We start from the raw sequence: 57671 nt of genomic DNA on the forward strand, positions 1-57671 counted from the left end.
CTTGCCGACCTCGTTGAGATTGTCGTCGCGCTCGTCGGCGAAGATGTCCTTGCGCAGTTCCAGCATGACGATGTCTCCTCAGGCGCTCGCGCGCAACGACGCGGCCGCGGCCAGCACCGCATTGATGATCGGCTCGTAACCCGTGCAGCGGCAGATGTTGCCCGAAATCGCTTCCACCACCTGCTCGCGGCTCGGCTGCGGCGTCCGGTCGAGCAGCGCCTTCGCGGCCATCAGCATGCCCGGCGTGCAATAGCCGCATTGGGCGGCAAAACCCTCGGCGAAGGCGCGCTGCAGCGGATGCAAATTGGGTCCGCTCTTGATGCCGTCGAGCGTCTCGACCGCGCGGCCCTCGACGGCTTCGGCGAGCGTGAGGCAGGCGAGATGCGCGTCGCCATCGATCAGCACGGTGCAGGCGCCGCAGCCGCCCTGCCCGCAGCCGAATTTCGGCGTGACGTCGCCGATCATCTCGCGCAGCACCACCAGGAGATTGGTGCCGCCGTCGACGAACAGCGCGACATCGCGGCCATTGTGACGAAACTGAAGAGGAGTCTTGGCCATGCTCTAGCTCTCCTGTCCCGACAACAGCCGCCGCAGATGCACGCCGACCACCTCGCGGCGATACCACGCGCTCGCCAGCGAAGTGTCGGCGGGGGCCGTTCCCTCGGCTGCCGCAGCAGCAGCGGCACTGATCGCGCTGGCGTCGAGCGGCCGGCCTTCGAGCGCGCGCTCCGCTGCCTTGGCGCGAACAGCGGTCGGCGCCATCGATCCCAGCGCGATCCGCGCACCGGTCACGCGGCCGCCGCTCTGTGGAAGATACGCCGCGAGCGTGATCACCGATCCACCCTTCGGCTTGATGCGCGCGATCTTGCGATAGCGAAACGCATCGGATGACGCCGGCCTGACGCAGGACACCGCGACCACCAGCGCACCGGCCTGGCGGTCGCGCGACTGCAGGAACTCCTCGATCGGCATGTCCCTGACGCCGAAACCGCCCTGCAGCGCAACCATACCGTCGAGTGCCAGCAGCGCCACGGTGAAGTCGCCGAACGGCGCCGGCGCGAACAGGTTGCCGCCGACGGTGCCCATGTTGCGCACCGCGGGGCCGCCGATCGAGCGCGCTGCCGGATGCAGGAAGGCCAACTCACGCTCGGCCAGCACGCGGGCGAAGGTGACGCCGGCGCCGATGCGGATGCGCGCGCCCGCGGCGTCAATGCTCTGCAGCGCACGGTCGGTGACACGGACAACGGTCGCAATCGAGACGTCGCCCTCGTTGAGATCGCGCATGACCAGCGTGCCGCCGCCGAGATAGCGCGCGGCGCGGTCCGAGGACAGCGCGGACGCTGCTTCGCTCAGCGCCTGAAACGTCTTCACCGTAATCGGCATCGATTCACCTCGTCCTCATGCCGCCTGCTTCAGATGCGATCGAATCGCCTCGAAGCCGGCCTGGTAGATGTCTTCCGCGACCATGCGCGTCAGCGCCTCGGCCAGCTCGGGCCTTGTCGTGAACCGACTCTCCCAGTGCCAGAAGGTGCGGTCGCCGTCGGTGACCGGCAGCAGCCGGACATGGGCGACATAATTGAACAGTTGAACCGGCGTATCGAGCAGGCAATAGCTGAAGCTCTGTTCGAGATCGGACAGCGCCAGCAACTGCTCGCGCAGCTCGGAGCCGTCCTGAAGCCGGAAGCGCCTGACGCAGCCGATCTTGTCGGACGCCTGCGCGCGTTCGATCGCCGACGTCGCGACCGCGGGATGCCAGCGGTCATGGCCGTTGAAGTCACGCAGCACCTCCCACACGGCCTCCGTCGGCGCGTCGATGATGGTGCTCTTGACGATATGCGGCACGGCGTCAGCCTCCGAACGCGCGCTTGAGCGCATCGAAGCCGCCCTGGAACACGCCGCCGCCGATCGACGCGACAAGATCAGCCTCGCGCTCCGGCGCGCAGTCGAACTCGGCCGTCCACTCCAGGAACGTCCTGTCGCCGTCCGTGACCGGTGTCAGCCTGAGGGTCGCGACGTAGTTCGACACGCCCATCGGCGATTCCAGGATCGAATAGGTGCAGAACATGTCGTAGTCGGAGAGGCCGAGCAGCTTCTCGCGAATACGGTCGCCGTTGCGTAAGCGGAAGTCCCTGACACAGCCGATCTTGTCGGCAGGCTCGCCGCCCTCGATGCGGCTTTCGGCGATCGCTGGATGCCAGTTCGGCAGGCCGTTGAAGTCGCGCACGCGCGCCCACACCCGATCGTTGCGGGCACTCACTACGGTGGAGACGTAGACCCTCGCCATGACGCCTCACCCTTTCTTGCGCGGGCCGCGATCGGCCGGCGGCTCGGGCGGGCTGGCGTCACCTCCGCCTCCACCAGCGTCCTTGCGGGCCGCGGTGTCCTTGCGGATCCCCTGCATGTCCCGGGCTTCGCGGATCAGGCCGGGCATCTTGGCGAGGCTGCCGCCCTCGACGCCGATGTCGGACAGGAGGGAATCGATGAGCGGCGCCTGGACGCGGTAGCGCAGCGCGGAGTCGATCACCTCGTCGGTCGCGCTGCGGCCGCCATTGCCGCCTCCGCCATTGCCGTTCAGGCCGTCGACCTGGAGAATCCGGATGCCCTCGATCTTCTCCATCGGCTTGACGCTCTCGCGCACGATGCCCTCGATGCGGTCGAGCAGCTTGCGCCGGAACAGCGAGTAGCGCGCCTGGTCGGTCAGGACGTTCTCCGCCTCGTTGAGCAGCTTCTGCGCCTCGGCTTCGACCGCGGCACGGACCCGCTCGGCGCCCGCGGCGATCTTGGTTTCCTCCGCCTGCTTCTCGGCGAGCAGCACCTCGATGGTCTTGCGGCGGCGCGCGATCTCGCTTTCGCGTGCCGTGACCACCTTTTCCGTCGCCTCGGTGGCGCGCGTGCGCGCCTCCTCGGCGGCCACCTTGGCCGCGGATTCCTCCAACGACTTCTGATACAGCGCGATGGCCTTCTCCATCAGCGCGGTCTCGACATCCTTCTCACGGTTGACCTCGAGCTTGCGCAGCTCCCGTTCGCGCCCGATGCGGGCCTCGTCCAGGCCGCGATCGGAGGCGATGCGCGCACGCTCGACTTCCTCGCGGGCGGCGATCTCGGCTTCCTGAAGCGCCTGGACGCGGCCGACCTCGAGCTGCTCGATGGAGCGGCGGCGTTCCAGCCTCGCCGCTTCCAGCGCCTGCTCGCGCGACACATCCGCCGTCTCGACCTGACGGCGCGCCAGGATCTCGGCTTCCTTGACCTGCCGGTCGGCATCGATGCGCTCGGAACGCTTGGCGGCGAGCTCGATCACCCTGACTTCGTCGGCGAGTTCGACGGCCTTCTTCTGGTCGATGTTGAGCACCTCGCGCGTCCGCGACGAGGCGATGCGCTCGGCCTCCAGCGCCAGATCGACCTCGATGCGCCGCCGCTCGACGGCCTCTCGCCGTTTGAGGTCGGCGGCCTCGACGGCCTCCGTGCGCGCGATCTCCAGGCTGCGCGTCTCCTTCTCGGAGCGAATCCGCTTCTCGGCGACGGCCTGCTCCTGCGCGATGCGGGCCGCTTCGATCGCCTCGCGCGAGGCGATGTCGGCCTCCTCGATCGTCCTGATGCGCGCGATCTCCAGCGCGCGGACGCGCTCCTCCTGCGCGATGCGGCTCGCCTCCGTGGCCTCGCGCGCGGCGATGCCGGCGATCTCGATGCCCTGATTGCGCTCGATCTCCAGCTTGCGCGTCGCATGCTCGGCCGCGATGCGCTCAGCCGACAGCGTCTGCTCGCGCGCGATGCGGGCGGCTTCGACCGCCTTCTGCGCCGCGATCTCGGCCTCCTGGATGCTGCGCACCTGGGCGATCTCGGAGGCGCGCGTGCGCTCGTCGGAGCTGATGCGCTCCAGATTGACGATCATGGTCTGCGCAATCCGGGCCTTCTCGGTCGCTTCGCGCGCCGCAATCTCGGCCTGCTCGATCGCGCGGGTGCGCTCGATCTCGCGGCGCCGCGTCTCCTCGTCATTGGCGATGCGCGCATCGGAGATCGCGCGATCCTGCTGAATCCTGGCCTTCTCGACCGCCTCGCGCGCCGTAATCTCGGCTTCCTCGATGGTCCTGGTCCGCTCGATGTCGCGCTGGCGCACCTCGCGTTCGGACTCGATGCGTGCGGCGTCGATCGCACGCTGGTTGGCGATCCGCGCCTTCTCGATGTCCTCGCGCGCCAGAAGCTCGCGCTCCTCGACCGCCCGGGTGCGCTCGATCTCGCGCTGCCGCGTGTCGCGCTCGGCCGCGATCCGCGCCTCGGCAATCGTCAGCTCGTTGGCGATGCGCGCCTTCTCGATCGCCTCTCGCGCGGAAATCTGCGCCTGCTCGGCCTCGGTCTCGCGCAGCGCCCGCTCGCGCGCCACCTCCGTCCGTTGCAGCGCGCGGCGCATCTCGATGTCGCGTTCCTGATCCAGCCTCGCGGTTTCGCTCTCGCGCTCGATGTCCAGTGCCTCGCGCTCCGCTTCGAGATTGCGGGTCCGGATCTTGATCATCGAGTCCTGCTCGATGTCGTTGCGCAGCTTGCGCCGGCTCTCGATGTCCTCCATCAGCCGGGTCAGACCTTCGGCGTCGAAACGGTTCGACGGGTTGAAGAATTCGAGATCGGTCTGGTCCAGATCGGTGATCGCGACCGATTCGAGCTCGAGCCCGTTCTGCGCCAGCGCCTCGGCCGCCGCCGCCTTGACGCGGCCGACATAGTCGCCGCGCTGCTCGTGCATCTGCTCCATGGTCATCTCCGCCGCAACCGCGCGCACCGCGGAGATGAACTTGCCGGACAGCAACGCGTGTAGTTTTTCCGGCTCCAGGGTGCGACGGCCCAGCGTTGCGGCCGCGATCGACACGGCCTCACGGGTCGGTTGGACGCGCACGTAGAAGTCGGCCTCGACGTCGACCCGCATACGGTCGCGCGTGATCACCGCGTCCTGCCGCGCGCGCGTGATACCCATCGGCAGCACGTTCATGTTGACCGGCGTATAATCGTGGATGAACGGCAGCACGAACGCGCCGCCGTTGATCACGACGCGCTCGCCCATGAATCCGGTGCGGACGAACGACACCTCCTTCGAGGAGCGATGATACAGCCAGTTGACGATATAGACGGCGACCACGATGACGATGATCGCGACGATCAGCCAAAGGATCAGCTCACCAACCAGAACCCCGGACATCTCATTCCTCCCTCAGTCTCATGTCCGACGAACGTAGCGCCATGCGCCGTTGCTGCCGGATCTCGTGTTGTCGCCTCAGACGCGGCGCGGCCGCGCGCTGATCGCCTTGAAATGTCGCACCTGCTCCGTCAGCGCGCGTTCCACCGGCAGCCGCTCCATCGAGGAGGCGCCATAGAAGCCGTGACAGTTCTTCGTGTGCTTCATGATGAAATCGGCATCGGCGGGCTCGGCAATCGGGCCGCCATGCGCCAGCACCAGGATCTCGGGATTGACGCTGAGTGCAGCCGAGGCCCAGCTGTCGATCAGGCCAGGACAATCCTCCAGCTTCGGCGCGGTCTGCGCGCCGATCGAGCCGCCGGTGGTCAGGCCGAGATGACAGACGATGATGTCGGCGCCCGCGATCGCCATGCCTGTCGCCTGCGCCTCGTTGAAGACGTAGGGCGTCGTCAGCAGGTCCTTGTCGTGCGCACGCCCGATCATGTCGATCTCCAGCGCATAGGAGATCCCCGTCTCCTCGAGATTGGCGCGGAAGGTGCCGTCGATCAGGCCGACGGTCGGGAAATTCTGTACGCCGGCGAAGCCGAGCGTCTTCAGCTGATCGAGAAACACGTCCATGTCGCGGAACGGGTCGGTGCCGTTGACGCCCGCGAGCACCGGCGTGCTCTTCACCACCGGCAGCACCTCGGCTGCCATCTCGACCACGATCGCATTGGCATCGCCATAGGGCATCAAGCCGGCCAGCGAGCCGCGGCCGGCCATGCGGTAGCGGCCGGAGTTGTAGATCACGATCAGATCGATACCGCCGGCCTCTTCGCATTTCGCCGACAGCCCGGTGCCGGCGCCGCCACCGATGATCGGCACGCCCCGGCGCACCATGTCGCGAAACTTCTTCAGCAGCGGCGCGCGCTCATATCTGGCCATCCCCTCACCTCGCCTGTCTGCGCCGCGCCGGCAGGCGCCCGAGCATGGGCCTGATGGCGCCGACGATGGCTGCTGCGAACTCATTGTCGTTGATGTGATGCGGAAGGCGGATCAGACGCCGGTTCGATGTCTGCCGCACCGTCTGTTCGAGGCTGCGGAACAGCGCCTCATCCGCGTCGCGATCGAAGAACGGCTGGCCCTGCGCATCGAGCGCCGAGACACCCTTCTCCGGCAGGAAGAACCTGACCGGCCCGTCCATGCGATTGAGCCGTTCGCCGATCCAGCGCCCCATCTGCGCATTCTCCGCCGCCGTCGTCCGCATCAAGGTGACCTGAGGGTTGTGGACCTGAAACTTGCGGCCGCGATAGCGCTCGGGAAGCGTGTCCGGCGCGCCGAAATTCACCATGTCGAGTGCGCCGACCGAGCCGACATAGGGCACGCGCGTGCGGATGATGGCGCCGAAGCGGTCGTCGGTGGCCGGAAACACGCCGCCCATCAGGAGATCGCAGACCTCCGTGGTGGTGAGGTCGATGACGCCGGCCAGCAGGCCGGAATCGACCAGCTTCTCCATCGAGCGGCCACCGACGCCGGTGGCGTGGAAGACGAGGCACTCAGTGTCGTCGCGCAGCTCGGTCGTGATCTTCTGCACCGCCGGCGTGGTCACGCCGAACATCGTGATACCGATGGCAGGCCGCTGCGGTCCCGCCGGACGCTTCTCACTCTGCGCTTGTTGCTGCCGCGCCGTCACCATGCCGGCAAGCGCATGCGCGCCGTTGCTCAGCACCATCAGCGAAATCGAGTTCAGCCCCTGGACGTCCGTGACCGAGTACATCATCGTGATGTCCGCCGGTCCGACATAGGCCCCGACCTCCCCCGACGCCACCGACGAGATGATCAGCTTGGGCACGCCGACGGACAGCTCGCGCATGCCCGGCGCAACGAGCGACGTCCCTCCCGAGCCGCCGGCCGAGATGACGCCAGCCACGTTGTCCTGACGCCGCAGCCAACGCGCAAACGCCTCCGCCATCGCCGTGACGGACGCGCCGCGATCAGCACTGAACACGGCCGAGCCGCCGCGGGGATGATTGAGCGCGATCTCCTGGGCCGAGACGTCGCAGCTGGTGTGCCGGCCGCTGGTGGAGACATCGACCAGCCGTGTGCGCAGCCCGTGGCCTGCAACGATGTCGCGGATGAAGCGCAGTTCCTCGCCCTTGGTGTCGAGCGTGCCGACGACGATCACTGCCGGCGGCCCTGATGCGATCGCCGGTGCGCGCTCGCGGCTCTGGCGTGCGGTCTCGTCGAGCCTGGTGATGCTGGTCGAAAGCGTGCGCGCCTTGGCCTCGATCTGCGCGATCGGGACCGGCTGCGACCAGCGGGTCGGCAGCGCTGGATTGGAAACATAGACCTTGACCGGTGCGGTCTTCGGCGTCGCCGGCGCAACCGGCCGCGCGGCAGGTTCTTGACCGGCCTGCTCCGTCCCGAGATCCGTGTCGTCGCCGGCATGCTGGCCGACGCCGAGCAGGCGCTGCTGCAATTCGCGGTCGGCGGCGAGCCGCGCGGAGTCGATGATGCGGTTGATCCGGCCATTGACCATGATCGCGACGCGGGGAGAGATCGCCGTGGCGACACCGATGTTCTGCTCGATCACCAGCACCGCCATGTCGCCGTCCTGGCCGAGCCGGATCAGCATCTCCTCGACCTGCGCGACGATGACCGGCGCCAGCCCCTCGGTCGGCTCGTCCATGATGAGGAGCTGCGGGTTGGTCAGCAGCGCGCGCGAGATCGCCAGCATCTGCTGCTCGCCGCCGGACAATTGGCCGCCACCATTGTTGCGGCGCTCGGCGAGCCGCGGAAACGTCTCGTAGACGCGTTCGACGGTCCAGGCGCCGCGGCGCAGGCCGGCGGCGAGCCGAAGATGCTCATCGACACTGAGCGAGCGCCACAAACGCCGCCCCTGCGGCACGTAGCCGACGCCGAGCCGCGCGATCCGCGCCGGATTGAGCCCGGTGATATCCTCGCCACGCAGCCGCACCTTTCCGCCCGTCGGCCGCAGCAGGCCCATGATGGCCTTGCACAGCGTCGTCTTGCCCATGCCGTTGCGGCCGACCAGCGAGAACACGCCAGAGTCGAGCCGAAGGTCGACACCCTGCAGCGCATGCGAATGGCCGTAATAGACGTCGAGACCGCGAACCTCGAGCGCGGGCGCAGCCCGACGGACATCATTCATGGCCGCCTCCGAGATACAGTTCCTGCACCTCCGGATCGGACTCGATCTCCTGCGGCGCGCCCTCCTTGAAGATGCGGCCGTTGTGCATCATCGTCACGCTCTCGACGACGCGCAGCGCCACGTCCATGTCGTGCTCGATGATGATGTAGCCGATATGCGGCGGCAGCGCCGTGAGGATCTCCACCAGCTCGCGCCGCTCGGTCGGCGACAGACCGGCGGCCGGCTCGTCGAACAGGATAAAGCGCGGCGCACCGGCCAGCGCCAGCGCGATCTCCAGCTGGCGCTGCTGGCCGTGGGCGAGCTCCGACACCAGTTGATCGCGCACGGATGTCAGATGCACGGCTTCGATCAGGCGTTCGGTCGCCTGCATCAGCGCATCGTTGACACCAGGACGCAGCATCGAGAAGCGCGCCCGCGAGACACCGCGGCAGGCCAGATAGACATTGTCGCGCACGGTCAGGCCGAGGAACAGCGCCGAGATCTGGTAGGTCCGGCGCAGCCCGCGGCGGATGCGCTCGTGCGGCGGAAACGCGGTGATGTCCTCGCCGAAGAAGCGGATCGTGCCCGACGTCGGCAGGAAGTCGCCGGTGACGCAGTTGAACAGCGTCGTCTTGCCGGCGCCGTTCGAGCCCAGCACCGCGCGCCGCTCGCCCGGCCGCACCGTGATGGTGATGTCGGTCAGCGCCGCCAGCGCGCCGAACATGCGCGTGACACCGCGCAATTCGAGAGCTGCGGTCGAGCCGAGCGCCGAGAGCCGGTCCGCGACCCTATCCATGGCCGTGCCCTCCCGGACGCGACGACGTCTCCGCACCTCGGCCGCGCTTGCGCCAGCGCTCATACAGGCCGATGACGCCGTCGGACGACCAGAACACGATGGCGAGGAAGCCGAGCCCGATCAGCAGCCGGAAGCGATTGCCGTCGAGCCCGACCTTGACCAGGAAGTCGAGCGCGAAGGTACGCAGGATGACGAAGATGAACGCTCCGATATACGGCCCGACCGGACGAGTGATGCCGCCGACCACGGCGACGATCAGAATGTCGATGCAACGCTCGACGGCGACCGAACCCGGCGAGATCTGCCGGTAGTTCCAGACCTGCAGCACGCCGCCCATCCCCGCGATCAACGCGGCGAAGGCATAGGCTGCGATGCGATGGGCATTGACGTTGAAGCCGAGCGCCGCCATGCGCCGCGGATTGTCGCGCACGCCCTGCAACGCGAGGCCGAACGGCGCACGCGACAGATACAGCACGGCGAAATAGCACAGCGCCGCCACTGCCAGTGTCAGGTAATAGAACGCGATGTCCATGCGCCAATCGACGCCGAGAAAGTGCGGCGTTGCGATCGTGTTGATGCCGGTATGGCCGTTGAAGATCGCCCAGTTCTGGTTGGTGAAATAATAGAATGCCGCGCCGATCGCGAGCGTGATCATGATGGTGTAGATGCCCTCGGTGCGCACCGCGAGCGCGCCGCCGAGCGTGCCGAACAGCACGGCGAGCACCAGCGCCATCGGCGTCGCCAGCCACCACGGCCAGCCCAGGCTGATATTGGCGTTGCCGCTGACGCCGAACACCGCGACCATGTAGCCGGCAAAGCCGGCGATGGTCAGCTGCATCAGGCTGACCGTGCCGCCATAGCCGGCGAGGAACATCAGGCTCAGCGCAATGGTGCCGAGGATCAGGGTGGTGCCGAAGATCTCGATCAAGAAGAAGCCGTTGGCGATCACGGGCATGATCAGCAGCAGCGCTGCCGCCGCCCAGGCCCAGGGCTGCTCGGTCACCGACCACGCCGCCGGCTGCGCTCTGGCGCTTCCCGCCAGCATGCTCTCCCGCGTCTGCGCCTCCTGGATCAGCGCCATCTCATCGCCTCGCCAGCAGGCCCTGGGGCCGCAGCGCCAGCACCAGCACCATGATCAGGAAGGTCACCACGATCGCATAGGTCGGGATGTAGACCGAGCCGAGCTGCTCGGCGAGGCCGATGATGAGCGCACCGAGGGCCGCGCCCGGAATCGATCCCATCCCGCCGACGATGACGACCACCAGCGACGCCAGCAGGAACCGCGTGTCCTCGCCGGGCGAGAGCGACTGGAAGGTTCCGCCGACCACGCCGGCAACGCCGGCAAGTCCCGCGCCGAGCGCGAACACCAGCACGAACACGAGCTGGATCTGGACGCCCGTCGCCGCGAGGATCTCGCGATCGTCGACGCCGGCGCGGACGATCATGCCGACCCGGGTGCGGTTCAGCGCGAGCCACATCAGGACCCCAATCACCACCGAACCGCAGAAGATCACCAGCCGCACCAGCGGATATTGCAGGAACATCGCTTCGCCCGACGATTTCACCGCGGTCATCAGCGGCAGCTGGATCGGCCCGATCAGCCAGGCCGGCGTCTGGATCTGATAGAAGTCGCCGCCGAACGCCCACAGCATCAGATCGGCAAACACGATCGAGAGCCCGATCGTCACCATGGTCTGCCGCAAATCCTGGCCCTCCATGCGGCGAAACACCAGCAGCTGAAGCACGATGCCGAGAGCGGCGACGACGATGAAGGCGGCGATGAAGGCAAGGATCCAGGAGCCGGTCGCAGACGAAATGCCGTAGCCGACATAGCCGCCCAACAGATAGAGCGAGCCGTGCGCGAGGTTGACGTTGCGCATCAGGCCGAAGATCAGGGTGAAGCCGCTCGCAACCAGGAAATACAGTCCGCCAAGGGTAATGCCGTTGAAGACGGCGCTCAGGAACACCTTCTTGCGGCCGATCGCCTCTTCCAGCCCCGGCGGCCACACCGCGAAGATCAGCCACGCCAGTAGCGCAACAGCCAGGAGAATGACGAGAGACCAGATCGGGTGGCGCTCGACGAAGCGGCTCATCGTCGCGCCCTCACGGCGAGAAGGACCGCTCCGTCATGGCAACGGTGTCGCGCATGCAGCCGACCATCGCCGGGTCTACCGGCCATCGCTCGTCCTCCCTCGTCGGATCCTGTGCCGGATCACGTTCCTGCAACATTAGCGGCCGAGGGGAGCGCGTGTTTGATCGACAGTCTCTTTTCGCGCGATGCGCAGCAGCACGTCAGGCTCGCAGCACTTTTGCAGCGCGGCGATAATCGGTCGGAGCCATGCCGACATTGCCGGCGAAGAAGCGCGTGAAGCCGCTCTGCGACGAGAAGCCGAGATCGAAGCCGATATCCGCGATCGGCGATTCCGTCGCCACCACCGCATCCAGCGCGCGTTCCATCAGCAGCGTATTCAGATAGAGGTTCGGGGTCACACCCGTCTGGCTGCGGAACAAGCGATAGAAATGCGGCCGCGACAGTCCGGATTCGCGAGCGATATCGTCGAGCTCGATCTCGGCGCACGGGCTGTCCGACATCAGCTTGATGCACTTGCGAACACGGAAGTCCGTCACCTCGGCGCACGGCCGCTCCGGCAGCTCCGATATGCGCCAGCTTTCCTCGTAGCAGCTCTCGATCAGCTGCCGCAGCTCGCCGTCGAGACAGCCGAGCGATGGCGCGCCACACACCAGCGCTGCGGTGCGGCGAATGCAGCGGTCGAGCGCCGCCGTCCGGCGGAAGCAGGTCCGGCCGAACCGCAGGCCCTGCTCGCGCGCGGCCGGCGGCGCGAACCACTCGGCATTGACGTAGAGCACGAAGAAGATCGCGCCATTGTCGACGTCGTTCGGCAGGAAATTGTGCGGCTCCCATGGATTGACCGCGACGATGCGGTCTTCGCCGATGACATGGCGCTGGTCGCAGACGTCGATATTGGCTGGCGTTCCGCCGACGTGAAAGATCAGATGACCCTCGCGATGGGCATGCACGTTGAACGGCCGATTGAGCTGATAGACCGTCGCGCGGCCGAAGCGAGCATGGAAGACGGCGAGCGCCCTACTCATCACTTCCCACCCAAATGGCTTCTTGCTTGTTCGTCAGCGTCATTCATTGCTCCGCAGAAAGCAAGAGACGCGACGACGCGGCCCGAACAGGCTCGGGCCGCGTCGCTCATGCCCGGAAAGGTCAGTACTTCTTACATTCGGGCACGGTCCGGCTCGGCAGACCAATCTTGGCGAAGGTGGCCGCGTCATAGCCCAGGGTCTGGTTGACGTCCGGGATCACCTTCACGACCTTGCTGAACAGCGCGCCCTTGCCGTCATCGACGACCTCAGTCACGAAGTTGGTACCGATCGCCTGACGGTTGGCGTCGAGCTTGATCTTGCCGTTGGGCGCGTCGATCTCGATCTTGGCCAGAGCCGCCTTCAGCTTCGACTGGTTGTCCGACAGATCGCCATTCACCTCGCGGAGCGCCAGGATCAGCGCCATGGTCGAGTCGTAGTAGTTCGTGGCGAGCAGCGATGGGCTCGGGAAACGCTTCTCCGGCGGGAAGGAGTCCTGATAGGCCTTGACGAATTTCTGCCAGCGCGGATCGTCCCAGGTATCGGCCTGGCCGGATGCTGCAATCGTCCCGATCAGGGCGTTCTTGGCATTGCCCTTCGACGACAGGATGGTCTGGTCGATCATGATCGACCCGCCCATCAGGTGCGCCTTGCCGCCGGCCTGCTGATACTGATTGAGGAAATTGACGGCGTCGGCGCCGCCGAGGCCGAGATAGATCGCATCGACGTCGTCAGGAAGCGCGGCAATCACCGAGGCGAAATCCTTGGTGCCGAGCGGGACCCATTGCCGGCTGGAGATCTTGCCGCCGAGGCCGCAGAACTCCAGCGCCAGGCCGAACACCTGGGTGTAGATGAAGGAATAGTCCTCGCCGACGGTCGCGATCTTGCGGTAGCCCTTGGTCTCGAAGGCGTATTTGCCGAGGCCGACCTGCCACTGCGCGCCGTCCATGTTGAAGCGGAAGAAGTTCGGCGCAGGATCGACATAGGTCGTCTCCTGTGCACCCGAGGCGGCATTGACGAAGGTCAGTTCGGGATGGGTCTTGGCGAAGTTCTTGACCGCGATGCCTTCGTCGCCGGACAGCGGCGACAACAGAATCTGCACCTTGTCCTGTTCGATCAGCTTGCGCACCGCACGCACCGCGGAATCGGGCGTGGCGTCGGTCGACGCCACGACGAATTCCAGCTCCTTGTCGCCGATCTTCTTGCCGAGCACGTTCAGCGCCGTGACATGGCCGCGCATGCCGTCCTCGCCGAGCACCGTATAGGTCCCTTCGAGCGTCGCGGTGACGCCGACCTTGATCTTCTCCTGGGCAGAGGCCGTGCCTGACAGCAACAGTGCCGTGAGCGCAGCGAACCCCACTCGTCGCATGACCATCGAACTCCTCCCTTTGCAATGGCGAATTGTGCCGGCCAGTCGTTGCTGGCCTTTCGACAATGGACCTGATCAGCACGTGTGCCGCAGCGAGCCACAATCTGAGCGAACGCTATCCGAAGGCGTGGGCTGCGCGTGCGTCGTCCCGCGCCGGACCTTGACGGGCAGTCTCATTTTGCATGATGCGACGCAGCAGGCGCAGGTGCTTCGATGGCTGACATTCTGCCGCGAGGCTGCTGACGTTCTGCAGCGAAGCGCCTCGCGGGAAGACCGCCATCGCGCCGGCGAGAGCTGAGCCATCATAATTGACAGCGCTACCATATCTCAGTAACCCTCGGACCGTCGAGATGGCGAGCCACGGCTCGGACAACCTCCAATCACAAGCGAGGCATCTCGCACATGCGCTGGTCAATGGCGCGACAACAACAGGGGAGGTCACGAATGTCGAAGTCCATGAGGACGCGATGCCTTGCAACTTGCGCATCGCTCGTGCTGCTGTCAGCGTTCGCCAGCAAGGCACTGGCCGAGCCCGAGCTGGCGAAGGGCCCGGCCGCCGAGCCCGAATGCATGGTGCCTTGGACCGCCGATACCAAATTCTTCAAGTTTCCGGCCAAGAAAGGCCCCTACCGCATTGCGCTGGCGAACGGTTACATCGCCAACACCTGGCGCATCCAGATGATCCAGACCGCCAAGGCCTATGCGGCACAGCCGGAGGTCAAGGCGAAGCTGAAGGAGTTCAAGGTCGTCTCGACCGGCGAGGACGTGCCGGCCCAGATCTCGGCGATCAACAACTTCATCGACTCCGGCTATGACGCCATCGTCGTCAACGCGCAGAACCCGACGGCGTTCGGCCCGGTGATCAAGCGCGCCAAGCAGGCCGGCGTCATCCTCGTCGCCTTCGACAACATCCTCGCGACGGAAGATGCCATCAACGTCAATGTCGACCAGAAGGGCCTCGGCGAGCTTTGGGCGCGGTGGCTGGTCAAGAACGTGCCCGATGGAGGCAAGGTGCTGGAAGTGCGCGGCGTCGCCGGCACCTCGGTCGATACCGACCGGCATAACGGACTGCACTCCGTTCTCAACGGCTCCGGCAAGAAGTGGCAGGTCACCGAAGTGGTCGGCAAATGGGACGACGGCGTCGCCCAGAAGGCCACCGCGGATGCGATCGCGACCAACGGCCCGTTCGACGCGATCTCCGGCCAGGGCGGCGACACCGGCATCGTGCAGGCCATGCTCGACGCCAAGCACAAGATGGTGCCGTTCGGCGGCGAGACCGAAAACGGCTTCCGCAAGTTCTGCGCCGCCAAGGCGTCGGAAGGCCTGAAATGCTCCTCGGCCGGCACCGGACCTGCGCAGGTCGCGGTCGCGATCAAGGTCGCCATCGCCGCGCTCGAAGGCAAGGTCGTGCCGCAATCGGTCAAGCTGCCGCTCGCCGTCGTCGAGGATCCCAACTTCAAGAAGGATGAGGACTACTTCCCGGCCCAGTCCGACAACTTCTTCGTCGGCAACTCCTTCCCGACCTGCGGCATCAATTTCACGGCGCAGGAGATCATGGGCCAGTCGAAGGAAAACCAGTAGGCCGGTATCATCGCTGGTCCGCGGGCTTGCTCGCGGCCAGCCCGTCTCTATGGCCTGAACGACTGAGGAAGCGAGCATGATCGCGGCCGAGCCGCTGTTTCGCGCGGAAGGATTGTCCAAGCGCTATGGCGGCGTCGTCGCGCTCGACCGGGCGGACCTCGAGGTTCGCCCGGGACGCATCCACGCCATTCTCGGCGAAAACGGGGCCGGCAAGTCGACGCTGATCAAGCTCATGGTCGGCGTCGTCGCGCCGGACGAAGGCCGCATGACGCTCGGAGGACGCGATGTCGCGTTCAATGGTCCCTCTGCGGCAAACGATGCCGGAATCGTCTGCATCTTTCAGGAGCTGTCGCTGATCCCCGATCTGTCGGTCGCCGACAACATCATGATCAGCCATCCGCCGACCCGGCTCGGCATGATCGATCGGCGCGCCCAGCGCCGCATCGCCGAGGAGGCGCTGCAGCGCGCCGGCGCCGGCGACATCCATCCGCGGGCGCTGGTCAAGGACCTGCCGCTGTCGCGCCGGCAGATGGTCGAGATCGCCAAGGCGCTGTCGCGCCAGCCCAAGATCCTGATCCTCGACGAGGCGACGTCGGCGCTGACGGCCTCCGACGTCACCAAAGTGTTCGAGGTGCTCAAGCGCCTGCGCAGCGAGGGGCTCGCTTTGCTCTACATTTCCCACCGTATGCACGAGATCGCCGAGCTCGCCGATGACTGCAGCGTGTTCCGCAATGGCCGGAGGATCTCGACCTTCGCCGCCGGCACCAAGACGGATGCCGAGGTGATCGAGCTGATGATCGGCCGCGAATACAAGCATGCGTTTCCCGACAAGCCGCCGCTCAAGACCGACGGCCGGCCGCCCGCCCTGCAGTGCAAGAGCCTGGGCTGGGGCGACCGGCTGAAGGACATCTCCTTCTCGCTACATGCCGGCGAGATCATCGGCCTCGGCGGCCTCGACGGCCAGGGCCAGCGCGAGCTGCTGCTGGCGCTGTTCGGCGTGCTCAGCGACATCAGCGGCGACATCCTGATCGACGGCGACAAGGTCAGGATCGACAGCCCCGTCACGGCCAAGTCGGAGCGCATCGGTCTCGCGCTGATTCCGGAGGACCGCAAGACCGAGGGGCTGATGCTGCCGATGTCGGTGCGCGACAACCTGTCGGCGGCTGCCTTCGATCGTTTCGCGCGGTTTGGGATCATCGACCGGCAGCGGCAGTCGGCGCTGATCGACGAGATGATCCGCCTGATCGAGATCAAGACCGCCTCCCCCGATCTCCCCGTCAGCGCGCTGTCGGGCGGCAACCAGCAGAAGGTGGTCATCGCCAAATGGCTGATGAACGAGCCGCGCATCATCCTGCTCAACGACCCGACGCGCGGCATCGACGTCGGCACCAAGCAGGAAATCTACCGGCTGCTGCGCCGGCTCGCCGACCAGGGCGCCGCGATCCTGCTCTATTCGACCGACTATGACGAGCTGATCGGCTGCTGTGACCGTGTCCTGGTCATGTATGACGGCGCCGTCAGGCGCGAGCTTGCGGGCGCCGGGATTACCGAGCGCGCGCTGGTCAGCAGCGCCCTCAACGTCGACGACAGCGCGCGAGCGGAAGCGAGTCTGGCATGACCGAGTGGCGGTACTGGCTCGCCGAACAGCGCGGCACCCTGCTCGCGATCGGCATCTTCGCGGCGATGTTCCTGATCTACGCGACCAACCATCCGGCCGGCTTCAGCGCCAACATGGTGCAGACCGCGTCCAACAAGGCGACGCTCCTGGCCTTCGTCGCCATGGCCCAGGCGATCGTGGTGATCACTGCCGGCATCGACCTCTCCGTCGGCATGATCCTGACGCTCACCAACTGCCTCGCCTCCTGGATCGTCGTCGGCACCGCGACCGAGACCGCGCTCGGCGTCCTCGGCGTGCTCGGCACCGGCCTCATCTGCGGCATGATCAACGGCGCGATCGTGATCTTCGGCCGACTGCAGCCGATCGTGACCACGATCGCCACCGGAGCGATGTATTACGGCATCGCGCTGATGCTCAGGCCCAATCCCGGCGGGTCCGTCAATGAGACTCTCGCCGATGCGCTGACGGGACGCCTGTTCGGCGTGCTGCCGACCAGCCTCGTGGCGCTGGCCGCAGCGGCACTTCTGATCTGGGTGCCCTACAGCCGCTCGGTGATCGGCCGCGCCGCGTTCGCCACCGGCTCGTCCGAGGTCGCGGCCTACATGTCGGGCGCGCCGATCCGCGCCGCCAAGTTCGTGGCCTACACCTTGGCAGGGTTGCTGTCGGCGATCGGCGGCCTGTTTCTCACCTTCTTCTCCTATACCGGCGAGGCGGCCTATGCGAGCGGCAATGCCTACACGCTGTTCTCGATCGCAGCGGTGGTGCTCGGCGGCGTGTCGCTGATGGGTGGACGCGGCAGCGCCATCGGCGCAATCTTCGGCGCGCTTGCGTTCCGGACCATCGGCGACCTCTTGTTCGTGTTCGACTTCGATCCGCTGTGGCAGCCGCTGTTCCAGGGGCTCGTGCTGATGCTCGCGGTCTCGATCGGCGCGTTCGGCCTCATTCGCGTGCGCAATCGCCTGGAGTGGTTCGGATGAGCGAGGCGATGGCCCCCCAATCGGCCCCCCGCGGGATGGCCCTGCTGCGCCGGATCGACCCCGCCGTGGCGGCGTCGTTCGGCTGCATCCTGCTGTTGCTGCTGGTCGGCAGCCTGTATTCGCGCAGCTTCCTGTCGCCGGACTATCTGCTGCAGCAACTGAAGGTCGCGAGCTTTCTCGGCGTGATCGCCACCGGCATGATGCTGGTGATCCTGCTCGGCCAGATCGATCTGTCGGTGCCATGGGTGGTCACGACGGGCGCGATGATGGCCTGTGCCGCGGCCGCGCACGGCGCGACCGGCGCCATCCTTGCGATCCCCTTCGGCATCCTCTGTGGCGCCGCCATCGGCCTTCTCAACGGCATCGGCGTCGCCTACTTGCGCATTCCCTCGATGATTATCACGCTCGCGACCAATGCGGTCGCGCAGGGCCTGATGGTCGCCTACACCGGCGGCTTCTCGCCGCAGGATTCCGCCTCCAAGGCGATGCGCTATCTCGCCACCGGCACCATCATTCCCGGCCTTCCCAACGCCGTGCTGGTCTGGGCGATCATCGGCGCCGTCGCGGTCTGGCTGCTGTCGCGGACGACCTTCGGCCGCGCCATCTACGCCATCGGCAATCGCGAGCGCGCCGCCTATCTCTCCGGCATCGACACGCGGCGCGTCACGATGCTTGCCTTCGCGCTGTCCGGCGCGCTGTCCGCCTTCGGCGGCGTGCTGCTGGCAGGCTACGCCTCCAAGGCCGCGCAGTCGATGGGCGATGCCTATCTGCTGCCCTCCATCGCGGCCGTCGTGCTCGGTGGCACCCACATTCTCGGCGGGCGCGGCAGCTATCTCGGCACGATCGCCGGCGTCATCCTGATCACGCTGCTGCAATCCATCCTGTCGGTGATGCAGATCAGCGAAGCCGGCCGGCAGCTGATCTACGGCGCAGTGATCATCCTGATGCTGCTGATCTACGGCCGCCAGAAGGCGTGACGACGACAGGTCAGGCTCCGCCTTGCATCACAACACACGCGACTGCAGGGTGAGCATTCCGCCATGGACCGCCTGCAGCGGGCATCCGCCCGCCCCGACCCGCTTGCTTTGCATGAAAATTGCATCGGAGGGCGCGGCATGGATCACGAATGAACCTCATCAGCCTCGACATCCGCATGCTCAGGTCATTGATCTCGGTGGTCGAGACCGGGAGCATTACCGAAACCGCGCGGCGGCTGGGACGCACCCAGCCGGCGATCACGCTGCAATTGCAGCGGCTGGAGGAGCTCACCGGCAAGCAGTTGTTCCTGCATGGCGGCCGGCGGCTGGTGCTGACCGAGGACGGCGGCATCGTGCTGACCTATGCGCGCTCGATCCTGCGGCTGCATGACGAGCTGATCTCGCAACTGGCCTCGCAGGAGATCGAAGGCCAGGTCGTGCTCGGCACGCCCGATCTCTATGCCGCCTTCATGCTGCCCTCGATCCTCAGCGTTTTCAGAAAATCCTTTCCGCGCATCCAGGTCGAGTTGAACTGCGCGCTCTCGACGCCGCTGGTGGAGCTGGTGAAGCGCAGCGAGGTCGACATCGCGCTGGTCACCCGCATGAACGATTTCACCGGCGGCCAGGTGGTGCGGCGCGAGCAGCTGGTGTGGATGACCGGCGAGCAGTCATCGGCGCATCAGGAGCGCCCGATCCCGTTGGCCTTGCTGCCCCAGGGCAACATCTATCGCGACCATGCCATCGCGGCGCTGGAGGCCGCCAATCTGCGCTGGCGCATCGCCTGCCAGAGCGAGAGCGTCGGCGGCCTGCAGGCAGCCGCGTTCGCCGGCATGGCCGTCACGGTGCTCGGCCGCAGCGCACTGGTCGCCGGCATGCGCGAGCTCGGTCCGGCCGACGGCCTGCCGCCCCTGCCCCATGTCGAGCTCTTGCTCTACAAATCGAGCGGCGCCACCTCCAAGGCCGCCACCGCCCTGCACGACTATCTCGCGCACTATTTGCGCCTCGGCGACCAGCTCGGCGAGAGCGGTGCACCGATCACGCTGAGCTGAACGGGCACGAGCAACACGCGCCATTCCGTAGGGTGGGCAAAGGCGCTGCCGTTCTCTCTCCTCATGCGAGGTCGCGGTGGCGCCGTGCCCACCGTCTTCTGATGACTTCGCTGCACGACGGTGGGCACGCTGCCGCCTGCAGCGGCCGCTTTGCCCACCCTACGAGAGTGTCATGCATAGCAAACCCAGCACGCGTGATGATCCGAAGTTGAATGCGGTGGCCGTGACTGCGCCCTCTCCCCTTGTGGGAGAGGGCATGTAGGAAAGCGCGGCGAACTCACTAGGGTGAGGGGTATGTCGCTACAAGCGAAGCTCGCGGAGAGAGACCCCTCACCCGACCGCGTTTGCGGATGGGCCCGGCGATGCCCTCTCCCACAAGGGGAGAGGGCGCAGTCACGGCCACCTTAACTCGTCTATTAGTTACAGCGAGCACGTCATGCTTGCGCGCGGCAAGTCGACATGCGCGACGCATTAACTAACCGCGCATCTCCGGCCACATCCCCGCCCAGGGCTGCGCTTCCTCGAACGCCGCTGCGATCTTGAAGATCGTCGGCTCGTCGAGCCAGGGAGCGATGATCTGCAGGCCGATCGGCAGGCCGTCGCGGTCGAAGCCGCAGGGCACGGTCGCGGCCGGCAGGCCGGCGAGATTGATCGGCCAGGAGAAGGGTGACCAGCCGAGATGTGGATCGACCGGGCTGCCATCGATGGTCGCAACGCCGAGCTGCCCCGATCCGAACGCGGTCACCGCGACCGTCGGCGTCACCAGCGCATCGACGCGGGAGAACAATTTGACGAAGGCGGCGCGCATCTGGGTGCGGCGATAGCCGGCCTCGACATAGTCGACGCCGCTATAGTTGCGGCCGGCCGCGATCACGTCGCGATAATCGGTGTCGCAATCGGCGAGCTCCTTGCCGGTCTTGTGTGCGACCGCCGCGGCCTGCTCGATGAACGCGATCGGCTTCAGCGTCCGCTCCAGGATCTGGCTATCGATCCCCGGATGGTCGGAGCTGACGCGGGCGCCGCACTCCTCCAGCACCGCAAGCGCCTTGGCGAAGGCCGCGCGGACGTCGGGGCTGACCGCGGCATAGCCGAGATCGGCGCTGGCGCCGATGCGCAGGCCGGTCAGCGGCCGCGGACTGGCGTCGAAGCGGCGCTGCGACACGGCCAGGCTCGCCGCATCGCGCAGGTCGTGAACCGCGATGGTCTCCAGCGCCAACGCGGCATCGGCGACGGTGCGCGTGATCGGGCCCGTATGCGCCAGCGAGGCCCAGGACGGCGGCGCAAAGCCGGGTGAGCGCGGCACCAGACCAAACGTCGGCTTCAATCCGAACACGCCGCAGAACGATGACGGCACCCGGATCGAGCCGACGCCATCGGTACCGATCGCGATCGGACCACAGCCGGCCGCGACCGCCGCCGCAGCGCCGCCGCTCGACCCGCCGCTGGTGTGCGCCGGATTCCACGGATTGCGCGTCAGCCCCGTGACCGGGCTGTCGGCGGTCAGCTTGTAGCCGGACTCGCAGGTCGTGGTCTTGCAGGTGATGATCGCGCCCGCGCTTCTGAGCGCCGACACGACAGCGGCATCCGCATCGGGGACGAAACTCCTGTTCATCGGCGAGCCGGCATAGGCCGGCACGCCGGCGACGAAGACGAGATCCTTGATCGTGACGGGCACGCCGGCCAATGGACCGCACGGCTCGCCGGCGCGCATCGCCGTGGTGACGCGCTTGGCCTCCGCGCGCGCCTGCTCGTACATCGCGGTCACGACGACGTTGCAGCGGGCGTGGGTGGCGTCCAGCGCGGCGATGACGTCCTCGACCACGTCGACCGGCGTGAAGTGCTTGCGCCGGTAGCCCGCGAGCAGTTCAGTCGCAGAGAGACGAGCGAGATCGGACGGCGCGTCGGTCGCGGCCGTTTGGCTCAACAAGGCTGACATGATGTTTCCTGAAGACTACCTCGATGCGGCCGCGACGGCGCGCTTGGCCATGACCGTGACGAGATGCGCGCGATAGTCGGCCTCGGCATGGATATCGGACGTCAGCCCGGCCGCATCGATCTTGATCGACGCGATGCTGGTGGGCTCGAAACTCTGGCTCAGCGCCTGCTCCATGGCGGCCACGCGGAACACGCCCGGCCCCGCGCCGGTCACGGCGACGCGAACGACCTCCGTGAACTTGGCGACGAACACGCCGACCAGGGCATAGCGCGACGCCGGCGCCTTGAACTTGGCGTAGCCCGCCGCGACAGGCACGGGAAAGCGGATCGCGGTGATGATCTCGCCGGGCTGCAGGGCGGTCTCGAACAGGCCGAGGAAGAACTGATCCGCGGCAATCTCGCGCGTGCTGGTGACGATGGTGGCGCCGAGGCCGAGCACGGCGGCTGGATAGTCCGCCGCCGGATCGTTGTTGGCGACGGAGCCGCCGAGCGTGCCGCGGTTGCGGACCGCGGGATCGCCGATCTCCGATGCGAGATGCGCGAGCGCCGGAATGCGGGCCAGAACCACCGGCGACGAGGCGACCGCCGCATGCGGCGTCATCGCGCCGATCGTGAGCGTCGCACCGTCGTCGCTGATGCCCTTCAATGCGGCGAGGCCCGCGAGGTCCACCACCGCGGTGGGGGCCGCAAGGCGCTGCTTCATGGTCGGGATCAGGGTCATGCCGCCGCCAAGGACCTTGCTGTCCTCCACCGAGGACAGCAGCTTGACCGCACCGGAGATATCGCTCGGCTGATGATAGGCAAATGCGCGCATGTGTCCCCCCTATTCCGCCGCCACCGGCAGCGACGCGTTCTGAAGCAGGCGCCAGATCCGGTTCGGCGTCGCCGGCATGTCGACATGGGTGACGCCGAGATGCGACAGCGCATCGACGACGGCGTTGATCACGGCCGCCGGCGAGCCGATGGTGCCGACCTCACCACAGCCCTTCACGCCCATCGGCGTATGCGTGCACAGCGTGGAATGCGTCGCCACGTTCATCATCGGCAGATGGTCGGCGCGCGGCACGCAATAATCCATCAGCGAGCCCGAAACCAGCTGCCCCGAGCTCTCGTCATAGACCGCGTTCTCATACAGCGCCTGGCCGATGCCTTGAACGATGCCGCCATGCAGCTGGCCCTCGACGATCATCGGGTTGATGACGGTGCCGACATCGTCGACCGCCGTGTAGTTCACGAGCGTCACCGTGCCGGTCTCCGGATCGATCTCGACCTCGGCGATGTGGCAGCCGCCGGGATAGGTGAAGTTGACCGGATCGTAATAGGCCTGCTCCTCCAGGCCCGGCTCCAGGATCTCCAGCGGATAATTGTGCGGCACATAGGCCGCGCCGGCGATCTCCTCGATGGTCTTGATGCGGTCGGTGCCGGCGACCGAGAACTTTCCGGCCTCGAAATGAATGTCCTGCTCGCTGGCTTCGAGCAGATGCGCGGCGATCTTCTTGCCCTTGACGATCACCTTGTCGGCCGCCTTGGACAGCGCCGCACCGCCGACCACGAGAGAGCGCGAGCCATAGGTGCCCATGCCGAACTGGACGCGGTCGGTATCGCCAAACACGATGTCGACGTTCTCGAAGGGCACGCCGAGCTTCTCGCAGACGATCTGCGCGAAGGTCGTCTCGTGGCCCTGGCCGTGATTATGCGTCCCGATCATCACGGTCACCTGCCCCGCCGGATGCACGCGCACCGTGGCGCTCTCGTAGAGACCGCCGCGCGCGCCGAGCCGGCCGGCGAAGCGCGATGGCGCCAGCCCACAGGCCTCGACATAGGTCGAGAAGCCGAGCCCGCGGAACTTGCCGTTACGCGCCGATTCCGCCTTGCGCACGCCGAAATTCTTCACGTCCGCCGCGACCAGCGCGCCGTCGAGACAGCCCATCGGATCGCCGGAATCGTACTGCACCAGCACCGGCGTCTGATACGGATAGGCCTCCTTGGGGATGATGTTGCGGCGGCGCAGCTCGACCCGGTCGATGCCCATCTCGGCGGCGGCGACATCGACGATCCGCTCGACCACGAAGGTGGCCTCGGGACGGCCGGCGCCGCGATAGGCGTCGACCGGCACCGTGTTGGTGAACACGACCTTGACGTTGCAGTAGATGGCGGGCGTCGTGTAGACGCCGCCGAGCAGCGGTCCATAGAGATTGGTCGGAATGTTCGGCCCGAAGGTCGAGAGATAGCCGCCCATGTTGGCGAGCGTCTTGACGCGGAGCGCCAGGAACTTGCCGTTCTCGTCGAGCGCGAGCTCGGCCTCGGTCACGTGGTCGCGGCCGTGGCGATCGGACAGATAGCCTTCCGAGCGGTCGGCGACCCATTTCACCGGCCGCAGCACGCGCTTGGCGGCCCAGGTGATCACGGCCTCCTCGCCATAGTGGAACTGCTTGACGCCGAAGCCGCCGCCGACATCCGGCGCGACCACGCGCACCTTGTGCTCCGGCAGCTTCAGCACCAGCGCGCTCATCAGGAAGCGCACGACATGCGGAAACTGGCTCGTCGTCCACAGCGTATGATGGCTCTTTCCGGGATCATATTCGGCGATCGCAGCCCTCGGCTCCATCGGATTGCCGATCAGCCGGTTGTTGACCAGGCTGAGCTTGGCGACATGCGCCGCCTTGCGGAACGCCGCCTCGACCGCCGCCTTGTCGCCGAGCTCCCAGTCGCAGCAGACATTGTTCGGAACGTCGTCGAACAATTGCGGCGCATCGGGCCTGACGGCGTCGAGCACGCCGACGACCGACGGCAGCACCTCATAGTCGACGCTCACCAGCTCGGCGGCCGACTTCGCCTGCTCGAGCGTCTCGGCGATGACGAAGGCGACCATGTCGCCGACGAAGCGCACCTTGCCCTGCGCCAGCATCGGGAATGGCGGCTCCTTCATCGGCACGCCCTTGACGTCGCTGATGCCCCAGCCGCAGGGGAGCGAGCCGAGCCCGTCCGCCGCGACATCCTCGCCGGTCAGCACCGCAACGACGCCAGGCGCCGCCAGCGCCGCCGATGTGTCGATGCCCTTGAGCACCGCATGCGCATGCGGCGAGCGGACGAACACGCCCGCGGTCATGCCCGGACGCTTGATGTCCGCCACGTAGTTGCCGCGGCCGGTGAGAAAACGCTGGTCTTCCTTGCGCTTCGGCGCAGCGCCGATCCCGATCACTTCGCCCATGGTCACTCTCCCGCTGAATTGGCGTGCATGGCGGCAGCGCCGGCCATGACGGCAATGACGATGTTCTGATAGCCGGTGCAGCGGCAGATATTGCCTTCGAGACCGTGACGCACCTCGGCCTCCGTCGGCGTCGGATTCGCGGCCGCCAGCGCAGTCGCGGTCATCACCATGCCCGGCGTACAGAAGCCGCATTGCAGCCCGTGGTGCTCGCGAAATGCCTCCTGCATCGGATGCAGCCCGTTCGAGCCGGCGGTCGCAGCCAAGCCCTCGATGGTCAGCAGCGACGTCCCCTGCAGCGACGGCGCGAGCATGGTGCAGCTCTTCACCGGCACGCCGTCGAGATGCACGACGCAGGCGCCGCATTGGCTGGTGTCGCAGCCGACATGCGTCCCGGTCAGGCTGAGCTGCTCGCGCAGGAGATCGCTGACGAGCGTCGCGGGCTCGGCGTCGACCGAGACCGGCCGGCCATTGAGGGTGAAGGAAATCTGCACGGTCTGCACTCCGTTGTGAGAGACGGGATCAGGCGAGCGGCCGCGCCCGGTCCACCGCCCAGGTGGCCAGAACGAGGTCGCCGACATTGAAGGGATCGGCAAAGAAGGTCTTCTCGGGCACGTAGGCGACGAACTCGTCGTCGGGCACCGTGTCGAGCATGACCTTGACGAAATAGCCCTGGTACTCGACCGCCAGCACGCGGCTCGGCAGCGCCGTGCCGCAGCCGTCCGGCAGCGCCTGCCCGGGCCGCACCAAGGCGACGTCGTCGCGGCGCACGGCGATGTCGACGCTGTCGCCGACGCCGATGGTGCGGCGCGCCTGCAGCGGCACCTCGATGGCCTCTCGCGCGCTCTGCTTCAGCAGGAAGCTCTCGCCATTCACCTTCTCGACGCGGCCGGACAGCACGTTCTGCCCGCCCATGAACTCCGCCACATAGCGATCGCGCGGATGGGCATAGACCTCGCGCGCCGGACCCGCCTGCTTGATCTTGCCGTTCTCCATCACCACCACGAGATCGGCGAGCGCGATCGCCTCGAGCTGGGTGTGGGTGACGTGCACGAAAGTGATGCCGAGCTCGCGCTGCATCCGGCGCAGCTCCTGGCGCATCTGCACCCGCAATTGCTCATCCAGCGCCGACAAGGGCTCGTCGAGCAGCAGCACCCGAGGCTCGGTGATCGCGGCCCGCGCCAGCGCCACGCGCTGCTGCTGGCCGCCTGACAGTTGCGCCGGCAGCCGGTCGGCGAACTGCGTCAGCCGCACCTTCTCGATCATCGCGTCGGCTGCGCGCAGCCGGTCGGCCTTGGACTGGCCGCGCACCCGCAGCGAGAACGCGATGTTCTCGCGCACCGTCAGATGCGGAAACAGCGCATAGGACTGGAACATCATCGCCGTCCGCCGCTGCAGCGGCGGCAGGCCGACCACGTTGTGGCCGCCGATGACGATCTCGCCCGCGGAAGGATCCTCGTGGCCCGCGATCATGCGCAGGATCGTGGTCTTGCCGCAGCCGGAGGGACCGATGAAACAGCAATAGGCGCCATCGGCGATCTTGAGATTGACGCCGTCGACGGCGTTGACGACGCCGTCATAGCTCTTGCAGATCCCGGCCAGCTCGATATCGCCACGTTCGATTTGCATCACGTCAGACCCTGTGCCTCAAGCCTTCTTCGCGCCGCGCCGCTTCTGGATCAGCACGATGCTGCCCAGGCTCGCGCCGATCACGAGGAAGGAAATGATCGTGGTGACCGTGCCCAGCGCATAGAGCGACGGCGAAGTCACGTTGAGCGTCATGCTCCAGATCTCCAGCGGCAGCGTGTTCAAGGAGCCTGCCGTCTGCAGGGTGCGAGCGAACTCGTCATAGGACAGCGTGAAACCGAACAGCGCGACCGCGACGAGGCCGGGCGCCAGCACCGGGATCATCACCAGCCGGATCGCCTGCCAGCGGCTGGCGCCGAGATCACGCGCCGCCTCGTCCCAGGCATTGTTGAAGCGTGACATCACCGCGAACATCACCAGCACGCCGAACGGCAAGGTCCATGACAATTGCGCGCCGAGCGCCGACGAATACCAGGCCGGCGACAGTCCCAGCGCCTGGAACAGGAGCCCGGTGCCGAGTCCGAGCACGAGGCCGGGCGCCACCAGGCTGCCGATCATCATGTAGAACACGATGCTGTCGCCCTTGAAGCGACGGCGGAAGCCGAGGCCGGCCAGGAACGAGATCACGACCGTGATGATGGTGACGATAATCGCAAGCTTGATGGAGCGGTCGAACGAGCCCTTGACGTCGCCGGTCCGCACCTGCGTGAACAGGTCGACGAACCAGTGCAGCGAGCGGCCCTTCATCGGAAACACCAGGCCGCCGCGAATGTCCTGGAACGACAGGACATAGATGCAGAACATCGGGCCATAGAGCGCGAGCACATACGCCGCAAACAGCGACGCCAGCACATAGAACGTCCACGGACGCTGGCCGCGGCTCGGCGCGATGGCCTTTGTTGCGGCAGCTGTATCGGGCTGATTGTCGACGGCGACGCTGCTCATCGGCCGATCTCCTGGCGGATGTCGACGGTGCGCAGGATCAGCGTGACGACCGCGATCAGGACCAGGGTCAGCAGCACGGCGCTGGCCGCGGCGGTCGGATATTGCAGCACGCCGACATCCTCATAGAAGGCGCTGACCACCGAGGCCGAGCCGCCGCCGGACATGACCTTCACCACGAAGAAATCGCCCATGACGATCGACACCACGAAGATCGAGCCCAGCGCAATCCCGCTCTTGGACATCGGCACGACGATCAGGCGCATGATGTCGAAGCGGCTGGCGCCGGCGTCGATCGCCGCCTCGATCAGGCGCTTGTCGATGCGGGCCATGGCGTTGAAGATCGGCACGATCATGAAGATGGTCAGCTGGTGGACATAGGCGATGACGACCGCGAGGTCCGAGAACAGCAGCACCTCCAGCGGCTGGCGGATGACGCCGGTCGATAGCAGCGCCGCGTTGATCAGCCCCTCCTTGCCGAGCAGCGGGATCCACGAGATCATCCGGATGATGTTCGAGGTCCAGAACGGCACGGTGCACAGCAGGAACAGCCCGATGGCGAGCAGCTGGTTGCGGACGTGGAAGACGAGGAAATAGGCGACGAAGAAGCCGATCAGCAAGGTGAAGACCCAGGTCAGCACCGTGAACTTGATCGTCGCGAGATAGAGCTTGAACGTCAGCGCCGAATGCAGCACCTCGACATAATTGGTCAGCGTCAGATCCGGCGTCAGCCCACCAAATCCGTCGGTGCCGAAGAAGCTCGCCGCCAGCACCACCAGGATCGGCGCCAGGAAGAACGGCACGAGCACGCAGACCAGCGGCGACACGTAGAGCCAGCCGGTCAGGCTTGAACGGCCAGCGCTTGGACGAGAGGTTGAATGTTGGCTCGGCATCATCTCGGAGATTGCTTCGCTGTCGCCTGCGCCGGCACGGTGATCGTGCCGGCCGATCGTTGGAGAGGCAGGAATCACGCCACCTTGAAGTCGTTCCAGCGCTTGTTCATGTAGGCGGCCTCGTCCATCAGCGTATTCCAGCAGGAGATGTTGGTGACGCGGTCGAGGAACGAGCCGCCATCGCGCTTGGTGCCGGCCTTCTCCATCGGCACGCCATAGGGATCGTTGACCACCTCGGGCGCCGGCTTGCCCTCGTACCAGAAGTCCCATTCGGCGGCAGTGAGGAACTTCTTCGCGGTCGACGGCACCGGGCTGTAATAGCCGTAGCGCGCCACGAAGCCGCCCTGCCAGCCCGACAGATACCAGTTGAGATATTCATAGGCGGCGTCGAGCTTCTTGCCGGTAAGGTGCTTCATCAGGCCCATGCCGTTGCACCAGCCGCGATAGCCTTCCTTGCCGTTCTTGACGTTGACCGGCGCGTAGACGCACGGGATCTCCTTGACGCGCACGGCGGCCACCGCCGGCGACCACATCGACTGGATCACCACCTCGCCCGCCGCCATCAGCTGCACCGACTGGTCGAAGGTGGTCCAGGTGGCGCGGAACTGCCCGGCCTTCTTCAGCTCGATCAGCTTGTTGCAGGTGAAGTCGATCTCCTCCTTGGTCATGTTGCCCTTGTTGCCGTACTTGATCAGCCCGGCACTCTCGAAGCACAGCGCGGCGTCCATGATGCCGATCGCGGGCACGTCGAGGATCGCGGCCTTGCCCTTGAACTTCGGATCGATCAGGTCCTTCCACTCGGTCACCTCGTGACCGACGAGGTCGGGCCGGTAGCCGATCGAGTCGGCGTTGTAGACCTGCGGCAGGAACGTCGCCCACTCGGTCACGCCGTCATTGAGATCGGTGGAATCGGGCTTGGCGATATACATCGCCTCATAGGGCGAAATGCCCTGGCGCGGGATCTTGTGGCCGTTGATCTCGCCCTTGGTGAAGATCGGCAGGATGTTGTCGAACTCTTTGATCTTCTTGACCTCAATGCCCTGGATGACGCCGCGCTTGGCGGCGAGCTTGGCCTGCCAGCCCTCGAGATCGGCGATGTCGACGCTGTTCGGCTGGCTGATGAAACGGTTGATCGCCGCCGACGTATCGAGGTTCTGCATCGTGACCTTGAAACCGAGATCCTTGGCCGCCTGGTCGCCGATCGCCTTCACCACCGAATAGGACACGCCGACATGACGCAGCTCGATGTCCTTGATCTCCTGCGCCCAGATCGTCGGCGCGCCCACGACCTCCGATCCGACCGCGGCGCCGGCGAGGGCAGCAGCGCCCTTCAGCAGCGAGCGCCGGCTGAGTTTTCCGTTTTCTTGCTTGGACTTGCGTCCCTGGCTCTCGACCTTGGACGTGCGTCTATCGTTGTCGCGCATAGCAACCCCCGTTGGTTACAAAACGGCACGGCATCCGTCGTTGAATGTCTGCCCGCTTGCGTTTCGATCTTGATGCGAGGCTATCGGCGCGATTTTGCGAAGTAAAATTGGAAGCAAAAATTGCGGATATAAGCGCCGCTAATGTCACGACGCTGCTGCTTCAACGTGCAGCAATCGCCCAGATCGGCATCAATGCCATGAGACAGGATTGAGCAGCCTCATATTCGCTGCATTCGCCCTCGCCTGCGTCGATATGCGACGTTGCGCGATCAAGCGCGGCTCGTGCCTTCGAAGAAGGATGCTTCATCCTGCAACGATGCCGCCGGACCGAACACGCTCAACTATCACCCGGATACGCGCATCGCCCCGAACCCTTCCATTGGTTACGACAACCCTCTTTGGCGCTGAGCCTTTCATCGGCAAGACGGGCGCGACGACATCCATCCCCACATCGCCATGGAGCGATCAACTAACTGGATGAGACGGTCTCGGCTTCATCCGCATTCAGCCCAGCACGGACATCCAAAGGGCGGCCCCGGTGGTCCGCGAAGTGCCGGAAGCGAAGATCGCCAAGCCCGCCGCTTTGCTGATAGCGGATGCGCATTCATTTCGACAAGTTCAGCACCGAAGGATGGGCTGTGAGCCCTCGTATAGGCTGCACCAATCTCCACGACTGAGCCCGGCGTCGACGTGACTATTTGGCGTCCCGGGTAATAGGTGTTGGTCTGTGCAAACGCGCGCGTCGGCAGCGCGCTCGCGGCAAACGCAGCAGGACTTCCGATAAGCGGGCGCCGAGAGGGCCTGACAAGGTCGTCACGAGGCAACGCTCGCGCGGCGTTCGCCTTGTTGAGCATGCGCACCAGCGAACTTTGGCTGGGTCTTCCGCATCGCCGACAGGCCTTCGTGCATCGTGATCTGCGGCGTGTAACCCAACTCGGCTTCAGCCTTGCGGATGCTGATTGTGAACGGCTGGCCGATAAGGCGTAACATTTGCCGCGTAATCGGCGGTTCACCCTTTATGCCCAGTCTACGCCACGCGGCGCCCATGATGCCAGCGGCGATCCAGGCCATCCTGAACGAGATCGCCTTGTCCGGTGCGATCACCTCGCGCGTTGCAAGCAGTGAAGAAATGAAGCTTTTCAAAGTGCTCCGCTCAGCATCCGCGATGAAATAGGCGTGGCCGCCCCGACCCGCGTCTGCGGCGAGAAGCAGCGCATGACACAAATTATCGACATGACAGCTCGACATGGCCTGTTCGCCGCCGGAGACCCACTGCCATCGGCCGGCATTGACCGTCTCCACCATGTGATCAAGGGTCGGCATCTCGCCGCCCCAGATGAATGGTGGCCGCAGTGCGACTGTCTCCAGACCGGGCCTCGCGCCATTGGCTGCAAGCAATGCGCGCTCACCTTCGGCCTTCGATGATCCATAGGGCGAGAAAGCGCGCGTTTGCAGAGGGAGGCTCTCGTCGACATCGAACATTGGTTCGGGATCGCCCATGACAACGGCCGCAGCACTCACTGCGACCACGCGGCGCACGCTGGTCGTCGCAGCTGCAGCGTTGACGACCGAGCGTGTACCTTCGACGTTGACCGCATCGAAGACCTTCTGCTTCCCCCAAAGCTTGAAGTGCGCGGCCACGTGGAAAACGACCTCGCACCCGTCCATCGCTTTTCGCAGCGATTGTTCGTCGTTGAGTTCGCCGGTGAAGGGCTTTGCTCCGAGGCTCTTCACCCTTGCCTCGCTCTCCGCGCTGCGGGCGAGCGCGCGCACCTGCCAGCCGTCCGCAAGAAGACGCGTGATCAGGCGACTTCCGACAAAGCCTGAGCCGCCGGTGACAAGAGCGAGGCGCGGAGGGCGGGACGATGAAGCGGTAGCAGTCATGGACGGACCTCTTCGGTTGATGTCCCGATCCTGAAGCTCCGTCGTTCAAAAGTCAACGAACATATTTCATATTTTGTTCGTTTGCATATCTGGAGACGCATCGTTATTGTGAAACGACCATGAAATCGAAGGCTTCCACCCCCACAACCCCCTCTCCCGACGGGGAAACTTCGTTTCGGGCTCAGATTCTCGATGCGGCACGTGACCAGGTGCGACGTCATGGCGAAGCCAAGACCAACGTTGTCGATGTGGCCCGAGCCATGGGCACGTCCCACACGACGATTTATCGGCACTTCCGCTCCAAAGCCGAACTCTTCGACGCCCTCGTCATCGAGGCCATGCGTGATGAGGAAGAAATGGCTACTCGCTTCGCGGAGGCCGAAGGACCTTTCGCAGAGCGGATAGAGGGCATGGTGCTTGCGCTGCACGCTCGCAAGCGCGAGCGCTTCGTTGCAGATCCGGAAGTTTACGGGCTGTACCGCCGCATCGTGGAGGAGAGGCCGGAGATCATCGCAGCCTATTCTCGAGCAATGACGTCACTCATCGCCCGCATTCTTGCAGATGCGAAAAGACGCGGCGAAGTGAAGGTTGACGATATTGATGCTGCAGCCGGTGTCGTACGAGATGCAGTCACTGTTTTCGTTCACCCGGCCCACGTCGCAGCTGCGGCTGCGGCCAATCTTCCGAGCGAGAGAATGGCTCGCAACGTCGTACGAACGCTCTGTGCTGGTTTCCGCGCCGGACTTGATTGAAGGCGAGCAGGATCGGCCGACGTCGTACGACGTATCGCATCCGCTTGCCGGTCTTCGACCTCTGGAGCGGGACGTCTGCGCAAAGAAACTCGTTGCGGCCTACCAGAGTCCGCTTGGGGTCAGCTTACGACTTGTCGGGCCCGCCGCCTGCATTTTTTCGCTGGCGGGCCTTGGGTGCGGCCTGCGCCCGGCATTCCTTGCGCCCTCGTTTGCAGAGGGTGGAAAGATCGCATAGCTCGGACGCATCAGGCGTCGCGAGGCCGGACCATCGTGGTCCGGCAGATCGCGTCTCGACCAATGGCCGGACAGATCTCGGCGATGCGAGCGCGTCGGCGCGTTCGAAAGGCGATGGACGTCGCGGAGGAGGTCGTCAGAAGTCCGCGACCTTCGTCGCCCCGGGACCCGCGAAGCGCTCGGGTGCATAGGACTTCGGGTCGACAATCGGCGTGGCCGCGGTGACGAGATCGGCGATGAGACGGCCGGCGCCGGGGCCGATGCCGAACCCGTGACCGCTGAAGCCGGCGGCGACGATCAGACCGGGCAGCGCGGCGAGCTCGCCGATGACGGGCACGCCGTCGGGCGTGGAGTCGATGTAGCTTGCCCAGCTTGCCGTGACCTGACTCTGCTTCAAGGCCGGCAGCAGCTCCAGCGCGCGCACATGCGTGAGGCGGATGGTCGCCTGATCCGGCGCGGGATCGAGGATGCGCATGTGCTCCATCGGCGTCGGCTCATCGAGCCGCCAGCGGCCGAGCGTCTCGTGGCCGGAGCGCAGGCCTTCGAGGCCGCCCGGCAGCAGGCTGCGCCAGCGCTTGGCGAACATCGGCAGGAAATGCGGCGCGAAACGCAGCTGCTGCAGGGTCGGATCGATGCGGCCGCGGCCGCTGATGGCTAGCGTATGCCCGCCATCGCCGCGCCGGGTGATCGAGACCGCGGCGGTGTGCAGCGCCGGCGGCAGCGGCTCTGCCGACGGCGACAGCGCGAGCGCCGAGGAACGGATCGATGCGATGGGCAGCGCAACGCCGAGCTGATGACAGAACGACGAGGCCCAGGCGCCGGCCGAGAGCACGGCAATCCTGGTGCGGATGGTGCCGCGCTCGGTGACCACGGCCGACAGCCGGCCGCCGCTGGTCTCGATGCCGCGCACCGCGCACATCTGGTGCACCGAGCCGCCGTGCTTCAGGATGGCGCGCGCCACGGCGGGCGCGGCATCCGCGGGACTGGCGGTGCCGTCGGTCGGCGAGAACACGCCGCCTTTCCAGCTGCGCCCGGAGGCCGCACCGCGCGCGGTGGCCTGCCGGCTGTCGAGCATATGCGTGGTGACGCCGGCGGTCTTGGCAAACTCGCCCCAGCGCGCCCAGCCGGCGAGCTCCGCCTCGTCGTTGCTGAGATAGAACAGGCCGCAGCGCGAGAAGCCGGTCGCCTCGCCGCTCTCCGCCGTGAAGCGCTCCCACAGATCGAGGCTCAGGGTCGCCATCGGCAGCTCGCGCGCATCGCGGTTCTGCTGCCGGCACCAGCCCCAATTGCGGCTGGACTGCTCGGCGCCGATCCGGCCCTTCTCGATCAGGGCCACCGCAAGCCCGCGCCGCGCGAGGTCATAGGCCGTGAAGACGCCGACGATGCCGCCGCCGATGACCACGGCATCTGCCCGTTCGGGCAGCGATGGCGAGCTTTCGACGTGCACGAGCGGTGCGGGCATGGGGTCTCTCCGGCTTACGGCAGCCTCAGACTAGAGCGGTATCCGGCACGGCAGGCGCCGGATTCGACGGCGCGACGGCATTTTATTCTGCAGGCCACCACACCTGCGGCGTATTGTTTTGCATCGCCTAATTCGGATCGAAGCGGCCCCATTCTTGCTTTACGGAAGATTCGATGGCCCAACTGCAGAATTTTCTGCTGTAATGGGAAAAGGACGCGTCGTCACACGGGACCCCGGCTGCATGAAGCTCGATCGCATCGACATCAAGATCCTGCACGAACTGCAGAAGAACGGCCGCGTCACCAATGTCGAGCTGGCCGAGCTGGTCAATCTGTCGCCGAGCCCCTGCCTGATGCGGGTGAAGAAGCTGCAGGCGGAGGGCTATATCGAGGGCTATTCGGCGCAGATCTGCGTCTCCAAGCTCGGCCAGACGCTGACCGTGTTCACCGAGATCACCTTGAAGAACCACCGCCAGATCGACTTCGCCCGGTTTCTCGCCGCAGTCGAGAAGATCGACCAGGTCATCGAGTGCCACCTCGTGTCGGGCGGCTACGACTACATGATGAAGTTCGTCACTGCCGGGATCGGCGAGTACCAGACCATCATGGAGCGTCTGACCGACCTGGACATCGGCATCGAGAAATATTTCAGCTTCGTCGTGCTGAAGTCGCCGATCGTGAAGCCCTATCTGCCGCTGACCAGCCTGTTCCAGATGTAGCAGCACGCTGCACGCGGTCAGCGCTGGCAGTATTCGCGGACCTGCTCAGGATCCTGGCGTAGATCGTCGAGCCAGGCCGGATCGAGCTTCGGCACCGACGACAGCAGAAGCTTCGTATAGGGATGCTCGGGCCGCGCCATCGCCTCGGGCGTGATCTGCTCGATCTTGCGGCCGCGATACATCACGACGATGTCGTCGCAGATCGCCTCGACCACCGACAGATCGTGGCTGATGAAGACGTAGGCGAGATCGAGCTCGCGCTGCAGCTCCTTCAGGAGATCGATGATCGCGGCGGCGACGACGGTGTCGAGCGCCGAGGTGATCTCGTCGCAGACGATCAGCTTGGGATCGGCGGCCAGCGCACGGGCGAAGTTGACGCGCTGCTTCTGCCCGCCCGACAGCTCGGCCGGACGCCGCAGCCGCAAGCTGCGCGGCAGCTTCACCATGTCGAGCAGCTGGTCGATCCGCGCGCTGCGCGGCTTGCGCGCCATGCCGTGGTAGAACGCCAGCGGACGGCCGAGGATGTCCTCGACGGTCTGCGCCGGATTGAGCGCCGTATCGGCGTGCTGGAACACGATCTGCAGTTGGCGCAACTGCTCGGCGCTGCGGTGGCGCGCGCTTCGTCCGAGTTCATGCCCATCGAACACGACGCCGCCGGCGAAGGGCGGCAGGATGCCGGCGATGGCGCGGGCGAGCGTCGACTTGCCGCAGCCGGATTCGCCGATGATGCCGAGATTGCGCCCGCGCGCCACGCGCAGGCTGACGTTCTCGACCGCCACGATCGCCGGACTGCCGTCCGAACGCAGCGGGCCGTAGCCGACCGAGACCTCGTGGACGTCGAGCAGCGCCTCGGCCGCGGTCACCTCCGCCGCGAGCGTCGTTCGGGCGTGATGATGCGGCGTCACGGCCGCGAGCAGCTGCCGCGTGTAGGGGTGCTGCGCGCGTTCGAGAATGTCGGCGGTCGCGCCGGCTTCCTGCACCTCGCCGTTCCGCAGCACCACGATCCTGTCGGCGATCTGGGCCACCACCGCGAGATCATGCGACACGTAGATGCCGGCGATGCGGTGCGCCGCAATGACCGACTTGAAGGCGCGGAGCACTTCGACTTGCGTGGTGACGTCGAGCGCGGTGGTCGGCTCGTCGAAGATCAGCACCTTGGGACCCGCGATCAGCGCCATCGCCGCAGCGAGCCGCTGCAGCTGGCCGCCGGACACCTGGTGCGGATAACGATCGCCGATCGTGTCGGGGCTGGGCAGCGACAGCGCGCGGAACAGCGCCACCGCCTTGCTGCGGGCTTCCTCCAGCGGCATCACGCCATGGATGCGCACGACCTCGATCACCTGGTCCATGATGCGGATCGCCGGATTGAACGCAGCGGCAGCGCTCTGCGGCACATAGGCGATCCTGGCGCCGCGCACGGCCGCCCTCGCCTTCTCCGGCAGCGCCACCATGTCGACGCCATCGAGCGCGACCGAGCCGCCCACGATCTTGCAGCCCGCGCGCGCATAGCCCATCAGGGTCATCGCGATGGTGGTCTTGCCGGAGCCGCTCTCGCCGATCAGCGCGACGATCTCGCCCTCGGCGATGTCGAGGTCGACGCCCTTGATGATCTCGATGGTGCGGCCGGAATCGGTGGTCGCCTCGACCCGAAGCCCGCGGATCTGCACGAGGCTCGTCATCTAGGAGGGCTCCCGGTCGCGGATCTTGGCCGGCAGATTGTCGATCAGGAGATTGATGGCGATGGTGAGACTCGCGATCGCCAGCGACGGGACGATCACGGCCGGCGCGGCATAGGGCAGTCCGCCGATGTTCTCGCGCACCAGCGCGCCCCAATCCGCATAGGGCGGCTTGACGCCGAGGCCGAGGAAGGAGAGCCCGGACAGCAGCAGCACGATGAAGACGAAGCGCAGGCCGAGATCGACCAGCACCGGGGCGATGATGTTCGGCAGGATCTCCGCACGGATCAGATAGAACAGGCTCTCGCCGCGGATGCGGGCCACCACGACGAAATCCATGGTGTTGATGTTGACGGCGAGCGCGCGGGCGAAGCGGTAGGCGCCGGGGATGTAGATCACCGCCATGGTCACGATCAGGACCGGAATCGACGAGCCCACCGCCGCGACGACGACGAGGCTGAACAGCTTGCTCGGGATCGAGTTCAGCGCATCGAGCAGACGGCTGAGCACCATGTCGACGACGCCGCCGCTGATCGCCGCGATCATGCCGAGCGTGACGCCCGACGCGCCGGCGATGATGACGGAGGCGATGGAAATGCCGAGCGTATAGCGGGCGCCCATCAGGATGCGCGAGGTCATGTCGCGGCCGAGATAGTCGGAGCCGAGCCACAGCTCGCGGCTGATCGGGCCGAAATAATCGGTGTCGACGATGTCTCCGACCGGATGCGGAATGATGGTGGGCGCGGCGAAGGCGACCACGATCCAGAACGCCACGATCAGCGCGCCGGCGACCCCGACCGCATTGATGCGGTAGCCGACACGCGCGCCCAGCGCTCCTGGCCTTGCCGACCTCGTCATCGCAGCCTCGGATTGGACAGGATGGCGATGATGTCGGCGGTCGTCGTCAGCAGCAGGTAGCCGAAGCAGAAGATGATGGCGCAGCTCTGGATCAGCGGCAGGTCGCGCGTCGACACCGCATCGACCATCAGCTTGGCGATCCCGGGATAGTTGAACACGGTCTCGACGATGATGACCCCGCCCAGGAGGTAGGACAATGACAGCGCCACCGCATTCACGATCGGACCGAGCGCATTCGGCAGCGCGTGGCGGAGCACGATCCGGCCGCGCGAGGCGCCCTTCAGCAGCGCCATCTCGACATAGGGCGTGTTCAGCGTCTCGACCACCGCCGCCCGGCTCATCCGGATCATCTGCGCCGAGATCACGATGGTGAGCGTGACGACGGGCATGGCATAGGCGCGCGCGAAATCATAAGCGCTGCGGATCTCGCTGGTGAAGGACACCGCCGGCAGCCAGTTGAGATAGACCGCAAACAGGAGAACGGCGAGGGTCGCGATCATGAATTCCGGAACCGAGACGACGCCGATGACCGCGATCGTGAGGCAGCGGTCGTACAGCGTGTCGCGCAGCATCGCCGCAGTGATGCCGAGCGTCAGCGCGAGCGGCACAGAGATGACCGCGGTAAGGGCCGCCAGCTTGAGGGTATTGACCAGCCGTCCGGCGATCAGCGTCGCGACCGGCATGTTGTTCGCATAAGAGATGCCGAGATCGCCATGCACGACGCCGGCGAGCCAGCGCAGGAAGCGGAAGATCGCGGGATCGTCGAGATGCATCGCCTTGCGCAGGCCTTCGACCGCCTCCGGCGTCGCGGCCTGGCCGAGCAGGATCGTCGCGGTGTCGCCCGGCAGCATCGCGGTGGCGAAGAACACGGCGAATGACACGATGACCGCGGTCACCAGCGCGATGGCCAGCCGGGCAAGGACGAGTGAGGCGATCCGATGTGTCACACTGGGCGTCCGTGGGCCTGGTCAGAGAGCGGTCGTTGCGCGGGCGCCAGCCTCAACGGCGGGCGCCCTACATCTCAGACCACATTCACGAATCGAGCCAGACATATTCGGCGAAGGCATATCCCATCATGCCGCCGAGCGGGCTCGGCTCCAAGCCCTTCAGCTTGGACGAGGTGGCGTCGATGTTGGAGATGTAGGCCGGAATGATGGTGCCCGCCTCCTCCGCGATCATGACCTGCATCTCGGCATACATCTGCTTGCGCTTGGCCTGGTCGAGCATCCCGCGGGCCTCGAGCATCATCTTGTCGAACTTCTCCGACTTGTAGCGGCTCTCGTTCCACGGCGCCTCGGAGGCGTAGAGCAGCGAGAACAGGATGTCCGGCGTCGGGCGCGGATTGATGTTGCCGAAATGAACCGGCGCCTTCAGCCAGTAATTGTCCCAATAGCCGTCCGACGGCACCCGCTGGACGTCGAGCGTCAGGCCGATCGAAGCGGCCGAGGCCTGGATCACCATCGCCATCTCGATCGCGGAATTGGCGGCCTCCGAGGTCACGACCGGGATCGGCGTGCCGAGCACGCCGGCCTTCTGGAACAGGAACTTCGCCTTGTCCGGATCGAACGGTTTCGGCTTCAAGTCGGCATTGTGGAAGAAGTTGGCCGGAGAGACCGGCTGGTCGTTGCCGACGACACCGAAGCCGCGCAGCACCGATTTTACGATCTGTTCGCGGTTGACGATGTGCTTCATCCCGTCGATGAAGTCCTTTTTGTTGCCCGGCGCCATGTCGAGCCGCATGTTGAGGTCGGTGTAGTTGCCCGTCGTCGACTTCGACAGCGCGATCCCCTCCTTGCCTTCGATCAGCCGGAGCGAACGCGGGTTGATGCTGGCGGCGAGCTGAATGTCGCCGGACAGCAGCGCGTTCACGCGCGCATTTTCTTCCGTGATCGCGATGAACTCGATCCGGTCGAGATACGGGCCGTCCTTGAAGTAGTTCTTGTTGCGGACGCCGATCGAGCGGACGCCGGGCTCGAAGGCCTCGCGGACGAAGGCGCCGGTGCCGTTGCCCTTGGAGAAATCGGTGGTGCCGTCGGCCACGATCATGAAGTGATGCAGGGCGAGGATCATCGGCAGGTCGGCGTTCGGGCTCGCCAGGGTGATCTCGACGGTGGTCTTGTCGACCGCCTTGAATCCGGTCATCTGCGCCGCGATCTTGGCGACCTTGGATCCGGTGGCCTTGTCGAGGTGCCGCTTCATCGAGAACACGACATCGTCGGCCGTCAGCGGCTTGCCGTCGTGGAAGGTGACGCCCTTCTTGAGCTTCACGGTCCAGGTCTGCGCGTCCTGGGACTCGACGGATTCAGCGAGCTCCATCTGCGCGGCGCCGTTCTTGTCGAGCGTGGTCAGCCGATTGTAGAACGAGCAGCAGCGGACGTAGTCGGTCGAGAACGACGCTTTGGCCGGATCGAGCGTGTCGGCCGTCGAGGTCGACCATCCCGCCGCCTTGATCGATCCGCCCTTCTTCGGCGCTGCCGCGAACGCGCGCTCGGCGCGGCCCAGGACGGTCGCGCCGGCGGCGAGTGCGACGCCGTTGGCGAACATCATCTTCAGGAGGTCACGGCGCGACGCGCCGCGCCGGATCGCCGCTTCCACCAGCACATCGTCATCAGCAGTCCAGTTGGTGATTCCGTCGTTCATGTCGGCCTCCCCTGTTTGCGATCCGGCAGAATGTTATCAGCAGCGCATCATGTCGCAGGCACGCGGTCCGCCGCATCGGCCAGTTCGGCCATCGCGTGGAAATGGAAATCGGGCGTCGTGAAGGCAGCCGGCGCGATGGTACCACCATAGCCCTGCTTGTCGTGGCGCCGCTCGATCCAGCAATTGGTGATGCCGAGCCGCCGCGAGATGCCGATGTCGTGATACTGGCTCTGCGCGACGTGCAGGATTTGCGCCTTGGTGCCGCCGTCGCGTTCGACGAAATCGAACACCTGGGTGAAGAAGGCGGGATCCGGCTTCTCCGTGCCGGTGTCGTCGACCGTGAAGCTCGCGCAGAACGGCGAGCCCAGTTCGCGCTCGAAATGATCGAGCGCCCAGCGCCGCGCATTGGTCATCGCGATCAGCCGGTAGCGCCTGGCGAGGCGCGCCAGGGCCGCTGCACTGTCGGGAAACGCCTTCCAGCGCGCCGCCGAATCCCGGAAGCGTTCGCCGAGCGCGGTCTGCCTGGGCAGGCCGAGTTGCGGCGCAATGACGTCATAGACGCGCACGAGGTCATCGGGGAACCGGTCGGCATCGGCCGCGTAGCGCGCCGCGCGATACAGGCCGAGCGCCTCCTCGCCATCGATCCCCCTGCCCGACTCGGCGGCGATCTCGCCGAGGCTGGTGACGATCCCGTCTTCGAAGTCGATCAGCGTGCCGACCACGTCGAAGGTCAGATACCTGAATTGGCCGAGGTCCATTCTGCTCATCCTGCTATGCGGCGTTCCGGACGTGACGACCGCAGTGTGAGGCCGGGTCCCGGCGAAAACTTCCGAATTGCGGGGGGCCGGCGGCATAAAATTGCGAATAGGCGCAGGCGCCGACATATCAGCATTGCTGCACACGCAGCGATCTGCCGGTGCCCGGTTTCACGGCATCGCCTGCCGGACGTCCGGGTCCGCGAGCGTCTGGTCGAGCGTGCGTGCGGTGCGTTCGATGATCGCGTCGATGTCGGCATCGCTGCAGCACAGCGGCGGCGCGTAGCCGAGGACGCCGGTGGGAAAAGCGCGGATGACGAGGCCGTTGGTCCAGGCGCGATCGAAGATACGGCGCGATGGCTCGGCGCTGGCCGGTAGCGGCGTCTTCTTGTCCTTGTCGACCACGAGTTCGATCGCGGCCAGGAGCCCGCGGCCGCGGACCTCGCCGACCAGCGGATGATCCTGCAGCGAACGCAGGCCCGCCATCAGCCGCGCGCCGGCGCGCCTTCCGTTCTCCAACAGGCCATTCTCATAGAGATCGAGCACGGCGAGGCCGACCGCTGCGCTGACCGGGTGCGCCGAATAGGTGTAGCCGTGTCCCACGGCTGCCGCCCCTGCGGCGTCGGCGATGACGCCATAGACATGATCGGACATCAGCACCGCTCCCATCGGAACGTAGCCCGAGGTCAGGCCCTTGGCCACGGTCATGAGGTCCGGGACGATCTCGTCGTCGCTACAGGCGAACAGCGGCCCGGTGCGGCCGAACCCCGTGATCACCTCGTCGGCGACGAACAGAATGCCGTGCTGCCGGCAGCGCTCGCGCATCGCCTTCATCCAGCCGTCGGGCGGCACCAGTACGCCGCCAGAACCCTGGATCGGCTCGGCGTAGAACGCGGCGACACGCTGCGGCCCGCCGACCTCGGCGATCTTGGCCTCGAGCGCGGCGAGCGATGCAGCGATGATCGCCTCGGGATCGCTGCCGACCGGATTGCGGTACGCATAGTGCGACGGGATCTTGTGCTGCCAGTTGAGCGGCACGCCGAAATTGGCGTGGAAGCCGGGCAGCGCCGTCAGTCCTGCACCGACCGTGGAGGAACCGTGATAGCCCTGCTCCAGCGTGATGAACTGATCGCGCTGCGGCTGGCCCTGCGCGTGCCAATAATAGTGGATGAAGCGCACCGTGCTGTCGATGGCGTCCGAGCCGCCGAGCGTGAAGTAGACATGGTTGAGGTCGCCCGGCGCGCGCTCGGCCAGCGCCGCCGCGAGCCGGATGGCCGGCTCCGAGGCGAGACTGAAATAGCCGGTGGCATAAGGCAATTCGCGCATCTGCCGTGCCGCCGCCTCGACGATGCTCTCCTGGCCATAGCCGGCATTGACGCACCACAGCCCGGCGAAGCCGTCGACCAATTGATGGCCGGAGGCGTCGGTGACGACAGCGCCCTTGGCCGAGGCCAGCACGCGCGCGCCCGAGGCTTCGTGTCCGCGATAGGATGCAACCGGATGCACGAGGTGGGCACGGTCGAGTTCGATGAGCGAGTTGCTGCGCATGATGATCTCCGGTTCAGCCGAATGCCTGGCTGGAAGGCCAATGATGTCGGGAATGGCCGCGACGCTCGCGATGATCGGGGCCGAAGGCGACCGGGCTTGCGGCGTCGGACGTCATGTCCTGCTCTCCCGTTCCAGGAGAGAGTCTGGGCGAGCGGGACCCGGCAGATCGGCTGAAGGCGCTGCAGCCGACGATATCTTCCGCCGCAAAATCGGGGCAAAGCCGCATCTTATGCTGGCCTGTCTGCCTATCATCGCAAGCAGAGACCATCGCCCGAGTGAGGACCCATGAGCAGCTTCCGTCCCAAATACGTGACCTTCGACTGCTACGGCACGCTGACCAATTTCCAGATGGCCGAGGCCGCGCGCGATCTCTATGGCGCCGTGCTCTCCGAGCCCGCGATGACCGAGTTCATCCGCGTCTTCGCGGCCTATCGGCTCGACGAGGTCCTCGGCGCCTGGAAGCCCTATGCCGAGGTGGTCGGCGACGCGCTGGCGCGCAGCTGCCGCAAGATCGGCATCCCCTTCAAGCCCGAGGATGGCGAGATGGTGTATCAGCGCGTGCCGACCTGGGGACCGCATCCTGACGTGCCGGCGGGCCTCGCCAAGGTGGCCAAGGAAATTCCGCTGGTCATTCTCTCCAATGCCATGACGGCGCAGATTCCTTCGAACGTCGCCAAACTCGGCGCGCCGTTCCATGCCGTGTTCACCGCCGAACAGGCGCAGGCCTACAAGCCGCGGATGCGCGCCTTCGAATACATGTTCGACATGCTCGGCTGCGGCCCCGAGGACGTCACGCACTGCTCCTCATCGTTCCGCTACGATCTGATGACGGCGCACGATCTGGGCATCAAGCAGAGGGTCTGGGTCAACCGCGGCCACGAGCCGGCCAATCCCTATTACGGCTACACCGAGATCAAGGACATCTCCGGCCTGCCCGGCGTCTTCGGTCTCTGAGCAGAGTGCCCGCGATGAAATACGTCTCCTACTGGCGCGACACTGCAACCGCCTTTGCCGGCGGCCACATCGGGCCCGTAGAGGGGCGCTACGACGTCGCCGTGATCGGCGGCGGCTTCACCGGACTTGGCGCAGCGCTGCAGTTCGCCAAGGCCGGCGCCAAGGTCATCGTGCTCGAAGCCGGCGCTGTCGGCTCGGGCGCATCGGGACGCAATGGCGGCCATCTCAACAACGGGCTGGCGCACAGCTTCCTGGCGGCGAAGGCCGAGCTGGGCAGCGAGCGCGCCATCGCACTCTACAAGGCGTTCGACGCCTCCATCGACACGCTGGAGCGCCTGATCGACGAAGAGAACATCGCCTGCAATTTCCGCCGCGCCGGCAAGCTCAAGCTCGCCTCGAAGCCCGGACATCTGGACGCGATCGCCAGGAACTTCGAAGCGGTCCACCGCGAGGTCGATCCGGATACGGCGCTGCTCTCGCCGGCTGATCTCGCATCCGAGATCGGCGCGCCGTTCCACGGCGCCATGCTGTCGAAGAAGAGCGCGATGATGCATATGGGCCGCTTCGCCGCCGGCCTCGCCACGGCCGCGGGCCGCCGCGGCGCCGTCATCGTCGAGCAGGCCGCGGTGACCGAACAGGTGCAGGAGGCCAAGGGCTTCCGTCTGACCACGGCCAAGGGGACGGTGCGCGCCGATCAGGTGCTGCTCGCGACCGGCGCCTACACCCCGTCGACCTTCAGCTATTTCCGCCGCCGCATCATTGCCGTCGGCAGCTTCATCATCGCGACACGGCCGCTGACCGAGGCCGAGGCGGCATCGGTGCTGCCGGGACACCGCACCTATGTCACCTCGATGAACATCGGCAACTACTTCCGGCTGTCGCCGGACAACCGCCTGATCTTCGGCGGCCGCGCGCGTTTCTCCGCGACATCCGATCAGCAGTCGGACGCCAGGAGCGGCGCCATCCTGCGGGCTGCGATGGAGCGGATGTTCCCGCAGCTTGCCGGCATCGACATCGACTATTGCTGGGGCGGCCTCGTCGACATGACCGCCGACCGCTATCCGCGCGCCGGCCGCCAGGACGGCCTGTGGTACGCGATGGGCTATTCGGGCCACGGCGCGCAGCTCTCGACCCATCTCGGCACGATCATGGCCGACGCGATGCTGGGCCGGCCCGACCGCAATCCGATGAAGGAGGCCGGCTGGCCGGTGGTGCCCGGCCATTTCGGCAAGCCCTGGTTCCTGCCGTTCGTCGGCGCGTACTACAAGACCCTGGACTGGATCCGCTGAGCCGTGGCGGCGCGCCGACGATCAGTAGCCGCGGCTGCGGTCGACGAGACCGACCGGAGCAAGGCCGGCGCGATGCCGCTTGATGTTCCGGGCCACGGCGAGCGCCGCCGATTCCGGCTGGGTGACGCTGGCGACATGCGGCGTGATCAGCACGCGCGGATGCCGCCACAGCGGATGATCCGCCGGCAACGGCTCCGGATCGGTCACGTCGAGCACGGCGCCCGAGAGGTGCCCATCGTCGAGCGCGGCGAGCAGCGCCGCCTGGTCGAGCTGCGCGCCGCGGCCGGTCTGCACCAGCGCGGCGCCGCGCGGCAGCTTGGCGAGCAGCTCGGCGTTCAGCAGGCCGCGCGTCTCCTCCGTCAGAGGCAGCAGGCAGATCAGGATGTCGGTCGTCGAAAGCAGAAGGTCGAGGCCATCGGCGCCATGATGCGTCGTGACGCCTTCGATCGCGCGCGGGTTGCGGCTCCAGCCGGACAACGGAAAGCCGAACGGCTGAAGCCGTTCCAGCACCGCCTGCCCGAGCATGCCCAAGCCGAGCACGCCGACACGCCGCTCCTGCGCCTGAGGCTGCGGGACTGCGCGCCACTGCTGCTGCCGCTGCTGATCGAGATAGATGGGCCAGTTCCGGTGCAGCGCGAGCACCGCCAGCGTGACGTATTCCTGCATCATCCTGATGATGCCGTCCTCGACCATGCGAACGATCTTGGCCTGCGCAGGCACCGACGACGCGTTGAACTGGTCGACGCCGGCGCCGATCGAGAACAGGATCTCGAGATTGCGGTAGATGCCGAGATTCGGCGGCACCAGCCAGGTGATCATGTAGCGGACGTCATCGGCTTCGACCTTGGCCGGGTCGATCTCGAACGGAAGGTCCGGCAGCTCGCGCGCGAGCACCTCGCGAAAGATCGCGCCGCGCCGGGCATCCGAATTGAACAGAAAGGTCATGGCGGTCATTCCCAGGCAGACCATCCGGATCGCCACGACCCGGCCTCAGCCCACATCCGTCATGCTAGCCGCGCCCGGCATGCATTCCATGCCGAATGCGGGCGAGGATTGAGTGGAATGTTGCGCTGATATGTCCGAAAAACATTCACGCGGAGGTTCGGCCCCGGCATCCCGGGAGCCGAAGCAACCGGCAGGGAAGACGAGCATGGATGATCCCGGCGCCGAGTCTCGGGCGGTCGACGTCTTCGAGATGCGCCTCGTCGACATCGACACCGTCGACGTCGCGCAACTGCTGGCCTTATCGGTCTCGGTGCGGTGGCCGCACCGCGCCGAGGACTGGCAGTTGATGCGCAGCCTGGGACGCGGCTTCGTCGCGCTCGACGAGATCGGCCGCGCGTGCGGATCGGCGATGTGGTTTCCCTACACCGACGGATTTGCCGCCGTCGGAATGGTGATCACGGCACCGCGCCTGCAGGCACTCGGCGCCGGCCATTGGCTGATGACCCGGGTGATGGCGGAATGCGGCGCGCGCACGCTTCGGCTCAATGCCACGCACGCCGCCTATCGGCTGTATCGCTCACTCGACTTCATCCGCCAGCGGACCTTGTACCAATGTCAGGGCCAGGCGGCCGGCGCAGCCGCCGAGGCGGTTGCAGCCCACGGCGTCCGGCAACTGACCGAGGCCGAACTGTCACTCGTCATCGATGGCGATGCGCAAGCGTATGGCGTGCCGAGGACGAAGCTGATGACGGCGCTGTTCCAGCGGTCGCGCGGCTATGGCCTGTTTCGATCCGGACAGCTCGCGGCGTTCGCGCTGTGTCGTCCGTTCGGCCGTGGGCACGTGATCGGGCCGGTCGTGGCATCGTCCGATGCCGACGCGATCGCGGTGGTCGCGCCGCATGTCGCGGCCCATGCCGGCCGGTTTCTGCGGCTCGACACCCACGGCGAGGGCGACGAATTCCGCGGCTTCATCGCGAGCGCCGGCTTGGCACTCTTTGACACGGTGACGACGATGTCGCTGGGAGGCGACGTCGTCGGTGCCGAGCAAACGTCCGACGGACGGCCGATGACCTACGCCGTGGTCAGCCAGGCCTTCGGCTGACCGATGGCCGCCGATTGGTGCTGATCAGAGCTGCGCCTCGCACGCCTTGCAGCACGGTTCGGACGCGGGCCGTGTCTGGTGCGCCGTTCCAGCATGTCGGTCCAGTCATCGCTTGGCGCTGCGCTTCGTCTCGGGCATGCGGCGGATGGCAGCGGCGCGCGCCTTGGCTGCCGCCTTGACCGGCTTTGCCTTGGGCTCCTGCAGCCCGTAGCTCGAAAATTGCTGCGCGGCCTCGGCGATCTCGGCATCGCTCAGGATGTGTGGCTGGCCGAGCGCGAGCGACAGATAATATTGCCGAGCGAGGGTCTCGAGTTCGACCGCGAGCCACATCGCCTTGTCGAGATTGGCGCCGGCCGCGATCATGCCGTGATTGGCGAGCAGGCAGCCGTTGCGCCCCTCCAGCGCGGCGAGCGCCAGCTTGGACAATTCGGCGGTGCCGAAGCGCGCATAGCCGGCACAGCGGATGTCGCTGCCGCCGAACGCCGCGATCATGTAGTGGCAGGCCGGGATCGATTTGCGCGCGATGGCGAGCACGGTGGCGTAGGTCGAATGGGTGTGCACGACGCCACCGACATCGGGACGCGCGCGCATGATGTCGAGATGAAACCGCCATTCCGTCGATGGCTTCAGCGGTCCATCCCAGGACCCGTCCTCGTCCTCGAGCGGCATCGCCGCGATCATCTCGGGCTTCATCGAGTCGTAAGGTGTCGCCGATGGCGTGATCAGCATGACGTCCTTGTAGCGCGCGGACATGTTGCCGGAGGTGCCCTGGTTCAAACCCGAGGCGTTCATCCATCGGCATTTGGCGATGATGTTCTCGCGGATCAGTCGTTCCTCGCGGGTCATGATCAGAAACCTTTCGTCATCAGCAGGACTCGGGCGGCAGCTCGCCGGGCGGGATGGCGGTGAACCTCTTCAGCCGCTTGGTCGCTTGCCGGCATCGGCCGCAAATTGATTCGTCTCCCGATCGTACAATTTTGCTCCCCCATGGCGGGATGACTTGCTGGCGTGATCCGCCCTTCGGCCCGATTTTGGAATGACCGGAACGGTCTCTCGCCGAGGCGCGCGTTCAGACGTGAGGCAGAGTCGATGCGAAGGCCGGCCGCGCTGCCGTGGCGTCGCGCAGCGCGTCGAGCTTCGGTGTTTGCTCGCGCCACGGCGCATCCGGAAAGCGCAGCCGCACATAGTCGACGGCGACGACGGCGGTGATCACGGAAAGATCCGGCGTGCCGCCGCGATACTCCGGTGGATCGGCTTCCAGGGCGCGCAGACCGGTGACGATGGTGCGCCGCCGCTTCAACCCAACGCGCGTCTCGCCCCAGTTCGGGTCCATCTGCAGCACGCCGATCATGATGTGGACCATCGCGTCGATGACGCCCATCGCCGTCCCGGCCCGCGAGATGATGCGATCGAGGCCGCCGTCGAGCAGCGACGGCGTCGGCACCTTGCGCTCGAGCCAGGTGACGATCAGCAGGCTCTCGGTCAGCGGAATTCCGGAGTCGAGCTCCAGCGTCGGCACGCGCGAGGCCGGATTGAGCCTGAGCAGGTCGGCATCGTCGGCCCAGGGGTTGACGACCTCGGTGCCGCCGAGATCAAAACCCTTCTCGGCGAGCGCGATGCGCGCGATCCGCGCATAGGGGCTGGTGGTGTTGGTGAGAATGCGCATGGATGTCTCCTCCTCCGACAGCGCCGGCGATGGTGTCGAGGATCCTGGAGAGATCGGCCGCCGAGTCCTCGAAGTCCCTTCGCCATCACCGAACCATCACCGCGTCGACATCGCAAGCTTCGCCGGACGTCAGCCGGTATCGCCGGCCGGCGCGCTGCCCGTCGGGCGACTCGGGCCGACCTGCCCACCGCTCGTCCGAGTCGATCCTCCGCGGTATCCCCCGACCAATCCGCCGTCCCGCCAGGCACGGCCTGCGCCAAGAAACTGATTTCATCAGCCGGCTCAATGCCATCCCCCTTGTCCAGTCCTGCCGCGAAAAATATTGTACTTTCGCTTTTTCGGAATTCATGGTTGTCTATCGCCATCCCGTCCCGGCATGAGGGGCGTATCGCGATCGTCACGAAACGTGGGGCGGGATGCGGTGGGTGCATGGGCTCGCAGCGTGACCTGGTCATGCGGACGAACGAGGCCGATGCGCCGGCGAAATCGTAGGGTCCTGGCCTCCCGATGCTGAGGCCACGCGGTCGGTGATGATGATCCGGCCGTTACGGGGGCAAGACAGCCGGTCCCCGGGGAGAGGACGTATAAGCCGCCCAACCATCGCGCGGGGAATGCCGGGATGTCTCGGCTGAACCTGTGGTTCCTGCCGCCAGCATTTTCTTTCGCTGGCGGGCCATGGGTGCGGCCAGCGCCCGGCATTCCCTGCGCCCTCATGACCGGGGGCGAAACGACCGGACGAACTCGGACGCGATCGGCGCCGCGGGAACGCAGCACCGCGCCTGCCCTCTGGGGCGGCCTGCGGCCGACCGAGCGCGGGACGCGCACCGGCCCGGAGCAAGTCCCGTTCCGCGGCGGCGGCGCGACGCCCCATGCTTTCGCCACAGACTATATTTAATTTCATATCGCCACTTGCTGGGCAAAATTAGATTTAATATAAATTAAATCACGCGGCACGACAGATCATTTAATGTCTCACGAAATCAAATCCTTGTTTTGGCAGGCACCCGGACGGCCCCGACATCCGAAGCGCAACCGATGAAGCTTTAAAAACATGCTGCACAATCCCAACGCGAGCGCGCTTGCCTACAATCCCCAACAGGACCATGGCTGGGAGCGGTCCGGTCCCGGCCCTTTCGATCTGGCGCTGGGCTTCCTGCGCCGTCGCTATCTGGTGATCGCGATCACCACCGCGCTTTCGCTCGCGGCCAGCATCGCCGTTCTGAAGATCGTGCCGCCGACCTATTCGGCGGACGTGAAGATCATGCTCGGCAACGCCAAGCCCCCGGTCCTGCAGCCGCAGCCTGCCCAGGATGAGCAGCCACTCGACATCGAATCCCAGATCGAGATCCTGAAATCCAAATCGATCGCGACATCCGTCATCAGCAAGCTGAACCTTGCCGATGATCCGGATTTCAGCGGCAAGGCGAGTCCGCTGCACGGCGCGGTGGATGCCATCCGCCGGTTCGTGAGCGCGACGCCGGCGCCGACGACGCCGTCCATGGACGATCTTCTCGACGAGTTCCAGCGGCGAATGAACGCCTTCAGGATCGGCACCAGCGCCGTCGTCGAAGTCGACTTTACCGCGAGCGACCCGCAGCGCGCGGCGATGATCGCCAATGCCATCGTCAAGGAGTATTTCGATCAGCAGTTGAAGGCGGAGGCGAACGAGCACCGCGCCGTCACGGCGTGGCTGCACGAGCGCCTGCAGGACCTCGGCAACGACGCCACCGCGGCAGAACGCGCGGTCAACGAATTGAAGAGCCGGCACAACATCGTCTCCGCCGACGGCAAGTTCATGGACCAGCAGCAGGTCGCAGAACTGACCAATCGCCTGGTGGCCGCCCGCACGCACACCGCCTCGCTGTTGACCCGGCTCAACCGGTTCGACGAGATGATGGCCACGAGCGGGTCCGACGCGCCGATCGACAGCTTGGCCGCGGTCTCGGACTTCTCCCCGGCGGAGCTGAGCGGCAACCTCAATCCGCCCGACGGGCTCTCGCTCAGCAATTCGAACAGCACGGTGATCATCAACAGCCTGCGCCAGCAATATCTCGACAATGCAAAGCGCGAATACGAGTACGCCGCCAAATACGGCAGCGACCATCTGGCCGTCGTCAACATCCGCGCCGCGATGAAGAGCATCCGCCAGGCCATCCTCGACGAGGTGCGACGGCTCGCCGATGTCGCCAAGCACGACTATGCGGAGGCCAAGCAGCAGCAGCAGGAGATCGAGAAGCAGCTCGCGCAGGCCGTCTCGCGGTCGCGGGACACCAGTGCCGCCGAGGTCAGCATCCGCGAGTTGGAGACCAGCGCCAAGGGATACCGCGCCCTCTACGACACCTTCCTCCAGCGCTATATGGGCTCGGTCCAGCAGGGCTCGTTTCCGATCACCAAGGCGCGGGTCATTTCGACCGCGACGCCGCCCAAGAAAAAGAGCAAGCCGAAGTCCATCCTGCTCGCGGCGATCGGCCTGTTCGGCGGCCTTGCGCTCGGCGGCGGCCTGGGGCTGCTCAGGGAATGGCGAGACCGCAGTTTTCGAACGACCGATCAGGTCGAGGACCGGCTGCGCCTGCCCTGCCTCTCGGTCGTTCCGCTGCTGAAACTGAAAGAGGTGAACAGGATCACCAGGGAGACCGTCCCGGGCGTCGTCGACAAGAGCGAAGATTGCAGCCTGCGCGTGGTGTCGCGGGGCTCGGGTACCTGCTGGGCCGCGTCGGCGATGCCCTCGTCCCGTTTCGCGGAGTCGATCCGCTCGCTGAAGGTCGCGATCGATCAGGATCCGAGCCGAACGTCGCGGAAGGTGTTCGGGCTGACCTCCGCGCTGCCCAACGAAGGCAAGTCCATCATCGCCGCCTCGCTCGCCCAGTCGATCGCGATGTCAGGCAGGCGGGTCATCGTGGTCGACTGCGACCTCAGAAACCCGTCCCTTTCCGCCACGCTGGCTCCCACCGCCGGTGCCGGCATCGCCGACGTCGTTGCGGGCGAGCGGCTGCTCGACGACACCGTCTGGACCGATCCGGTGACGCGGCTGCATTTCCTGCCCGGCAAGGGCGCGGCCCAGCGCGACACCAGCGACATCCTCGCCAACGCGAAGATGCGCAAACTGTTCGAACAGCTGCGTGAGACCTATGACTACGTCATCGTGGATCTGCCGCCGCTCGCGCCCGTCGCCGACGCACGCGCCATCTCGGGGCTGCTCGACAGCTTCGTCCTCGTCGTCGAATGGGGCCGCACGCCGGCCGACGTCATCGAGCACGCGCTGAACACCGCGCCGAATGTCTACGACGCCCTGCTCGGCATCGTACTCAACAAGACCGACATGAAGGCGCTGAAGCGCTACGCCAACCATTTCGGCGACTACTACAACCACGAATACTATGCCCGCTACGGGAGGGTCATGGCCGAGTAGATTCGGCCGGATCGACCACGCGGCGCGCGACGAGCCAGATAGCGATCAGCGCTGATGCTCGGGCCGAATGGCGGGATGGGCGATGCCGGCGCGCTCCAGAACGCTGCGGACATAGATGCCCGCGAGATAGCCGGCCTGGACCGCGATCAGGCCGCCGACCGAGGACAGCGCGGCCGACGGGCCGCCGATGACCGCCACCGCGATGCATTCGACGAAACTGATCGCGACGAGCGCAAAGAGCGTGCGAACATTGAAGATCGCTCCGGCAAATGCTCCGGCTCCAAAATGAAGCGCGATCACCCACATCAACTTCAAGGCCTCCTCGGCGGCGTCGAGAGGCTAGCGGCGAATGGTTAGCGATGAGCTAAACCGGCCGGAGAGATTCCGGCAAGCGCATGGCGGCAACACCGCACCGCGGAAAAATCCGCTATCGGCCGCCCTGCGGGTGCAGCATCGGGGTCCGGTGCGTCCGGTACAGCCAGAGCATCACCGTGACCAGGACGACGTCGAACAGACCCATCATGGTCTGGCCGTAGACTGCAGGGTGAACCCCGCCGAGCAGCAGCGCCAGCTTCACCGACTGGCGCACGACTTCCGATCCCAGAAACGCGATCAGCGAATTCTGGCCGACGTTGAGGACGAGCGCCACGGCCGCGGAGTGCCGGGTGCGCGCGAACAGCGCCCACAGCAGCGCCAGCAGCAGCGGCAATGTCCAGAGCAGGTTGACGAGCTTGTCGAACCGGTAGGGATATTTCTCGCCATTGTTCGGAAAGCCCAGCCACCCATCGAGCAGCAGCCCGACGACGAAGACCGCGATCATCGCCGTGTAGAACGGGCGGCCGAGCAGACGGTTGCGGCGGTGGAGATCGCCGAGCCAGGTCCCCAGGATCAGGAACAGCTGCGCCTGCAGCGAGAACAGCAGCAGGATCGCGGCGGGATTCTCGAGCGCGGATGTCTTCGTGTTGGCGAACCAGGTGCAGGCCACGAAAATCGAAGCCGACAGCGCGAGCACCAGGAGCCGGTTGCGCTTGAACAGCGGCAGGATCAGCGGCAGCAGCAGGAACGTCAGCCCGTAGAATTTGAGGATGGTGATGGCCGTCGGCTCGGATTGGAACGTCAGCACGTCGAAGATCGCCTGCCCGACCGGCTCGCGCTTCTTGCCCAGGATGGCCATGCCGACGGCGACCGGCACCGAGATGACGAAATAGGCGGCCAGAATTTTCAACCCGCGGCTGACGAGCTCCCCGTAGTGCTCCTTGTGCAGATACACGTAGCCGACCATGAACCCCGAAATCACGACGAACAGCTCGGCGAAGGGATTGAACTTGGTGAACAGATCGACGGAATCGGGAAAAACGTTCGCGGTGTGATGGTAGAACACGAACAGCATCGAGCAGCTTCGATAGAAGTCGATCAGGACCTCGCGTCGAGTCTGGCCTGCCGTAGCGGCACGCATCAGAGATCCAGGCCACCGGAACGGAATATTCGCGCCATCAGCGGCGAGACGCCGACGATGGCTGCACCACCGCCGTTGGCGTCCAACTGCTTCCTCAGCATCAGCAGCAGCCCGAGAAAGCGCGCATCGATGGCGCAGACATTCGACAAATCGAGCGTGACCCGCTTGCCGGCTGCGACCGCAGCCCGGAACACCGGGATGGCCCGGTCGACGTGCCGCGCATCCGCAGGACCCGAGAGGCTCAGCGTGACCGCCCGCGAGCCATGGTCCTGCGTGATGGTCAGGGCTTCCCCCCGCTCATGCGTGCGCCGCATCCACCACGTCCAGAACACGAACGGCAGCACATGGGTGAGCACGAGGCGCAGCATCGCCGTGCCATCGTTCCAGTAGCGCCGCCAGAGATAAGGCTCCTCCTTGATGCGCCATAGCCACTCCAAGCCCAGCCGGCGAAGCAAGGACGGCGCGCGCTTCACCGTGCCGGCCTGGAAATTCAGCGCGGCACCAAGATGGGCGCGAACCGGAATTTCGAGCCGATGATGATTGCGCTGGAGCCACGATTGGCCCTTCTGGCTGCTCAAGGATGCAACCAGGAAGTCCGCGCCGCTGGCATTGATTTCCTCGATGATGTGATCCCGGCTCATCTCCTCGGCCGAGCAGTAGCCCGGGTTCGACCAGCCGACACATCGCAGTCCGCCGGGCTGGCTGTTCAGCCTCCGCGCGGCGAGTTCGGCAGCCCCTTGCGGGCCCCCGAACAGAAACAGCTTCAGAGCGGCCGCCGAACCAGCCTCCGACTTCAGCGCATCGAAGATGTCGGCGCCGGCCGTGCGGCTCCTGATCGGAATTCCGATCAGCCGGGCGATCCAGACCACCGGCATACCGTCGACGGTGCAGAGGTCGCTCAGAATCAGCGACTGCCTGAAGCTGCTGTCGGATTGGCTGGCCACGAGGAAATTGAGATTGGGCGTGGAGATCAGGAAGCGCGTCTTGCGGCGGGCGGCGTCGCGGATGCGGCCCAGGACACCGCGCATGCCGATGGCGTCGATCGGGACGCCGAGGACACAGTAGACGTCGCGCGACAGGTCGTCAGGCACCGCACGGTCGGCGGTCGCAGTCTCGACCTCGGACCAGCCGCGGCCCGCGCCGGAACGGTCCACGCGATAGGAGGAGCGTCCAGCCTCCTGTAATTTCTGCGTGGTCAGCATCGACCGCTCTCCCTCAATCTGCCTTTGCACGACCGCCCCCGAGGGGGCAGACGGCCAGAAAACATCATTTTAATTTAAATGATCCGATCTATTTAATATGGTTTAATTGTGGATAAAAGAACATATTTCGGCCGATCCGCAGCGAAGGGTACGTCCGTCCCGACGAAATGCCTTTATTTAAATTCACATCCGGATCATGATCTCGCACCTGCCCGGCGTGCAGCCGGCCGGACGTTCAATTGGACATTTTGAAAAGCAGAGCGCGGAATGCCCAGACTTCGAGCGATGACATTCACCGCAGCTGTCGCGCCGAAAGCCCCCGGACAGAGCTCGGACATCTGCGCGCTGATCCCGGTCATGGCCTTCGCCTATTCCGCGCTGATTCAGCCGCTGATCTATTTCAGCTTCCCGCCATCCCCGGGACTTCAAGGCCTGCTCGAAAGCCGCATCGAGAACCGGATCTTCTGGCCGGCGCTCGCGGCCATCGCCATCATCGTTGCGGCGAACCGCCTGGCGCGTGGCGGCCGCCTCACCGTCCCGCCCAACATCCTCGGCCTCTGCGCCTATTTCGGCTTTGCCGGCGCGAGCGTCGCGTGGGCCCTCAAGCCCGAATTCGCCTTCGTCCGCTTCGTGCAGGAGGCGATGGTGCTCACCGCCATCGTCCTGCCGGCCCTGCTGTCCAACCCGGGCGCCGACATCATGCGCGGCGTATTCCTCTGCTTCGCGGCGGGCGTGATCCTCAATGTCGTGCTGATCCCGGGCGGCTATGCGACCTATGCGCTCTATGGCTCGACGCTGGTCGACATCGGCTATCAGGGCTATTTCTCGGGAAAGAACCTGCTGGGCGAGTTTGCCGCCATCGCCTTTCTGCTGTCGGTTCACGAGTTGCTCTATCCCGGCTACCGCCGCGCCCTCGGATTCGTGGTTGCCGTCGCCGCCGTCGTGCTGATCTTCTTCTCCAGCTCCAAGACTGCGCTCGGCCTTGCCCTCGTGGCGCCGGTTCTGGCGGTGCTGACACTGCTGTCCGCCAGGGCGATGCGGCTTCCCCCGGTCCTGATACTCGTAGCAATGGTGCTGGGCTACTTCGTGTTCGCAGGGCTCGCGGGATTCAACACGAGCCGCATCGCCTACCTGCTGACGGGAGATTCGAGCTTCACGGGCCGGACGACGATATGGGCCTTCTCTGAACTGGAGATTGCGCAGAGGCCGCTTCTCGGCTGGGGCTATCAGAGCTTCTGGCTGGTGGGAGCGGATGCGCCGAGCGTGACCGAGGCGCCCGGCTGGGTGAAGGCCATGCCGAATTCCCACAACGGCTACTACGATGCGATCCTCGAACTCGGCTATGTCGGCCTCGCCTTTCTCCTCCTGTTCCTGGCCGCGACCGTTCACGTCATCGGCCGCGTGATGGAGCACGACAGCAGGCGCGCATGGATCCTGCTGTCCGTCGCCCTGTTCGTCATGTTCTACAATTTTCTCGAGACGCTGTGGCTGCGCGCCTTCGACGTGACCTGGGTCGTGTTCGTGCTCGTCACGGTCGAGGCCGCGCGCTACTGGCGCCGTTCGGCCCTGATCGCGCCCGTCCATCAAACGGCGACCCACCGGCCGGTTCACGCCGCTCGCACGCGAGCCCTCTGGAAGCCGCGGCTCGGCGTCCGCGCCTGACGGTGCGCATGCCGGGCCGTCACACCGTCTCCAGCGGGCCTATTGGGTCGCTCCCGGCGCCGGAGCGAACGGCGTGCCGGCATCGAGCCTCGCCTTGGCAGGCAGCGTATGCAGCTTGGTGTCGCCATCCGGATCGACCCAGGGCCAGCGATGGCTGCCGAAAAAGCCGGGCTTTCCGCTCAGATACAGCGACGGCGGCAGCGGCCGCGCCTGCAGACCGTCGGTCCAGACGATCTTGTTGGTGAGATAGTCGAAATTGCCGCCGCGGATGACCGTCGCCAGCGTCTTCGGATCCGGCGCCATCGTCCACCGCTCGGGATCGTAGCCCAGCATCCAGATGCTGCCGGTCCCGCCCTGCCCCCAGCGCGCCGTGTTGCTGCGCATCGAGGGATCTTCATGGCTCCAGCCGCTCATGCGCCCGGGCTGGCCGAGCACGTTGCCGACGAAGGAATCCCACCACGATCCGTAGGCGAGGCCGACGGTACGGATCCCCGAACGGTCGACGAAGCGCTGACGCTGTCCGGTCAGATGGTTGCGGAAGAAGGTCAGATAGATGGCGTTGCCATGCGTATAGTCGCTGTCGACATTGTGAGACAGATTGCCTTCGAACAGCACATGGTGAGAGCCCGCCATGTGCGACGCGTTGATACCGACTTCGACCCAGCCGGGATTGTCGAAATCGAATGAATCGTCAGCGTAATTGTAGCCGACCACCGTTCCTGCGCCGGATGACCGAAACACCATGTTCTTGCAGACATCGACGAGGATGTTGTTCTCGATCAAGACCTCCGACGAGCCCGCGGCGAGACTGATCGCGTATCCGGCCCCGCCGGGTTGAGGCCAGGACCCTGCGTGAATGTAGGAATCGCGCAGCTCGACCCGAAACGAGTTATCGATCGCCACGCCTTCACCGAGCCACTGCGTGATCTCGATCGACTTGGCCCATGAGTACGCCGCGGTCTCGAACCTCAGGGCGCCATCCGCGCCGCCGATGATGCTCAGATGTTCCACACCCACGTGGCTGACGTGGACATCGCGATTGTTGGCTGCGTGGCCACCGCTGTTCGGATCGGTGCTGTAAGGGGTGAGCTGGGCCTGATGGCTGCTGCGATAGCTGATCGTCAGCGGCGAAGTGAACGTCACCGTGCTGCCGGAAACGGTCGCGATTTCCTTGATCTCCGAGGTCGCCCGGTCGGTCCGCGCGAACCACGACATCGACTTCGGCAGCACGCCGGGCGTCTGATCATACGGCCCCTGTGCATTCGAGGCAGCATTGTCGTCGCCGGGTTGCACCGGATGATGCATGTTCCACGCGACGCGGTCGCCCTGCCAGACTTTGGCAGCCCCAGGAAAGCCCGCAGGCGTCGCCTCCCAGGACGCGCCGGAGACCTCGTCCAGCAGCACGACATCGCCGGCCTTGAAACGCGCGGCATTGGCCAGCGTGACGGTGGTCGCTCCCTGAGCGCCATCGGCCAGCAGGCTCTGCGACGCGGCGCTGTCGGGGCCGTTGTTCCAGCGGGAGGGGCCGACGATGATGACCGGCTTGGGATCGTAGCTGTACGAGCCCGGATCCACCGGCGCCAGGATTCCCCGGGTGCCCGCGATGACCGCGGAGGTCCTCGGCCGCGCGCCATTCGGCTTCACCAGCCTGGTCACGCCCGCGCCTGCGCCCCGCAGCGTCAC

General features: G+C 65.9%; 49 protein-coding genes (2 of these 49 only partly in view). 13 read left to right on the forward strand and 36 right to left on the reverse strand.

Annotated features, from left to right (window positions below):
• From ACQR1B_RS12725 to ACQR1B_RS12785, 13 genes are all read right to left on the reverse strand, one after another.
• Positions 1-66, reverse strand: the start of a protein-coding gene (locus tag ACQR1B_RS12725) for a xanthine dehydrogenase family protein molybdopterin-binding subunit (RefSeq protein WP_434831766.1). The gene continues 1509 nt to the left of window position 1, outside the view; the window shows 66 of its 1575 coding nt (coding positions 1-66); its start codon is at positions 64-66; its stop codon lies beyond the left edge, outside the window.
• A gap of 12 nt (positions 67-78) precedes the next feature.
• Entirely contained in the window at positions 79-558 is a 480-nt protein-coding gene (locus tag ACQR1B_RS12730) for a (2Fe-2S)-binding protein (protein ID WP_434831765.1), read from the reverse strand.
• A 3-nt stretch (positions 559-561) separates the two neighbouring features.
• On the reverse strand, positions 562-1383 hold the full coding sequence (locus tag ACQR1B_RS12735; protein ID WP_434831764.1) for an FAD binding domain-containing protein: 822 nt from the start codon (positions 1381-1383) through the stop codon (positions 562-564).
• Between the two features lie 15 nt (positions 1384-1398).
• Complete coding sequence (locus ACQR1B_RS12740) at positions 1399-1842, reverse strand: SRPBCC family protein (RefSeq protein ID WP_434831763.1); 444 nt, start codon at positions 1840-1842, stop codon at positions 1399-1401.
• A gap of 4 nt (positions 1843-1846) precedes the next feature.
• Positions 1847-2284: an SRPBCC family protein gene (locus ACQR1B_RS12745; protein ID WP_172113371.1), complete on the reverse strand. Its 438-nt coding sequence runs from the start codon at positions 2282-2284 to the stop codon at positions 1847-1849.
• A 6-nt stretch (positions 2285-2290) separates the two neighbouring features.
• A complete protein-coding gene (locus tag ACQR1B_RS12750) occupies positions 2291-5182 on the reverse strand; it encodes a flotillin domain-containing protein (RefSeq protein WP_434831762.1) in 2892 nt (963 codons plus the stop codon).
• A 75-nt stretch (positions 5183-5257) separates the two neighbouring features.
• Positions 5258-6103 (reverse strand): phosphoenolpyruvate hydrolase family protein, encoded by an 846-nt coding sequence (locus tag ACQR1B_RS12755; RefSeq protein ID WP_434831761.1) that lies wholly within the window; start codon positions 6101-6103, stop codon positions 5258-5260.
• Between the two features lie 4 nt (positions 6104-6107).
• Positions 6108-8330, reverse strand: coding sequence for an ABC transporter permease (locus tag ACQR1B_RS12760; RefSeq protein WP_434831760.1), 2223 nt, complete (start codon positions 8328-8330; stop codon positions 6108-6110).
• Complete coding sequence (locus ACQR1B_RS12765) at positions 8323-9105, reverse strand: ABC transporter ATP-binding protein (RefSeq protein ID WP_434831759.1); 783 nt, start codon at positions 9103-9105, stop codon at positions 8323-8325. The genes ACQR1B_RS12760 and ACQR1B_RS12765 overlap by 8 nt, the downstream gene beginning before the upstream one ends.
• The gene (locus ACQR1B_RS12770; RefSeq protein WP_434831974.1) at positions 9098-10150 is read right to left on the reverse strand and encodes a branched-chain amino acid ABC transporter permease; all 1053 of its coding nucleotides are present in this window, start codon (positions 10148-10150) and stop codon (positions 9098-9100) included. Before ACQR1B_RS12770 ends, ACQR1B_RS12765 begins: the two co-directional genes overlap by 8 nt.
• 37 nt (positions 10151-10187) lie before the next feature.
• Positions 10188-11198, reverse strand: a complete 1011-nt coding sequence (locus tag ACQR1B_RS12775) for a branched-chain amino acid ABC transporter permease (RefSeq protein WP_434831758.1) — start codon at positions 11196-11198, stop codon at positions 10188-10190.
• Positions 11199-11397: 199 nt separating this feature from the next.
• Positions 11398-12219, reverse strand: a complete 822-nt coding sequence (locus ACQR1B_RS12780) for an AraC family transcriptional regulator (protein WP_434831757.1) — start codon at positions 12217-12219, stop codon at positions 11398-11400.
• 121 nt (positions 12220-12340) lie between these two features.
• The gene (locus tag ACQR1B_RS12785) at positions 12341-13591 is read right to left on the reverse strand and encodes an ABC transporter substrate-binding protein (protein WP_434831756.1); all 1251 of its coding nucleotides are present in this window, start codon (positions 13589-13591) and stop codon (positions 12341-12343) included.
• A gap of 438 nt (positions 13592-14029) precedes the next feature.
• Here ACQR1B_RS12785 and ACQR1B_RS12790 point away from each other — a divergent pair, with 438 nt between their 5' ends.
• The 5 genes from ACQR1B_RS12790 to ACQR1B_RS12810 all read left to right on the forward strand — a co-directional run bounded on the left by ACQR1B_RS12790 (position 14030) and on the right by ACQR1B_RS12810 (position 19787).
• Entirely contained in the window at positions 14030-15166 is a 1137-nt protein-coding gene (locus tag ACQR1B_RS12790) for a sugar ABC transporter substrate-binding protein (RefSeq protein WP_434831755.1), read from the forward strand.
• 76 nt (positions 15167-15242) lie between these two features.
• Entirely contained in the window at positions 15243-16784 is a 1542-nt protein-coding gene (locus ACQR1B_RS12795) for a sugar ABC transporter ATP-binding protein (protein WP_434831754.1), read from the forward strand.
• Complete coding sequence (locus ACQR1B_RS12800) at positions 16781-17761, forward strand: ABC transporter permease (RefSeq protein WP_434831753.1); 981 nt, start codon at positions 16781-16783, stop codon at positions 17759-17761. Before ACQR1B_RS12795 ends, ACQR1B_RS12800 begins: the two co-directional genes overlap by 4 nt.
• A complete protein-coding gene (locus ACQR1B_RS12805) occupies positions 17758-18738 on the forward strand; it encodes an ABC transporter permease (protein WP_434831752.1) in 981 nt (326 codons plus the stop codon). Before ACQR1B_RS12800 ends, ACQR1B_RS12805 begins: the two co-directional genes overlap by 4 nt.
• Before the next feature lie 149 nt (positions 18739-18887).
• On the forward strand, positions 18888-19787 hold the full coding sequence (locus ACQR1B_RS12810) for a LysR substrate-binding domain-containing protein (RefSeq protein WP_434831751.1): 900 nt from the start codon (positions 18888-18890) through the stop codon (positions 19785-19787).
• Positions 19788-20262: 475 nt separating this feature from the next.
• Here ACQR1B_RS12810 and ACQR1B_RS12815 read toward each other — a convergent pair whose 3' ends face one another.
• The 8 genes from ACQR1B_RS12815 to ACQR1B_RS12850 form a co-directional block, all read right to left on the reverse strand.
• Positions 20263-21723 (reverse strand): amidase, encoded by a 1461-nt coding sequence (locus ACQR1B_RS12815; RefSeq protein WP_434831750.1) that lies wholly within the window; start codon positions 21721-21723, stop codon positions 20263-20265.
• A 15-nt stretch (positions 21724-21738) separates the two neighbouring features.
• Complete coding sequence (locus ACQR1B_RS12820; protein ID WP_434831749.1) at positions 21739-22536, reverse strand: FAD binding domain-containing protein; 798 nt, start codon at positions 22534-22536, stop codon at positions 21739-21741.
• A gap of 9 nt (positions 22537-22545) precedes the next feature.
• Positions 22546-24933, reverse strand: a complete 2388-nt coding sequence (locus tag ACQR1B_RS12825; RefSeq protein ID WP_434831748.1) for a xanthine dehydrogenase family protein molybdopterin-binding subunit — start codon at positions 24931-24933, stop codon at positions 22546-22548.
• Positions 24934-24935: 2 nt separating this feature from the next.
• A complete protein-coding gene (locus tag ACQR1B_RS12830) occupies positions 24936-25424 on the reverse strand; it encodes a (2Fe-2S)-binding protein (protein ID WP_434831747.1) in 489 nt (162 codons plus the stop codon).
• Between the two features lie 28 nt (positions 25425-25452).
• Complete coding sequence (locus tag ACQR1B_RS12835; RefSeq protein WP_434831746.1) at positions 25453-26559, reverse strand: ABC transporter ATP-binding protein; 1107 nt, start codon at positions 26557-26559, stop codon at positions 25453-25455.
• An 18-nt stretch (positions 26560-26577) separates the two neighbouring features.
• Positions 26578-27462, reverse strand: a complete 885-nt coding sequence (locus tag ACQR1B_RS12840) for an ABC transporter permease (RefSeq protein WP_434831745.1) — start codon at positions 27460-27462, stop codon at positions 26578-26580.
• Positions 27459-28355 (reverse strand): ABC transporter permease, encoded by an 897-nt coding sequence (locus ACQR1B_RS12845; RefSeq protein ID WP_434831744.1) that lies wholly within the window; start codon positions 28353-28355, stop codon positions 27459-27461. Before ACQR1B_RS12845 ends, ACQR1B_RS12840 begins: the two co-directional genes overlap by 4 nt.
• 71 nt (positions 28356-28426) lie before the next feature.
• The gene (locus ACQR1B_RS12850) at positions 28427-29776 is read right to left on the reverse strand and encodes an ABC transporter substrate-binding protein (protein ID WP_434831743.1); all 1350 of its coding nucleotides are present in this window, start codon (positions 29774-29776) and stop codon (positions 28427-28429) included.
• A 44-nt stretch (positions 29777-29820) separates the two neighbouring features.
• On the opposite strand from ACQR1B_RS12850, the gene ACQR1B_RS12855 reads away from it, so the two are divergent.
• Positions 29821-29988, forward strand: coding sequence for a hypothetical protein (locus tag ACQR1B_RS12855; protein WP_434831742.1), 168 nt, complete (start codon positions 29821-29823; stop codon positions 29986-29988).
• 601 nt (positions 29989-30589) lie between these two features.
• Here the strand turns inward: ACQR1B_RS12855 and ACQR1B_RS12860 are convergent.
• A complete protein-coding gene (locus ACQR1B_RS12860) occupies positions 30590-31660 on the reverse strand; it encodes an NAD-dependent epimerase/dehydratase family protein (RefSeq protein ID WP_434831741.1) in 1071 nt (356 codons plus the stop codon).
• Positions 31661-31779: 119 nt separating this feature from the next.
• Between ACQR1B_RS12860 and ACQR1B_RS12865 the strand changes: the two genes are divergently transcribed.
• Positions 31780-32412 carry a TetR/AcrR family transcriptional regulator gene (locus ACQR1B_RS12865; RefSeq protein WP_434831740.1) on the forward strand — a complete coding sequence of 211 codons (633 nt, stop codon included), beginning with the start codon at positions 31780-31782 and terminating at the stop codon, positions 32410-32412.
• A 370-nt stretch (positions 32413-32782) separates the two neighbouring features.
• Here the strand turns inward: ACQR1B_RS12865 and ACQR1B_RS12870 are convergent, their stop codons facing one another.
• Positions 32783-34108: an NAD(P)/FAD-dependent oxidoreductase gene (locus ACQR1B_RS12870; RefSeq protein WP_434831739.1), complete on the reverse strand. Its 1326-nt coding sequence runs from the start codon at positions 34106-34108 to the stop codon at positions 32783-32785.
• A gap of 241 nt (positions 34109-34349) precedes the next feature.
• Between ACQR1B_RS12870 and ACQR1B_RS12875 the strand changes: the two genes are divergently transcribed.
• Positions 34350-34826, forward strand: a complete 477-nt coding sequence (locus tag ACQR1B_RS12875) for an Lrp/AsnC family transcriptional regulator (RefSeq protein WP_434831738.1) — start codon at positions 34350-34352, stop codon at positions 34824-34826.
• A gap of 17 nt (positions 34827-34843) precedes the next feature.
• Here the strand turns inward: ACQR1B_RS12875 and ACQR1B_RS12880 are convergent, their stop codons facing one another.
• The 6 genes from ACQR1B_RS12880 to ACQR1B_RS12905 form a co-directional block, all read right to left on the reverse strand.
• Entirely contained in the window at positions 34844-36505 is a 1662-nt protein-coding gene (locus ACQR1B_RS12880) for an ABC transporter ATP-binding protein (RefSeq protein ID WP_434831737.1), read from the reverse strand.
• Positions 36506-37360, reverse strand: a complete 855-nt coding sequence (locus tag ACQR1B_RS12885; RefSeq protein ID WP_434831736.1) for an ABC transporter permease — start codon at positions 37358-37360, stop codon at positions 36506-36508.
• Positions 37357-38307: an ABC transporter permease gene (locus ACQR1B_RS12890; protein WP_434831735.1), complete on the reverse strand. Its 951-nt coding sequence runs from the start codon at positions 38305-38307 to the stop codon at positions 37357-37359. The genes ACQR1B_RS12885 and ACQR1B_RS12890 overlap by 4 nt, the downstream gene beginning before the upstream one ends.
• 85 nt (positions 38308-38392) lie before the next feature.
• A complete protein-coding gene (locus ACQR1B_RS12895; RefSeq protein ID WP_434831734.1) occupies positions 38393-40000 on the reverse strand; it encodes an ABC transporter substrate-binding protein in 1608 nt (535 codons plus the stop codon).
• Between the two features lie 47 nt (positions 40001-40047).
• Positions 40048-40767, reverse strand: a complete 720-nt coding sequence (locus ACQR1B_RS12900; protein ID WP_434831733.1) for an HAD-IA family hydrolase — start codon at positions 40765-40767, stop codon at positions 40048-40050.
• A gap of 159 nt (positions 40768-40926) precedes the next feature.
• Positions 40927-42303 (reverse strand): aspartate aminotransferase family protein, encoded by a 1377-nt coding sequence (locus ACQR1B_RS12905; protein WP_434831732.1) that lies wholly within the window; start codon positions 42301-42303, stop codon positions 40927-40929.
• Between the two features lie 285 nt (positions 42304-42588).
• Here ACQR1B_RS12905 and ACQR1B_RS12910 point away from each other — a divergent pair, with 285 nt between their 5' ends.
• On the forward strand, positions 42589-43257 hold the full coding sequence (locus tag ACQR1B_RS12910; protein ID WP_434831731.1) for a haloacid dehalogenase type II: 669 nt from the start codon (positions 42589-42591) through the stop codon (positions 43255-43257).
• A 14-nt stretch (positions 43258-43271) separates the two neighbouring features.
• Positions 43272-44546: an NAD(P)/FAD-dependent oxidoreductase gene (locus ACQR1B_RS12915; RefSeq protein WP_434831730.1), complete on the forward strand. Its 1275-nt coding sequence runs from the start codon at positions 43272-43274 to the stop codon at positions 44544-44546.
• A 21-nt stretch (positions 44547-44567) separates the two neighbouring features.
• On the opposite strand, the gene ACQR1B_RS12920 is transcribed toward ACQR1B_RS12915, so the two are convergent.
• Positions 44568-45491: a 2-hydroxyacid dehydrogenase gene (locus ACQR1B_RS12920; protein ID WP_434831729.1), complete on the reverse strand. Its 924-nt coding sequence runs from the start codon at positions 45489-45491 to the stop codon at positions 44568-44570.
• Positions 45492-45696: 205 nt separating this feature from the next.
• On the opposite strand from ACQR1B_RS12920, the gene ACQR1B_RS12925 reads away from it, so the two are divergent.
• Positions 45697-46593, forward strand: coding sequence for a GNAT family N-acetyltransferase (locus ACQR1B_RS12925; protein WP_434831728.1), 897 nt, complete (start codon positions 45697-45699; stop codon positions 46591-46593).
• Between the two features lie 105 nt (positions 46594-46698).
• On the opposite strand, the gene ACQR1B_RS12930 is transcribed toward ACQR1B_RS12925, so the two are convergent.
• Positions 46699-47439 carry a class II aldolase/adducin family protein gene (locus ACQR1B_RS12930; protein ID WP_434831727.1) on the reverse strand — a complete coding sequence of 247 codons (741 nt, stop codon included), beginning with the start codon at positions 47437-47439 and terminating at the stop codon, positions 46699-46701.
• Between the two features lie 223 nt (positions 47440-47662).
• Entirely contained in the window at positions 47663-48259 is a 597-nt protein-coding gene (locus ACQR1B_RS12935) for a glutathione S-transferase family protein (RefSeq protein WP_434831726.1), read from the reverse strand.
• Between the two features lie 1051 nt (positions 48260-49310).
• Here ACQR1B_RS12935 and ACQR1B_RS12940 point away from each other — a divergent pair.
• The gene (locus ACQR1B_RS12940; RefSeq protein ID WP_434831725.1) at positions 49311-51668 is read left to right on the forward strand and encodes a polysaccharide biosynthesis tyrosine autokinase; all 2358 of its coding nucleotides are present in this window, start codon (positions 49311-49313) and stop codon (positions 51666-51668) included.
• Between the two features lie 45 nt (positions 51669-51713).
• Here the strand turns inward: ACQR1B_RS12940 and ACQR1B_RS12945 are convergent, their stop codons facing one another.
• The 3 genes from ACQR1B_RS12945 to ACQR1B_RS12955 form a co-directional block, all read right to left on the reverse strand.
• On the reverse strand, positions 51714-51974 hold the full coding sequence (locus tag ACQR1B_RS12945) for a hypothetical protein (protein ID WP_434831973.1): 261 nt from the start codon (positions 51972-51974) through the stop codon (positions 51714-51716).
• 121 nt (positions 51975-52095) lie between these two features.
• The gene (gene opgC / locus ACQR1B_RS12950) at positions 52096-53124 is read right to left on the reverse strand and encodes an OpgC domain-containing protein (RefSeq protein ID WP_434831724.1); all 1029 of its coding nucleotides are present in this window, start codon (positions 53122-53124) and stop codon (positions 52096-52098) included.
• A complete protein-coding gene (locus ACQR1B_RS12955) occupies positions 53124-54326 on the reverse strand; it encodes a WecB/TagA/CpsF family glycosyltransferase (RefSeq protein WP_434831723.1) in 1203 nt (400 codons plus the stop codon). The genes opgC and ACQR1B_RS12955 overlap by 1 nt, the downstream gene beginning before the upstream one ends.
• A 267-nt stretch (positions 54327-54593) precedes the next feature.
• Between ACQR1B_RS12955 and ACQR1B_RS12960 the strand changes: the two genes are divergently transcribed.
• Entirely contained in the window at positions 54594-55988 is a 1395-nt protein-coding gene (locus tag ACQR1B_RS12960) for an O-antigen ligase family protein (protein ID WP_434831722.1), read from the forward strand.
• A 39-nt stretch (positions 55989-56027) separates the two neighbouring features.
• On the opposite strand, the gene ACQR1B_RS12965 is transcribed toward ACQR1B_RS12960, so the two are convergent.
• Positions 56028-57671, reverse strand: the 3' portion of a protein-coding gene (locus ACQR1B_RS12965) for a glycosyl hydrolase family 28-related protein (RefSeq protein ID WP_434831721.1). It continues 414 nt past the right edge of the window; only the last 1644 of its 2058 coding nucleotides appear in the window; the start codon falls outside the window, past its right edge — the gene reads right to left on this strand; the stop codon is at positions 56028-56030.

The sequence above is a fragment of the Bradyrhizobium oligotrophicum genome, from assembly GCF_051168495.1.
Lineage (GTDB): Bacteria > Pseudomonadota > Alphaproteobacteria > Rhizobiales > Xanthobacteraceae > Bradyrhizobium > Bradyrhizobium oligotrophicum_A.

Bases quoted from the DNA above. Each gene is read 5' to 3' on its own strand.
- ACQR1B_RS12730 (WP_434831765.1), bottom strand. From the start codon at position 558: ATGGCCAAGACTCCTCTTCAGTTTCGTCACAATGGCCGCGATGTCGCG.
- ACQR1B_RS12735 (WP_434831764.1), bottom strand. From the start codon at position 1,383: ATGCCGATTACGGTGAAGACGTTTCAGGCGCTGAGCGAAGCAGCGTCC.
- ACQR1B_RS12745 (WP_172113371.1), bottom strand. From the start codon at position 2,284: ATGGCGAGGGTCTACGTCTCCACCGTAGTGAGTGCCCGCAACGATCGG.
- ACQR1B_RS12750 (WP_434831762.1), bottom strand. From the start codon at position 5,182: ATGTCCGGGGTTCTGGTTGGTGAGCTGATCCTTTGGCTGATCGTCGCG.
- ACQR1B_RS12755 (WP_434831761.1), bottom strand. From the start codon at position 6,103: ATGGCCAGATATGAGCGCGCGCCGCTGCTGAAGAAGTTTCGCGACATG.
- ACQR1B_RS12760 (WP_434831760.1), bottom strand. From the start codon at position 8,330: ATGAATGATGTCCGTCGGGCTGCGCCCGCGCTCGAGGTTCGCGGTCTC.
- ACQR1B_RS12765 (WP_434831759.1), bottom strand. From the start codon at position 9,105: ATGGATAGGGTCGCGGACCGGCTCTCGGCGCTCGGCTCGACCGCAGCT.
- ACQR1B_RS12770 (WP_434831974.1), bottom strand. From the start codon at position 10,150: ATGCTGGCGGGAAGCGCCAGAGCGCAGCCGGCGGCGTGGTCGGTGACC.
- ACQR1B_RS12775 (WP_434831758.1), bottom strand. From the start codon at position 11,198: ATGAGCCGCTTCGTCGAGCGCCACCCGATCTGGTCTCTCGTCATTCTC.
- ACQR1B_RS12780 (WP_434831757.1), bottom strand. From the start codon at position 12,219: ATGAGTAGGGCGCTCGCCGTCTTCCATGCTCGCTTCGGCCGCGCGACG.
- ACQR1B_RS12785 (WP_434831756.1), bottom strand. From the start codon at position 13,591: ATGGTCATGCGACGAGTGGGGTTCGCTGCGCTCACGGCACTGTTGCTG.
- ACQR1B_RS12790 (WP_434831755.1), top strand. From the start codon at position 14,030: ATGTCGAAGTCCATGAGGACGCGATGCCTTGCAACTTGCGCATCGCTC.
- ACQR1B_RS12795 (WP_434831754.1), top strand. From the start codon at position 15,243: ATGATCGCGGCCGAGCCGCTGTTTCGCGCGGAAGGATTGTCCAAGCGC.
- ACQR1B_RS12800 (WP_434831753.1), top strand. From the start codon at position 16,781: ATGACCGAGTGGCGGTACTGGCTCGCCGAACAGCGCGGCACCCTGCTC.
- ACQR1B_RS12805 (WP_434831752.1), top strand. From the start codon at position 17,758: ATGAGCGAGGCGATGGCCCCCCAATCGGCCCCCCGCGGGATGGCCCTG.
- ACQR1B_RS12810 (WP_434831751.1), top strand. From the start codon at position 18,888: ATGAACCTCATCAGCCTCGACATCCGCATGCTCAGGTCATTGATCTCG.
- ACQR1B_RS12815 (WP_434831750.1), bottom strand. From the start codon at position 21,723: ATGTCAGCCTTGTTGAGCCAAACGGCCGCGACCGACGCGCCGTCCGAT.
- ACQR1B_RS12820 (WP_434831749.1), bottom strand. From the start codon at position 22,536: ATGCGCGCATTTGCCTATCATCAGCCGAGCGATATCTCCGGTGCGGTC.
- ACQR1B_RS12825 (WP_434831748.1), bottom strand. From the start codon at position 24,933: ATGGGCGAAGTGATCGGGATCGGCGCTGCGCCGAAGCGCAAGGAAGAC.
- ACQR1B_RS12835 (WP_434831746.1), bottom strand. From the start codon at position 26,559: ATGCAAATCGAACGTGGCGATATCGAGCTGGCCGGGATCTGCAAGAGC.
- ACQR1B_RS12840 (WP_434831745.1), bottom strand. From the start codon at position 27,462: ATGAGCAGCGTCGCCGTCGACAATCAGCCCGATACAGCTGCCGCAACA.
- ACQR1B_RS12845 (WP_434831744.1), bottom strand. From the start codon at position 28,355: ATGATGCCGAGCCAACATTCAACCTCTCGTCCAAGCGCTGGCCGTTCA.
- ACQR1B_RS12850 (WP_434831743.1), bottom strand. From the start codon at position 29,776: ATGCGCGACAACGATAGACGCACGTCCAAGGTCGAGAGCCAGGGACGC.
- ACQR1B_RS12855 (WP_434831742.1), top strand. From the start codon at position 29,821: ATGTCTGCCCGCTTGCGTTTCGATCTTGATGCGAGGCTATCGGCGCGA.
- ACQR1B_RS12860 (WP_434831741.1), bottom strand. From the start codon at position 31,660: ATGACTGCTACCGCTTCATCGTCCCGCCCTCCGCGCCTCGCTCTTGTC.
- ACQR1B_RS12865 (WP_434831740.1), top strand. From the start codon at position 31,780: ATGAAATCGAAGGCTTCCACCCCCACAACCCCCTCTCCCGACGGGGAA.
- ACQR1B_RS12870 (WP_434831739.1), bottom strand. From the start codon at position 34,108: ATGCCCGCACCGCTCGTGCACGTCGAAAGCTCGCCATCGCTGCCCGAA.
- ACQR1B_RS12875 (WP_434831738.1), top strand. From the start codon at position 34,350: ATGAAGCTCGATCGCATCGACATCAAGATCCTGCACGAACTGCAGAAG.
- ACQR1B_RS12880 (WP_434831737.1), bottom strand. From the start codon at position 36,505: ATGACGAGCCTCGTGCAGATCCGCGGGCTTCGGGTCGAGGCGACCACC.
- ACQR1B_RS12885 (WP_434831736.1), bottom strand. From the start codon at position 37,360: ATGACGAGGTCGGCAAGGCCAGGAGCGCTGGGCGCGCGTGTCGGCTAC.
- ACQR1B_RS12895 (WP_434831734.1), bottom strand. From the start codon at position 40,000: ATGAACGACGGAATCACCAACTGGACTGCTGATGACGATGTGCTGGTG.
- ACQR1B_RS12900 (WP_434831733.1), bottom strand. From the start codon at position 40,767: ATGAGCAGAATGGACCTCGGCCAATTCAGGTATCTGACCTTCGACGTG.
- ACQR1B_RS12905 (WP_434831732.1), bottom strand. From the start codon at position 42,303: ATGCGCAGCAACTCGCTCATCGAACTCGACCGTGCCCACCTCGTGCAT.
- ACQR1B_RS12910 (WP_434831731.1), top strand. From the start codon at position 42,589: ATGAGCAGCTTCCGTCCCAAATACGTGACCTTCGACTGCTACGGCACG.
- ACQR1B_RS12915 (WP_434831730.1), top strand. From the start codon at position 43,272: ATGAAATACGTCTCCTACTGGCGCGACACTGCAACCGCCTTTGCCGGC.
- ACQR1B_RS12920 (WP_434831729.1), bottom strand. From the start codon at position 45,491: ATGACCTTTCTGTTCAATTCGGATGCCCGGCGCGGCGCGATCTTTCGC.
- ACQR1B_RS12925 (WP_434831728.1), top strand. From the start codon at position 45,697: ATGGATGATCCCGGCGCCGAGTCTCGGGCGGTCGACGTCTTCGAGATG.
- ACQR1B_RS12930 (WP_434831727.1), bottom strand. From the start codon at position 47,439: ATGACCCGCGAGGAACGACTGATCCGCGAGAACATCATCGCCAAATGC.
- ACQR1B_RS12935 (WP_434831726.1), bottom strand. From the start codon at position 48,259: ATGCGCATTCTCACCAACACCACCAGCCCCTATGCGCGGATCGCGCGC.
- ACQR1B_RS12940 (WP_434831725.1), top strand. From the start codon at position 49,311: ATGCTGCACAATCCCAACGCGAGCGCGCTTGCCTACAATCCCCAACAG.
- ACQR1B_RS12945 (WP_434831973.1), bottom strand. From the start codon at position 51,974: ATGTGGGTGATCGCGCTTCATTTTGGAGCCGGAGCATTTGCCGGAGCG.
- opgC (WP_434831724.1), bottom strand. From the start codon at position 53,124: ATGCGTGCCGCTACGGCAGGCCAGACTCGACGCGAGGTCCTGATCGAC.
- ACQR1B_RS12955 (WP_434831723.1), bottom strand. From the start codon at position 54,326: ATGCTGACCACGCAGAAATTACAGGAGGCTGGACGCTCCTCCTATCGC.
- ACQR1B_RS12960 (WP_434831722.1), top strand. From the start codon at position 54,594: ATGCCCAGACTTCGAGCGATGACATTCACCGCAGCTGTCGCGCCGAAA.